We start from the raw sequence: 57,671 nt of genomic DNA, 5'->3' as shown, positions 1-57,671 counted from the left end.
CTGCTCTTCTGTTTTTGCGGGCTGATTGTTACTTTTGACTTTCTGATTTCCAAAATGGTACCGCAGCGTCAGATTCACCTTTCTGGTATCCCGATAATCTTTATAAAAGTTATTTTGATCGGCATATTTGGAGGATATGGTCATTTTTTCCGTTTTAAAGATGTCCATAAACGATAGATTTACCTCAAACTTGTTTTTAAAGAATTTTCGATTTGTCATCACATAGGTACTGGAATAGCCAGTTATTTTAAATGGCCCCTGGATGGTGGGCGATGTAAAGGTATTGCCGAGCTCAAGATTCCAGCCTGCTTCTTTGCTCAAGACATAGCTGCTACTTATATTTCCGTTGCCAATATATACATCGTTCTTGTGCAGCACATCATCAGTCCCCATAAAGTAATTCTCATTGTACATTCCCTCTAGCTGCAGGTTCATTCCCCAACGTTCAGTAAACTGAAAACTCTTACCCAGGTCTATCCCTGCTCCCTGCCCCTTTTTAATGTTGGTATAATGATAAATCAGCTGGTGGTTGACATTATCCTGCAAGGCTATTTCCATATTGGGCCACTTTTCAAATCGGTAGAATAGATCAATATTCCAGTTGTTTTTGGTCCACGTCAGATTCAGGTTATGCACGATCGTAGCCCTTAAACGGGGATCTCCCTGAAAGTATGAAAAACGATTGTAGTAGGATTTTGCGGGATTGAGCCAAGAATAGGAAGGACGACTGATCCGCTTTCCATAGGAAAAACCTAACTGCTGATTTTCCGTCAAGTCATATTGCATATAAAATGTCGGGAAGAGCACAAAATAATCCTGTTTATTGATATCTTCTGGTTCTGATACAATGCCCTTCAAGTTGGTATATTCTCCTCTTAATCCTGCTTTCCAGCTCCATTTTTTCCAGGTATAGTCCAATGAACCATAAAGAGCTACATTCCGTTCTTTGTAATCAAACTCACTGCTCTTATCCGGCCTATGCTCCAACTTGCCCGATTCATCATCAGTGAACACAAGACTGTTTGTCGTTGTAACATCGCTAAATTTCCCTCCAAATTCCATCCCAAGCTGCTTTACTTTACCGGAAAAATCGACCTGTGAAGAAAAGAGCCTATTTTTATTTCCGTTGTTGCTAATAAATCGTGTATCCCTGGGTTGTTGATCCTTAAATCTCAGCGCGGTGAGCACATCCTGATTATTTGTCGAATGATGGTCTGTAAAGTAAGAAGACCAATTTATACTCCAGCTGGCGTTAAGCTTCTTAATGACCTGGAGATACATGTTCTTTGTCTCTGTAGATGACTCATGATCATTTGTCGTGAGGTAACTCGACTGTTGAATACGGTTGCTATCGTAAATGACAGTTGGCACCACGTAGGTACCGTAGGCTTTGGGGCCATAATATCCATTTAGCCCTCCGCTAACAGTCCAGGTTGAATCGGGTGTGTATTCCATCGAAAGCACATAGCTGTTCTGACTGTTATTGGTATCAAATCGATCCATCACACCTTCCCACGAGGTTTGCTCATTGGGATAATACACATAATTCGTTTCGTAACGTGCATAAGTTCCCCTTCCGAAATTATAGGTGCCCCGAACGTTGATTTTTTCATTTCTATAATACTGGGTCAGCCCAAACAGTTGCTTCCAGGTACTGCTTTTCTCGGCCAACGCAACCGCCGAACCCCGATATCCATAGAGGTTCGATTTGGAAAGTTTAATATTGATAATGGTACTGCCCTCGGCTTCATATTTTGCAGGTGGGTTGGTAATGACCTCAATCGATTGGACATCGCTGCCCGCCGTATTCTCGAGATAGGTTTTCAATTCCTCCCCCGTGAGCATAACTTTTCGTTCATTAATCAATACAACAATATTTTTGCTCCCACGGACCATTAAATCTGAGCCATTTGCCATCACTAATGGCGTCCGTTTCAAAATGTCCCAACTGTTGAGCGCCGAAAGATTAGAATGCTGCACGTTAAATTCCAGGCGGTCCAACTTGCGGATCAATCTCGGCGCCCGCCCGACAACCTGTGCTTCTTCGAGTACTTTTGATTCGGGAATAAGTTCAAGTATCAGAGGGCGAGCAATGGTGTCGCTACGGAAAAAGTGCTCCTGAGGTCTAAAGTTAAGATAAGTGGACCGTAGATAATAGCTGCCAGAATGATCCAGCGACAGCATAAACGTTCCAAGATGGTCAGTTTTCACTTCACGGATAGCTTGATAGTTACTATCCAATAGCATAACGGTTGCACCTGCTAATACAATTTTGTTTGTATCCTGCACTTGTCCCCCGATCTTTGTCTGTGCTGAAAGCACTAAAGGGAAAGCGAGAAAAAATAGGATTGATTTCATGTACAAATAATTAGTCTTTAATTTCATTAGCGCATACCTGGATTGTTATATCCATTAGCTGTGCTGTCAAACGCATGCTTTTTTGTGGTTATCCGCATTTGACAGTCACTGAACTTTTACACGCTTCCGATGGCTCAAAATTGTCCATCTCCGTAGTAAATAATGGTTAATGAAGGGTTAATACTGCGTTAAGGTATATTATATTGGCCTTCAGCAGTTATATTTGTGTATGGAATTGAAACCCAAAAATTATAGTGTTCTCTTTACATTATTTTTTGCTGTACTGATCGGCATTCAGGGCTATCAATTGTACAACACCTATCAGCTCAAACAGCGCGATATTTTTGCAACAGTAAAAAGCAAACTGAACAAATCTCCCAAAATTGACAGTCTTTTTGATGATGATTTAATGAGCAAGGACATCGCCAGAGACTACTACATCAAATTGGTTAAAAATGAGATAACAGCTCAACAGCTTAAAGGACTATATCATGCCAATGCGCATAAAACATCCGGGAAGCTCACACGCTATGTCGACAGTCTATTTCAACCACTGGGTATGGATGTTATCCTAAAAAAGGAGATCTTGGGTATTTATTTTAGAAACTTTAACAAGCAGATTGCTGATGGCCCCATTACGGTTTACACCACACAGGGAAATTTCCGACGACCTGTTGAACTTTCTTCCAGTGAATGGATAACGGAAAAAACCGAAACACAGAAAATTGAAGAGAGCATCCAAAGCAAGGAAATCTTATACACCTTTTTAGTCCATAGAAGGAGCTCTTTTGAGGTAACCAATCTCCACTGGATATTATTCAAAGAACTTACCTCCCTCCTGTTGAGCACCTTATTTATATTGGCCGCCTTTCTTTGGCTTTTTTATAGAACCATTCAAAATCTCAAAAAACAGCAGAAGCAGATCACCGTGCTTCACGACGTGGTTGACAATGTATCGCATGAACTTAAAACCCCTATTGCAACCTTAAAAATTGCCGCTAAGACACTTCGAAAATCGACAGGTGAAAATATTATAACGGTCATTGAGCGGCAAGTCAATCGCCTGGAACACACCCTTGCCCCACTGGCCGAAGACCTGAAACCATCGGGTCATCCTCCTGTTACCACGATGGAACTCCAAGCGATTTTCAATGATTTTCAATTGACGAACCCGGCCATTGCATTTGAAACAAGTCCATTGCCTGAAGGGAAATTATGCTTGGGCCTCAGCGATGCAACAACATTATTTCAGAATCTCATGAACAATGCTGTAAAGTATGGCGCGAAATGGCTTAAAGTTCATTTTGAGCAAAAGAAAAATAAGCTTTCAATTTACGTACAAGACAATGGTGATGGCATGGAGGAGTGCGAACTCCCTTATATTTTCGACAAGTTTTACCGTATCCAAAAAAACAATATACACGACACCAAAGGATTGGGAATTGGCCTTTTCCTTGTTAAAAAAATCGTGGATCGTTATCAGGGACAGCTTACAGTAACTAGTAAGCCTGGTGTAGGTACTACGTTTAAAATTCAATTGCCGCTCGTTGCTATTCCATCATAAGGTAGTGTAATCAGCTAGAGGGATGGCATTTAGCCGTAGATTAGTAGTTTAGATGAACGACTGAATATAAAAAATGAACAAATTACTCCTCGTTGAAGATGACGCTGATTTTGGCTTTATGCTCAAGCAATATCTTGAGCTGTCTGCATTTGTCGTAGATTGGATGGCGCAGCCTCAGGATCTTACGGAAAATTTTCAGCAGCTAGCCAGCTACGACCTGGTTATACTGGACGTGATGCTTCCTCAAATCAGCGGTTTTAGTCTGGCCAAAGAAATTAATGCCCTGCATCCCGCATTACCGTTTATCTTTTTAACCGCCAAAGAACAAAAGATCGACAAGCTTACGGGACTAAAAATCGGTGCTGATGATTATGTTACCAAACCTTGCGACCCTGAAGAACTCTTGCTTCGCATACAGAATATATTAAAACGAAATCAGAAAAATAGTACGCCAAGATCGATTGTCCTCGGGACGTATGTATTTCACCCTGAACAGTTAGTATTAAGCCATGCACAAGGTCAGTTTAAGCTCACCGAGCGCGAAGCACAACTGCTCCTATTTCTATGGCAACACAGGGGCCAGCTTGTCACCCGTGAAGATATTCTTGAAAAGGTATGGGGAAATGCAGATTTCTTTACTGGTAGGAGCATGGACGTGTTTATTACCCGGATCCGCAAATACTTAAGCCTCGATCCCAATCTGAGCATTAATTCCAATAGAGGTGTTGGATTTACCATCCATTTGTGACGATTATCCGGCTATTTCGTCTTTCCTTTTGTTCCATAATTTCTCTGCCCAACGGCCGACGAACCAGAAGGACACGGCCAAAATTAAAAAGAACACGGCTCGATTGATGTTGTCCCAGAGGTATTCCACATAACGTGTGTAGATATTGAGCACTAAAAATACAAACCCAACTTCTCTGCTCACATTGTCTTTCGCCTTTAAACCATAGACGACCAAAAATACAGATACCGCAGTTGACAATATCCCCCAATAGAACATATGGTATTGACGTACGGCGGTCCATTCATAAAAATCAGCATAATTCCCAAAAATAGAGAGTGTCCATAAGGATACCATCAGGTAGATCAATCCGACAATATAACTGATGGGCTGAAAGACTTGCAGCTGTGCGAACCGGGGTTGAGCCCAAACGGCCAGTGCAGTGATCAGTGTCCCAAAAATGGTGAACCGAAGGGGATAATTCATTCCCCAAAACTTGAATCCCCAATTGCTATGGTAAGCTGTTTCGGTGGCAAACCATACCCCTAGCGCCAAAAGCATAAATGTCCAGATGAGCTTACTATCAAGCTTAACAGCAAGGAAGCCATAAATCGCCACGGAAAGCAAAAATAAAAGCGAGTAGTGCATGGTATCTTTATCCAATACCTTACCCATGAATCCGATACAGGCTGCTGTAGCAAAAACTCCAATCAGCATCATGGTTTCGGTGGATAAATTTTTATAAGGATAGCGTTTCTTATAGCGAAACCCCAGGGTATAGAACAATACGGCCACGGCAGCAAAAAAGAAACAAAATAAGATATTTGGCGCTTCGTAAAGGGTATCCACAAAGGCTAGGAATGACGCATCGGTAAACAGCGAAAAAACAGCGAATACCAAAGATGCCAGTGCAATCCAAAAGGCATACCGAGCCAGTTGTCCCCAATCAAAACTTTTCACGTCTAAACTCTCCATCAGCTCGTTCGCTTTTTGCTCATCCAATAAGTTCTCTTTCTTCCAGAATTGGACAATATCATCGATCGATTGCTTTTCTTGTTTGCTGACGTCGTATTTTCGCATACATTTAGATTTACGGTGCAAGGTACATTATTTTTTTAAATCACTTGTATATCACATTTTGTTCCAAAAGTCAGATCGGCTCGCATAATTCCTTTAAAATCTGTAATTTTGCATGTTTTGCATTTAATCCCTCACAAAGGGACCTTAAGGAGTTTTCATGGCAATAAAAAGAAGTCCAGATTTGGGCGAACAAAGTGAAGTTCAGGTATTTGGAGCGCGTGCGCACAATTTAAAAAATATAGATGTTTCTTTTCCAAGAAATGAATTGGTTGTAATTACAGGTTTAAGCGGAAGTGGAAAGTCATCTTTGGCTTTTGACACCATTTATGCCGAGGGACAACGCCGCTATATGGAGACATTCAGTGCGTATAGCCGCCAGTTTTTGGGTGGTATGGAACGTCCGGATGTGGATAAGATATCGGGCTTAAGTCCGGTAATCTCCATTGAACAGAAAACAACCAGCAAAAACCCCAGGTCTACTGTTGGAACGATTACTGAAGTGTATGATTTTATGCGTTTACTTTTTGCCCGTGCTGGAGAAGCCTTCTCTTATGTGACCGGAAAAAAGATGGAGCGCATGTCGGACGATCAGGTCATTGAACGCATTCTGACTGAATTTGAAGGACAGGCTTTAAATATCCTGGCACCTGTGGTCAAAGGGCGTAAGGGTCACTATCGGGAATTGTTCGAACAAATCCGCAAGCAAGGTTATGTGAAGGTGCGTGTGGATGGGGAAATATTGGATCTTGTGCCAAAAATGCAGGTTGACCGGTATAAAATACACGATATTGAAATCGTTGTAGATCGTCTAAAAGTAGAGCGTGAAGATAAAAAGCGCTTACAGACCTCGGTCATGCAGGCGATGAAAACCGCAAAAGGAATCATCAAAGTCTCTAACAAGGATAATCAGGAGCAATTTTATAGCCGTTACCTCATGGATGCGGAATCGGGCATTTCGTATGATGAGCCACAGCCCAATACGTTTTCATTCAATTCCCCCTATGGCGCTTGTCCCACGTGTGATGGTTTAGGCTATATTTTTGAAATTGACAAGCATGCGGTTATTCCGGACAAAAAGCTAAGCATTCAAAAAGGCGGTTTAGCTCCTCTGGGCCCCACACGTGAAAACTGGACTTCGGAAGTCTTGAAAGCTGTCGCTAAAAAATTGGATTTTACCATTACAACGCCGCTTGAAAAACTCAATGAAGAACAGATTGATCAGCTTTTGTTTGGAAATAAAGAAGAGCCTATCGTTGTCACGGTTTCTTATGGCAGTTATGGCACGCGTGAATATCGCGTTGAATTTGAAGGCATCTTTAAGATGCTGGAGGAATTTTCGGGAAAATCGTCCGATGAAGCCCCTTCGTTAGATGATTTCAGAACAAAAGTTACCTGTCCTACATGTGCGGGTGCACGATTGAAAAAAGAATCTTTACATTTCAAAATTGCCGATAAGAATATTCATGAACTTGCTACGATGGATATTACTTCCATCAAAGAATGGTTTGACCAGGTAGAAAGTAAACTTGATGAACGCCAGCTTATTATTGCAACAGAGATCTTAAAGGAAATACGTGCGCGTTTGGGTTTCTTGCTGGATGTAGGCTTAAATTACCTGACCTTGGACCGTACGGCTAAGACGCTTTCAGGTGGTGAGGCACAACGCATCCGTCTGGCCACACAGATTGGTTCCCAATTGGTGAATGTACTTTACATTCTGGATGAACCGAGTATCGGCCTGCATCAGCGGGACAACGAACGACTGATCAATGCACTCAAAAACCTACGCGATATTGGTAATTCGGTGCTTGTGGTAGAACATGATAAAGACATGATCCTACATGCCGACCATGTTATCGACATGGGACCTGCTGCGGGAGTTCATGGTGGTACGGTGGTTGCCGAAGGCACACCCAAGGAAATTTTAAAATCAGACTCCCTCACGGCGGCTTATCTCAACGGAACAAAAGCGGTGAAAATCCCTGAAAAACGCCGTACGGGCAATGGAAAAACTTTGTCGTTACGAGGAGCAACAGGGCATAACTTGAAGAATCTATCGGTCTCTTTTCCTTTAGGAAAGCTTATTGTGGTGTCCGGTGTTTCGGGTTCGGGCAAATCCAGCTTGATTACAGGCACGTTATACCCGATTTTGAATAAACATTTTTTCAGGGCAAAAGCAACTCCACTTCCCTTCAAAAAAATTGAAGGGTTAGAACATATTGACAAAGTTATCGAGATCGATCAAAGTCCTATCGGTCGTACACCGCGATCTAACCCGTCAACGTACACAGGTGTATTCTCGGATATCAGAACCTTGTTTGTCCAGTTGCCTGAAGCAAAAATCAGGGGCTATAAGCCCGGGAGATTCTCCTTCAATGTGAAAGGTGGTCGTTGTGAAACCTGTCAGGGAGCCGGACTAAAGGTCATCGAGATGAATTTCCTTCCTGATGTGCAGGTTCCTTGTGAAACCTGTCACGGAAAACGCTATAACCGAGAAACTTTGGAGGTACGCTATAAAGGAAAATCCATTTCCGATGTTCTCGATATGAGCATCAACGATGCGGTAGATTTCTTCGAAAATGTACCGAGTATCTACCGAAAGATTAAAACACTGCAGGATGTCGGTTTGGGTTACATCACCTTAGGTCAGTCGTCGACAACCTTATCGGGAGGTGAGGCTCAGCGGGTAAAATTGGCTACTGAACTTTCTAAAAAAGATACTGGAAATACATTTTATATCCTTGACGAACCGACTACCGGCCTTCACTTTGAAGATGTAAATGTACTGATGGGTGTGATCAATCGTTTAGTGGACCGTGGAAATACGGTATTGATCATCGAGCACAACCTTGATGTTGTTAAATCGGCAGACTGGGTGATTGATATTGGTCCTGAGGGTGGTAAAGAAGGGGGCCAGGTCTTATTTGAGGGAACGCCTGAAAACTTAATTAAAAATAATAAAAGCGAAACGGCACGTTTCTTAAAGCTGGAGATGTAATGTCGCTGGAGATGTAATGTCATTGAAACGGAGGACCGTTGTTCCTATTCCGGACATGGGTAATACACGCTGTATCTGACCGCCGTTAAATTGTGCATAAGCAATTCGATAGCGTATATGCAATAATTATGTCGGTTTTGCAGTTTGTTTTAGTATGTCAATAAGGTATCATTTACAGCCAGTTCATTGGTATAAGTGAACGCTTTAAAGGCTTTTATTTTAAAGAAACAAGTGGAACGTCCATTTGATTTTCATCCGTGTTTATACGCTGTAAATATGGATATTTCGTAACTTTGTATTATATGTCGGATATTATTCAATTACTTCCAGATAATGTTGCTAATCAGATTGCGGCTGGAGAAGTGGTGCAGCGACCAGCGTCTGCCATTAAAGAATTGATTGAGAATGCTATTGATGCTGGAGCTGACAAAATAAAACTTATTGTTAAAGACGCAGGCAAGTCATTGATTCAGGTCATTGACAATGGCTGCGGCATGAGTGTGACTGATGCCCGCCTTTGCTTTGAACGGCACGCAACATCAAAAATTCGTAAGGCTGAAGACTTATTTGCAATCCGAACAATGGGTTTCCGTGGTGAAGCAATGGCATCCATTGCTGCGATAGCACAGGTCGAACTCAAAACACGCCGCTTCGAAGATGAGCTAGGGACAGTTGTTGAGATAGAAGGATCAAAAGTTGTCAACCAATACCCGGAAGCTGTTGCTGCCGGAACAAATATTTTAGTAAAAAATCTTTTTTACAATATTCCTGCACGGCGGAACTTCTTAAAGAGTAACTCCGTAGAAATGCGTCATATTATTGATGAATTTCAACGTATAGCCTTATCCAATCCGCAGATTTTCCTGACCTTGCACAGCGACGGAAATGAAATTTATCATTTGCCCGCGGAAACGCTCAAACAGCGTGTTGTCCATATTTTCGGAAACAATTACAATCAGCGCCTTGTTCCTGTCGAAGAGGACACATCCATCATCAAGGTAGAAGGTTTCGTTGGGAAACCCGAGTTTGCAAAGAAAACTCGGGGTGAACAGTTTTTCTTTGTCAACAAACGCTTTGTACGTGATCCTTATCTGCATCATGCTGTGATGAATGCTTATGAGGATATTTTACAAGCCGAAACATTCCCTTTCTATGTCTTATTTATCGACATAGATCCTGCGCGAATCGATATCAATGTACACCCCACGAAAACCGAAATCAAGTATGAAGACGATAAGGCCATTTACGCCATTATCCGTTCAGCAGTAAAAAGATCACTGGGGCGGTACAATATCATGCCATCTTTGGATTTTGAACAGGAAACAAGTTTCACCAATCTCATTACAAAAAAGGCATTGGATGAAATTATCGTTCCAACAGTAACTTTCAATCCGGACTTCAACCCATTTGATACGGACAAATCAAAATCCAGTTCGAGCTATACCCGATCAGAAAGCTATGCTGAAGGGCTTACCAAGAAAACGGGCGGGATTCCGAGCAACTGGGATTCCCTCTATCAAATTGTCGAAAAAGAGGAGTCCGTCCAGCTGCCGTTGCATAGAAAATCTGAGTTGGATGCCGATGGTCCACAGGTAATTCAAGTCGAAGATAAATCATCATCGAAGCTCTTTTTCCAGCTGCATAATAAATATATTGTTTCGCAGATTCACTCTGGATTTATTCTGATCGACCAGCAGGCAGCGCACGAACGTATTCTTTTCGAACAGTTTCTTACGCAGCTGGATCAACATAAAGGTCTGAGTCAGCAAAGTTTGTTTCCGCAGACGTTAGATCTGAATGCTGCAGATAATGAATTGATGAGAGATCTCCTGGAGGACATCAATGGCTTGGGCTTTCAAATTCGTGAATTTGGAAAAAATTCCTATATTATTGACGGAATCCCTGCAGACTTAGGAACAGGATTCGATGAAATAAAGATGATTGAGAAAATATTGGAAGATTATAAAAACAATCAATCTGAGTATAAGCTAGCTAAGCGCGAAAATCTTGCCAAGAGCCTTGCCCGCAATGCCGCCATTAAACCGGGCACTGTATTGGACAACACGGCTATGGCAGAGCTGGTGGATAAGCTTTTCGCCTGTCACTCGCCCAATATCTCCATTTATGGAAATCCTGTAATTGTAACATTTACATTGCAAGAATTAGCGGAAAAATTTGGTAAAAACTAGAAGATAAAATATATGTTTCCACAATTAACACCTGTTATCAAGAATTTATTGATCATCAATATTGTATTTTATATTGGATCGCAAATTGTACCTGTAGCATATGATTATCTTGCGGTCTATTATCCAGACTCGCCTTATTTTAAAATCTGGCAGGTAGTCACGCACATGTTTATGCATGATAAAAAAAGTATTACCCATATCTTCTTCAATATGTTTTCGCTGGTCATGTTTGGGCCAATGATTGAGCAGGTACTTGGATCGAAACGTTTTTTAAATTTCTATATGGTATCCGGAATCGGTGCGTGGTTTCTTTATACCGCAGTGAATGGTTTACAACTCTACAATGCAACGGGTTCTTTTGCCCCCCTCCATGGTATGAATGGGAACGAGCTTATCTCATTGGCAAATACCGGGAATAATGAAGCCCTAACTTATCTTATTCCAATGCTGGGTGCGTCAGGGGCGATCTATGGTGTTCTATTGGCATTTGCCTACCTTTTCCCAAACATCCCACTGCAATTTTTGTTTATTCCTGTACCAGTCAAAGCGAAGTATATGATCGGTGGATTTATCCTCATCGAAATTTATATGAGCTTATCTCGACCGGGAGATTCGGTGGCTCACCTGGCTCACGTCGGAGGAGCACTATTCGGCTATCTACTCCTTAAGCTGTGGAAGATTAGAAAGGGAATTTATTAATATCGTGCGAAATGAATAACATCGGACTAAAAGATTTTTGGAGACAAACCTATAAAACTGGATCACCAGTACCGTTAGTAATTAGTATTCAGGCATGTTTGTTTGTCCTCATCTATTTTTTGGATCTACTCTTTGAATTACAGATCGTTTCGCAGAGCTTGCTGGAACCTTTAGTGAGAGGATTAAGCCTTCCAAGTAGCTTTTCCCGTTTTCTCGAACAGCCATGGTCTTTGTTTACATCGAATTTTGTCTATGTCAAACTTTGGACTATACTCTTCGAGAGTTTATGGCTTTATTGGGTCGGCCAGATTTTCTTCACTTTCTTGAACAAAAGGCAATTTCTATTTATTTATATCACCTCCTGGCTATTTGGTGGTATCCTATATGTGGGGTTCGGCTCGCTTCTTCCGATCTCCAGCGAGCTACAGCTCATGGGAGGTGCGCTTCCTTTGGCGGCGGTATTGGCGGCCATTGTCACTTTAGTTCCCAAGTACGAATTACGTTTATTGCTCATAGGTAACATCAAGCTAAAATTGGTGGCCATCATTTATTTTGGACTGGAATTCCTTGCACTCACCATGACAAACCGGCCCGCGGCCATTTCCTATTTTGCCGTTATTTTGTTCGGAATGGGATTCACCTATGCATTAAAATCGGGGATGGACTGGTCCACAATATTCCAGAAAAAACAAAATAAGCCTGCAAAAATGAAAGTCGTTGTAGGCAACAACATACAGACAAATCGGAAACATCGTTATGACTTGCCCAATCAGGCCGAAATCGATGCTATTTTAGATAAAATTTCTATTTCTGGCTACGACAGTCTAACAAATCCCGAAAAAGAAACGCTCTTTAGGGCAAGCAATAGTGGTGATAAGGTTGATGGATAGAAGGACATTTTTAAGAAGAAAACTGGGGTTTATAAGTAAAACAATGTTCCTGGCGAATATGCTTGCGATCATTGCCTTGCTGATGAGCTATTCAGCGACTTTCATCAATCCTAAATCCTTTTGGCCTATAGCCTTTATGGGGTTAGGCTACTTTCCTATACTTATTATAAACATTTGTTTTATTTTCTATTGGCTACTGCGGAAGCGAAAAATCGCTTTTTATTCACTCGTAACGATCCTCATTGGATGGCCTTTTCTAACTAAACACTGGAATATTCGCAAAGAGAATGCCCCCGTCTCGTCGGAAACACGTACACTGCGCATCATGACCTTCAATGCACATTTATTCAAAAAGGTAAACGATGAGAAAAAAAACTTTAAAGCCGATGTTGTTCGCATTATCGACAGTATATCTCCAGATGTGATCTGTTTTCAGGAATATATAAGTAAAATTAAAGGAAAGCACGTTTTCTCGGAAGAGTTTAAAGATAAGCTCGGCTACGATTACTTTTTCTTTGAACCAAGCTCTAAAAATGATTACGAGGCCTATGGAATGGCTGTCCTTTCACGATTCCCGATTTATGATTCAGGCACTATAAGAGACAACGATTACGGGATCAATCGCATAAGTTATGTCGATGTTAAAAAACAGGATACTTTGATTCGCATCTACAATATACATCTCCGTTCTTTTGCGCTTCAAAATGAAGACAAAGAGTTTATTCAGAATTTATCCAATACTAATGAGTTGGATAATTCAAGAACACGTAGACTGAGTCGCAAACTGAAGAATGCCTTCGAACTGAGGAGTGAACAGGCACATTCGTTAAAGAAGCATATGAATGAATGTCAATATCCTTATATTGCCGTAGGTGATTTCAATGATACACCAATGAGCTACTCGGTCAATCTGATTGGAGATGGTTTGTACAATGCGTTTAAGGAGAAAGGCAATGGTTGGGGTGTGACGCATCATGCCCTTTTACCGATCTTTCAGATTGATTATATTTTTGCAAGTCAGAAATTTGAGGTGATGAACTATCAGATCGTCAAAAAGAAATTATCAGATCACTACCCGGTATGGTCTGATCTTAGGCTTAAACCTTAGGCATCTGATAACCTAATGTTTTAAGTCCTATTTCAATAAATTTATCTCTTCTATTTTTGATTTTATAGTAGGCTTCACGGCCGAAATAATAGCGTCCTACTAATGCTTCGATATCGGATTGAATGATATCATGTAAATTTTTAGCTTCTCTGGACGTCACCGAAATACGCTTTTGGCTATTGAGATATGAAATAAATAAATCAAATTCTGCCGCTGGCAAATGGTAGCCGCTTATAAAATTCTCGATAGAATATGCGGGCAGCTGTTTTGTGAATCGATCATAAACAAACTCTTCGATTGCATTGGAATGGAAAATCTCGCGATATTTGGAGCTGGTTTCATTGGTATCAATGGGGATAGTCACATCGGGAAGGATACCGCCACCACCAAAGACAAGCTTTCCTTTGCTGGTTGTAAACATTTCTTTTTGGCTGAATTCGGTATCCATGGTCCAAAGATCGAAGCCTGTCATGTATTTTGCTGCATCAAAATTTGCGCGTGTATATTTTCGTTGAATACATCTTCCGAGTGGCGTATAGTAACGTGCCACGGTCAAATTGATTGCCGAACCGTCTGAAAAATCAAATTGCTCTTGTACCAAACCTTTGCCATAGGACCGACGCCCCACAATTGTAGCCCGATCCAGGTCCTGAAGAGCGCCGCTAACAATTTCGCTTGCCGAGGCTGTGCTTTCGTTGATCAGCACAATGACACGGCCGTCGCCAAACTCCCCAGCTTTCTCGGAATAGAAATCCTGACGTGGCTCATTGGCCCCTTCGGTATACATTAACAGTCTTTTTTCCTGAAAAAATTGCCCCGCTAGATCAATTGCCGTGTGCACAAATCCACCACCATTATTACGTAAATCTAAAATAAGATCCTGCGCTCCACTTTTTCGTAAGTCAATGAGTGACTGCCTGAATTCGTCTGCTGTCTTATGTCCAAACCTTCGAATTTTAACATAAGCTGTTTTGGGAGCGATCATATAGGATGCATCTAAGCTTGAAACATTGACCTGATCACGGATCACTTTTATTGGATTGCTCAATACCACTCCATTACGCTGAATGGAAATCAATACCGCTGTTCCTTTCTTTCCACGGATCAGTTTTTCTATTTCATTTTCGGTCACTTTTCTTCCGACAAGGTCCTTATTTCCGATCTTTAAAATGCGGTCACCAATACGCATTCCTGCTTTCTCAGCAGGGCCTGCAGCAACCATTCCAACAACGAGGAGGGTATCTTTCAAACGAAAATATTCTACTCCAATACCGTCAAATGTTCCTTCAAGTGTCTCCTGCTTGGCCTGCACTTGATTTGGTTTCAAAAATGAGGAAAAAGGGTCTAAGCGAGAAACTACATGCTCAATGGCTTCGTCCTGAACGGTGTCTATACTGACATTATCGACGTAATTTTCGGCAATTAATTGAATGAGATATTGCAATTTATCCGAGTTACCGTTGGAGCGTAAGCTAGAAAAAGTTGTTTTTTGATTACTTCCTTGCTCTTCAGCATAATTTTGTCCCAACAGCAAGCCGAGAAGCAATACCGCAGCATATGTAGCGGCTACAAAAATATTTCTTTTAATACTTTTTTGCATGGGAAATCTTCCTGAATTATCGAAGAAGAGAAAAATTATTCAACATTCATTACCTGATCAAAAATAATAAGTTTATTCGGTTAAACGAGTACGTGACCATATTTTTACATTAAAAATAAAAAACCGTACTATGGTCTAGGACAGCCTGTCAGTGCCATTCGTCCGTTCAATTCCATCCCCACATCTCTTCGATCGCTCGAAGAGCAAGCCGTAGGGACTTTCTCACTCTTTTCCTCAAAACAGTACTATGCCTGTAATTTAACTTGCAAATCCGCGTAAATTTATCTTAGTTTGAGTCGAAAACGATTCAACTGGTATGCACGAAATCGAACCTTATTACAATTGGCGGGATTATTACATTGCCGCTGACGATGAACAATCGCCCTTCTATGGCACCATCTATAGCGAATTTGATTTTGACAAACAGATCTATAATTTTCTCCTCCATCCGCAATGGGATGAATTTGGTTCGCTTACTTTATATTTAAAAATACTGTTTGTAGACTATGAGAAACAATATTGCATTATCGAACTGATTGGTGAATGGAATGATGCCATCTACAATGATATCATGTTATTCAAGCGAGAAATTATTGATGTATTGATCAGTCAAGGTATCAAATATTTTATTGTAATCGGCGAGAATGTGCTGAATTTCCATGCTTCAGACGACTCGTATTATGAGGAGTGGTTTCAGGATATTGAGGATGGCTGGATTGCAGGCATTGGTTTCCGTGAACATGTTATCGAAGAGTTCCAACAACAGAATATAGATTATTACATTAATTTTGGAGGGGGGTTGAATACACTTGCTTGGCGAACATTAAAACCGAAACAGGTATTCTACCATGTGAATGAATCCTTGACAAAACGTCTTGGTTTTTAAGATTTGCTTATTGGGAGTTTTATTCTTAATCCTTGTTCTTTACTGTATTATCCTGTAACTTTGTGATTGATGTATTATGCGCTTAGCGCATGTACTTTTAATTTTACGTTTTACTTATACTTACATACTATGTCATTCAGAATTGAAAAAGACACGATGGGTGAAGTTCAAGTACCTGCAGACAAATACTGGGGTGCACAGACAGAGCGTTCACGCAACAACTTTAAAATCGGGCCGGCAGCTTCCATGCCACACGAAATCGTCGCAGGCTTTGCCTATTTAAAGAAAGCAGCAGCTTATGCTAACCACGAGCTGGGCGTATTATCTGTGGAGAAACGGGATGCCATCGCTGCAGTATGTGATGAGATCTTAGCGGGCAAATTGGATGATCAATTTCCACTGGTTATCTGGCAGACAGGTTCGGGCACGCAATCCAATATGAACGTGAATGAGGTTGTCGCAAACCGTGCACAAGTGTTGGCTGGACATAAAATCGGTGAAGGCGAGCCTGTGTTAAAAGCAAATGATGACGTAAACAAATCACAATCATCGAATGACACTTTCCCTACCGGAATGCATATCGCGGCTTACAAAGCTGTTGCAGAAGTTACCATTCCAGGCGTAGAAAAATTGCGTGACACCTTGGCTAAAAAAGCGGAGGAGTTTAAAAATGTAGTTAAAATTGGCCGTACACACTTAATGGATGCTACTCCGTTAACGTTAGGTCAGGAGATTTCAGGATATGTTGCTCAATTGAACCATGGTTTGAAAGCTTTGAGAAATACACTTTCGCATTTATCTGAACTTGCATTGGGTGGTACTGCTGTCGGTACAGGATTGAATACGCCAAACGGTTATGACGTAGTGGTTGCAAAATATATCGCTGAATTTACAGGGCTTCCTTTCGTCACCGCTGAAAACAAATTCGAGGCATTGGCTGCTCATGACGCAATTGTTGAAACTCACGGAGCATTAAAGCAGTTGGCTGTAGCCTTAAATAAAATAGCAAACGATATCCGTATGTTGGCTTCTGGACCACGCTCTGGTATCGGTGAAATCTTGATTCCTGAAAACGAACCAGGATCATCGATTATGCCAGGTAAAGTTAATCCGACACAATGTGAAGCATTGACTATGGTGGCGGCTCAGGTGATGGGTAATGACGTTGCAATCACCATTGGTGGAACACAAGGCCATTACGAATTGAACGTGTTTAAACCATTGATGGCGGCGAATTTCTTGCAATCGGCACGCCTATTGGGTGATGCTTGTGTTTCATTTGAAGAGCATTGTGCTGCAGGTATTGAGCCAAACTACAAGCGCATCAAAGAATTGGTTGACAACTCATTGATGTTGGTAACAGCGCTAAACACAAAAATTGGTTATTACAAATCTGCAGAAATTGCTCAAACAGCACATAAAAACGGGACTACGCTGAAAGAGGAAGCGGTACGTTTGGGTTACGTAACTCCTGAAGATTTTGACGCTTGGGTAAAACCAGAAGATATGGTTGGAAGTTTAAAATAAGCTGTGACTTTTATTTCAATTAAAAATATAAAAAGAAAAACATACCTACTGGCTGTTGTCATAGGTATGTTTTTCTTTTCTAATGCCTGTAAATTCAATTCGGATATGCAGAGTGAGGGCGCCCCTTTTTTGCAGGGAGAGTGGGTTCAGGATAGTATTCCAGGACAGCAGCAGATGATGCAATATACGTTGACCGATTTCAAGTTCACTTGCGACTCTGTTTATGCGACCATGCATGTCAACAATAAAGTACAAACAATCCCGGATAGCTGTTACAAAAACGGTTCCTGGACGGAACATGCAAAGGGGATCTATGTTTTGCGCGGAGACTCTATCCTTGTGGATGGCATTTACACGAAAGCTAATGGCAAGCAGAAGATTTCTGGCTGCTATCTTTCCGGCCAGTATATCCCCCGGTTTAAAGTCGTATACCATGCTGCTGATTCGGTCGTGCTGGAAAGCAGATTAGATCAACGTCAGATCATCTTAAGAAAAACTAAAAATATTACTTGTGTCCCTCAAAAAAGGTATCAGTAGTTTTTAGTACAATCTATTTATTATCTTCGTACCATTATCGTACAACCTCAACCTTAAAACACAATGAACAAAGGAATTATTTCTTTGGCATTTGGCGGACTTGCCATCGGAATGACCGAATTCACGATGATGGGAATTTTGCCGGATATTGCCCAAGATCTTCATATCGAGATCCCTACAGCCGCCCATCTGATTGCACTCTATGCACTAGGTGTTGTTGTCGGTGCCCCTACATTAGTACTATTTACGGGTAAATATCCTCCAAAGAAGGTATTGCTGTTTTTAATGCTGCTATTTTTTATCTTTAATGGCCTTTTTAGCATCGCACCGGGACAGTTTTTGATCAGTCTCTCCCGGTTTATGGCTGGACTTCCGCATGGTGCTTTCTTTGGTGTCGGTTCTGTCGTTGCGGCCAGACTGGCTCCAAAAGGAAAAGAAGCGCAGGCTATCTCCATTATGTTTACGGGAATGACGATTGCTAATTTAGCGGGCGTACCATTGGGCACCTACCTGGGTCATCATTATTCCTGGCGTTTGACTTATGGGATCATCAGCATACTGGGATTAATCACTTTTGCCGCGATTTATGTCTGGATGCCAAAAATTGAAGCCGCGAAAGGAAATAATATTTTTAGCCAACTCAACTTCTTCAATAAAAAAATTGCCTGGCTGTTAATGGCAATCATCGCCATTGGTACCGGTGGTCTTTTTGCCTGGATCAGTTACATCGCCCCATTAGTGACCAATGTATCGGGCATCGCTGCTGATCGCGTACCACTAATTATGATTCTGATCGGCGTTGGTATGTTTTTTGGAAACCTTATTGGTGGTAAATTAGCCGACACCATTTCACCAACCAAAGCAGCTATCGCGAGCTTTTCAGCCATGGCGCTTTGCCTTGTGATGGTTTATTTTATATCGCCTTTGGAATGGACAGCTTACCCGTTAGCATTTATCACCGGATTAGTGTCGTTTACCATTGGTTCACCGACCCAGCTCATGCTGATCCGTGCTTCGAAAGAGGCCGCCACGTTGGCGGCAGCAGGTGGTCAGGCTGCCTTTAACCTCGGAAATACCTTGGGAGCATTTTTAGGTGGAATTCCAATAACCTTGGGTTTGGCGTATAATGCGCCGTCACTTGTTGGCGTGGGCATGGCGACCATTGGAGCACTCCTAACCTTCCTTTATTTGAAAGTCTACGACAATAAACGCTAGTAAAAAATAGCAAAATCAAATGGCGCGAACCAGTTATATCAGTGTACTACGTATTGTGGCGATATTGCTCGTTATCTTGATTCATTCCTCTTCAGGTTATCTGAATAGTAATGAATTTCAGTCATTCGATTGGAAATATGCCAATTGGCTTAACAGCTTTTCGCGCTTTGCAGTACCGCTGTTTGTCATCATCTCAGGCGCCCTGCTTTTACAGAAAGACGAAAGCACGGGCGAATTTTATCGAAAACGTCTGTTAAAAATTGTTCCGCCCTTTCTTTTTTGGAGTATCGTTTATCTGGTCTACTATTTCATTCGTTACATTGATTTTGACTACATCGGTTTTCCACAAGTTATCAACATTGTGTTAATTCGCTTAAAATCAGGAACCAATGCCCACCTATGGTATCTATATATGATCCTTGGCCTCTACCTGGCAGTTCCTTTTATCCGTAAAATTGTAGGCAACTGCAGTAAAAAAGAAATCGAGATCTTTTTGGGACTTTGGTTTGCTTCCTTATTTTTCATGAATAAATGGTTTAATAGCTACCTGCCTAATTTTGACCTAACTTTTTTCTCGGGGTATATGGGTTATCTGGTTTTAGGCCATTACTTGCGCAACTATCCCATCCAGATGGGAAAATTACCGAGTTCTACATTTTTCCTGATCTGCTGTTTGATGACTACTGCTGGAACATATTATTTAAGTGTGTCACGAGGGGAATTTGATCCAACACTTTACAATTACCTTTCGCCAAATATCGCTTTGAGCGCAGGCTTTCTATTTGTATTTGTTCAACGGCTTAAACTCCCAGAAAACCTCCATGTATTCTGGGAATTTATTGATAGGCACAGCTTTGGTATTTACTTATGTCATATATTGTTGCTCAACTACATCCATCCTTTGCTTCCACTGTCCACTTTGTGGAAAATACCGACTGCAACAGTGAGCACGCTGTTGGCAAGTGCGCTGCTGACCTATTTACTACGGAAAATCCCGTATGGCAAATATGTCAGTGGATAAGTCAAGCAAGGAAATTTTGCTTTACAATTTTTCTCCTTCGACCTTATTATATACATAAAGATGTGCGTTGGGACCTTCGATCTCATGACCTTCCTGATCCAGCCCGATCAACTTATTTTCCCCAACTTTTAATTTCATATTGGTTTCTTTCCCTGTCAGATGAACGACGGCCCCTTTGTCGTGCCACATGACTTTGCCACTGTCCTCTACCTTGGTATTTTTATTTATATATTCACTCACAATAGTGAACGTATTGTTATTTTTTAAGGTAATGTTGGTTTTGATTCCCTCACAGTCGGCACAGGGAATAGTAGCTTCGTAAGTACCATGCCAATCGAGTGAATTGCGTGATGTATGGAAAGTATCCACCGCAACAGTCTCGTGGGCAGCAGAATCTGCAGCGGCTTGCTGACTATTTTTTGAGGTTTGATTGCATGCACTTAGCGAAATCGCTGCTAAGCAAAAATAGAATAAGGGTAATTTCATAGCTGTTATTTTTTGATTTAAGACATCCAACAGCAAGCAATTTCAGCGCCAAGAAAAGTAGCGGTTGGTATCGGGCTATCTGTATTATAAAAAAGGCTTCTTGAGGAAGCCTTTTTTATTGTAGATAACTGTATTGCTTACAGTTTAAATAATCTATTTGCTACCGCGAGCAGTGCACAAATCCTATTCCGATTAGAATGGTAGATCATCGTCATCTGATGAACCCGCTAAATCTACAGGAGCAGGCATATCTGCGTAACCTGGGGAAGAAGGTGCTGGAGCAGCATTACCTAATTTTGTTACACGCCATGCTACCAATGAGTTAAAATAAGTTGTTACACCATCTTTATTAGTCCAAGGACGACCACGAAGATTAAAAGATACTTCTACCTCTTCACCAATCGCTAGGTTATCAAAAATTGACGTTCTGTCTTGTGTAGCTTCAAAACGGATATACTCAACAAATTGTGGGTTTTCGGCATAAGCTACAATCATATCGCGTTTTTTGAATGATTCTGTCACTTGTTGTGTCGCTCCTATCTCGTGTACTTTTCCTCTAATTTCCATAATCAAAAAAATAAATATTAAAGCGTAAAATTAAGCAATTTTTGAGGAAGAGTTTAATTAACTTTGTACAAAATATGATGGAAGTTTTCAACACCCCCAATAAAGTTATTATAACGTGCAATAAGCGCTTATCACCTTATTTGCAGCAGGAAGTTAAAGAGTTAGGTTTTGACATTGTCAGGGCATTTCCCACAGGAGTAGAATTAAAGGTCAGTATAAATGATACGATCAAGCTGAATCTGAATCTACGTACAGCCTCTCAGATTTTGTATTCGTTAAAAGAGTTTACAGCCAATAATCCCACGGAGCTTTATGAACAATTGAGTCAAATTGCCTGGGAAGAACTCATTCAATTTGATGGATACTTCTCGGTCAGCTCCAATGTGGACAATGAAACAATCAGCACTCCTTTATTTGCAAACGTAAAGGTTAAAGATGCTATCGTGGACCGCATCAAGGAAAAAAAGGGCATGCGTCCTAATTCAGGTCCAGACAACAATAAGGCTGTTGTACACCTGTATTGGAAAGATGACCGCGCAGAAATTTTCATAGATACTTCCGGTGAGACCCTAGCAAAACATGGTTATCGCAAGATTCCTGGAAAAGCTCCGATGCTGGAAGCTCTTGCAGCCTCAACAATTATGGCATCCAAATGGGATGGCAATGCTCCATTTGTAAACCCGATGTGCGGTTCCGGAACTTTAGCGATTGAAGCCGCTCTGATTGCAACAAATAGGAAACCGGGTTTGCTGCGCATGAATTACTCTTTTATGCATTTCATCGGTTATGATGAAACTGTGTTCTTCCAGGAGCGCAGACTACTTAAAGATCAAATCAATAAAAAGGCGGCCCCACAAATTATTGCAAGTGATATTTCGGAAGAGGCGATCAATGTTTCCAAGATGAATGCCAGAACTGCCGGCGTGGAACAATTAATTTCATTTGAAGTATGCGATTTTGCCGAAACACACGTTCCTAAAGAGGAAGGTGGCGTTATTTTATTCAATCCTGAATACGGTGAACGCCTAGGCACGCACAGCAAACTGGAAATTACCTACAAGCGTATGGGGGATTTCATGAAGCAGGAGTGCAAAGGGTATAGAGGCTATATATTTACAGGGAATCCAGATTTGGCAAAGAAAATTGGGCTGCGTGCATCCCGAAGGATAGAGTTTTATAATGGTAAATTAGATTGTAGATTATTAGAATACGAATTATACGAGGGTACTCGCGAAAAAACAAAAGTATTGTATGAATAACATTATTGAGCGCACAGTAGCATTTGTGCAAGACCGATTGAAATTTGCAGAAGCAGGCCACGATTGGTCGCATATTCAACGCGTATGGAACAATACGAAGTTAATTTTAGAAAATGAAACGGCGGATGTCATGGTCTGCGAATTAGCCGCGCTATTACATGACATCGCTGACAGTAAGTTTCATGATGGCGACGAAACTGTAGGCCCTCGTGTTGCCGGAGAATTTTTGGCAAGTCTAGAAATTTCGCCTGAGATCATTGACCATGTCAAAAAAATTATCTTCAACATGTCTTTCAAAGCAAGCTTAGGCGAAGTGTCATTCCATTCGAAAGAGATGGAGATCGTGCAGGATGCTGATCGTCTGGATGCCATCGGAGCAATTGGTATTGCCCGCGCATTCAGCTTTGGCGGAAACAAGGGACGTGAGATGTATAACCCTAACATTCCTGTGCAGGAATATAAGGATAAAGAAGCATACAAACATTCAGAGGCCCCTACAATCAATCATTTCTACGAAAAACTGTTGTTGCTAAAGAATAAAATGAATACAGAGGCTGCGAAAAAAATAGCAGCGCATCGCCATGATTATATGCTCAACTTCCTTGATGAGTTTATAGCCGAATGGAATGGTAAAAAATAAATTACACTTAACAATTACTAAATATAAAAGTGGTACTTTAGATCTTGTACATTGAGATAAAAAGTACCACTTTTTTGCTTTCTATAACGTCAGCTTTAAAAATTATTCGCGAGAAATGATGATATGATCAGTGGTGCTCTTATGCGGTTTACAACATAATCTTTCAGATTAAGTGTCCGAAAACAGGAATAAATCAACGAGTGAAACGGATAATTTATACCGTTTAAAACAAACACTCCTACATAATTATAGCATGAAAAAACATATTTTTAGCTGCCTTACGCTAGCCATGGTGATCTCATCCTCGGCATTATTTGCACAAACAAAAGCCATTGCGCATCGTGGCGTATGGAAAAACAGCCACCTTCCCCAAAATTCAATTGCATCTTTAACTGCGGCTCACGATCTCAAGCTTTTTGGGTCTGAGTTTGATGTGCATTTGACCAAAGACAACATACTGGTTGTCAACCATGACAATGATTTCTATGGTATTGATATTGCTACAGCAACGTACAAAGAACTCTTGGAAAAGAAGCACCCTAACGGCGAATCTATTCCTACATTGGAAGAATATCTTCATGCTGGAAAAAAATTGAAAGGCTTGCGTCTTATCCTTGAATTGAAAACCAATAAGCTCGGCCTAGAGCGTACACTTGAAGCGACAACAAAAACGGTGGAAATGGTTAAAAAATTAAAAGCAGAGAAGGTCACTGACTATATTTCTTTTAGTTTTGAGGCTTGTCAGAGGATTCACGAGATGGCTCCAAAGGCCAATATCCAATACCTTACGGGTGACAAATCTCCGGCTGAGGTAAAGGCTGCCGGAATAAATGGATTGGATTATCACTTTTCAGTTTTCAAAAAGAATGGCACATGGTTGAAAGATGCACATCAACTTGGTATGAAAGTGAACGCATGGACAGTGAATACTGCTGAGGAGATGACCAATTTAATCAATCAGAATATTGATTTTATTACAACGGACGAGCCTGAAATGTTGCTCCGTGTATTAAAGAAATAAGAATGCTTTAACATAGTCATGGCCCACAATCAGCCGATTAAATAGAAGGCCGACTTCGTGGTCATAAACAAATCAACATCATTTAAAAACGAAACTATTCATGAAAAAAAGTCTTTTTCTATTTTTAGCGCTCTGCCTTTCCTTTCTATCTCATGCCCAAGAATTTATTGCGGGCAGCTATAATATCCGCCAAAGAAACACTGTCGATGTGGACAACATGTGGAACGACCGTAAAGTTCCGTTAACCAATCTGATCAAATACCACGGCTTCGCTATTTTTGGTATTCAGGAGGGATTCTTTGATCAGGTTCAAGATCTTAAAAAGCTGCTTCCTGGATTTGATTACGTGGGAGTTGGACGCGACGATGGCGCTCAGGAAGGTGAGCATTCAGCTATTTTCTACAATTCAAATCGCTTTAAAGCTATAAAGAGTGGTACTTTTTGGCTTTCAGCAACCGATACCGAACACCCGAATAAAGGCTGGGATGCAGCATTACCGCGGATCTGCACCTGGGGTATTTTTGAAGACAAGGCCAACAAAAAGCGCTTTATCTTTATGAACACGCACTTTGATCATATCGGCCGTACGGCACGTACCGAAAGTGCAAAATTGATTTTGGCAAAAGCAAAAGAGTTTGCCAAAGATTTACCGTTGATTTTAACTGGAGACTTCAATGTCGATGAAAAGGATGAGGCGTATTTCACCTTGGCGAACAGTAAAGTCGTCACTGACGTACACGAATTGGCACCATTCAAATACGAACCCAATTCCTCCTTCAATGGCTGGGGCAAAAGCACCACACCAACAGGTCGCATTGACCATATCTTTATCACCAAACCTTTTCAGGTCAAAAAATACGGTATCCTCACCGATACTTACATGAATAAATTTCCTTCAGATCACTTCCCAGTGGCAACGACACTCTCCTGGAAATAATATTGTGTGAACAACAACCGATCGCTGAAACAGCAGGTTCGATGAGGACCTGCTGTTTTCGTTTGGATTGTATCAATTAAAGTGATTTGGAGTTATGGCATCCGTACGATCTCTCCACATCGCTGTAGCCTATCTGCTACGATTCTAGACAATCTGCAGAGTTGGCTGAAATTGGCTTAAACTTTCACACATATTAACAGTCGATATACCTAATTTTGGCAGCAAAACAATAACATGATGAAATTTCCACTATTATATTGTACACTACTTGTCTCAGCATTACTTTATTCCAATACAAGCGAAGGACAGATTTTTAAGAAAATCACGGAGGCTTTGGCAAAAGCAAATCAGGGTCAAACCGACAGTGCTAAAACGACCACAGCATCAAATACTAAAGCAACAGCATCAAAATCCAATACCTTGACGTCTTTATCCAATAGCGATGCTTCATCAGGAATTAAACAGGCTCTAAGCAATGGTTTAAATATGAGCATCGAATCTTTGGCCAAGAAAGATGGTTTCTTAGGGGATGCAACGGTAAAAATTCTAATGCCTGCAGAAGCACAAAAGGTAGAAAAAACATTGCGTGCAGTTGGTATGGGGAAATTATGCGATCAATTTATACAAAGTATGAACAGAGCGGCGGAGGGAGCTGTTAAAGAAGCTGCCCCCGTATTTGTGAACGCTCTTTCAAAGATGACGATTACAGATGCGACGAATATCCTGTTGGGCAGCAAAGAAGATGCTGCGACAACGTTCTTTAAAACAAATACATCGACTGAATTAACAGACAAGTTTCGTCCTGTCATTAAATCTGCCATGGGTACAAACAATGTGGATCAGTACTGGACGCAATTGACAACAGCTTACAATAACCTCCCTTTAGGCAATAAAGTGGAAACAAATCTTACGGCATACGTTACCCAAAAGGCTATAGATGGTTTATTTATCAAAGTCGCTGACCAAGAATCAAAAATTAGACATAATATCGGTGGCAGTAGAAATACCAATATTTTACAGCAGGTATTCGGGTATGCCGACGAGAAAAAATTTAAATAGCGTCATATGTGTTTAATAAAGGACAATTTGTTTGTAATGCAACACAATTAAATTGCAAATAAAAAGCAATTTATCTAAGTTTGACCACCCTTATCACATTAAGGCTATTAGAAAATGAGCACATTTGAGATCAATAACATACATGATTTTTCGGTGTCCGAAAGATTTCAACGCTATGTACAGATTGACACCCAGTCTGATGCAAATTCACCAACATGCCCTTCTACGGAAAAGCAAAAAAACCTTGGCGAGTTACTGGTAACGGAGTTGTTAGCATTAGGCATTTCAGACGCTGCTATGGACGAAAATGGCTACATCTATGCAACCATTCCAGCGAATAGTTCCAAGAAAGTTCCTGTTATCTGCTTTTGTTCTCATATGGATACTTCTCCGGACTCTTCGGGGAAAGATGTTAAACCTTTGTTACACAAGAACTATCAGGGGCAAGACTTGGTACTTCCTGACGACAGTAGTGTTATCATCAAATATGCGGAGCATCCAGACTTGGCCAATCAAATTGGCAATGATATCATTACTGCAAGCGGCACCACTTTGCTGGGAGCTGATGACAAAGCTGGTGTGGCCGAAATCATGGATGCCGCCCGTTTATTGATGAAACATCCTGAAATTAAACATGGCGATATCAAAATACTTTTTACGCCAGATGAGGAGATTGGCAGAGGCGTAGATAAAGCCGATCTAAAACGTTTAGCAGCGGATTTTGCCTATACAATGGATGGTGAGCGAGCGGGAACGATTGAGGATGAGACATTTTCAGCTGATGGCGCTACCTTGACCATTCATGGTGTATCTGTACACCCGGGATTTGCTAAAGGGAAGATGCAAAGTGCTATCAAAATCGCCAGTGCTGTAATTGATGCCTTACCGAAAGATAGACTTTCCCCTGAAAGTACCAGTAAAAAAGACGGCTTTGTACATCCTGTTCATATCAGCGGTTCGGTAGAAAAAGCAGAAATTCAATTTATCATACGCGATCATGTGACCGCCAATCTCAAGAAGCACGAAGACGAACTGGAGGAAATTGCAAAATCGATCGTGGAGAAATATCCAAATTGTACGTATACTTTCGCTGTAAAAGAACAATACCGTAATATGAAAGAAGTGCTGGATCAGCATCCACAAATTATGGAAATCGGCATGGAGGCGATCAACCGCGCAGGAATGGTAGCCGAAAGGAGAAGTATCCGTGGCGGAACAGATGGCTCGCGCCTTTCATTTATGGGCTTACCTTGTCCGAATATTTTTGCGGGAGGCCATGCTTTCCATGGAAAACAAGAGTGGGTATCGGTACAGGATATGGAAAAAGCGGTCAAAACAATTTTACATGTTGTATCTTTATGGGAAGAGAAAGCATAGTTGGACTTCATCCTACCAAAGGCATTGCGATGCCTAAAAGCAATACCAATTCATGAGCAAATAGCCGAGTGCAACGGGTTCATTTATACAGTTAAAAAGTAGACACGCATAAATAATTAACAATGAAAAACGACGTATTACAAGCGATACATTACAGAAGATCCGTATTTCAAGCTTCATTTACAGAAGAAGAAGTCAGTAAAGAAGATATCTTGAATATTTTGGAAGCAGCTAACGCAGCTCCAACTCATAAAAGAACACAACCTTGGCGTTTTGTGATCTTCCGTAAAGAAGGGTTAGAACGTTTAGGCGCTGAATTGTCACGCATTTACAAATCGGTAACACCAGCGGAGAAATATACGGAGGCAACAGAAATAACCATGGGTAAAAAAGCAACCCAGTCAAACGTTGCAATTGCGATTGTTGTCAACTATACGGGAGAAGTTCCTGAATGGGAAGAGCTGGCCTGTACCGCTGCTGCAGTTGAAAACATGTGGTTAGCTGCGCACTCGCTAAATATCGGCGGATACTGGGCAACCCCAGGTTTAATCAATCACTTGGGTGGATTCTTAAATCTCGAAGAAAATCAAAAATGTATCGGTCTATTCTATTTAGGGCATCATCAATCTGAGCCACGTGAACCGAACCGTACACCAATTGAGGAAAAAATTCGCTGGGAAGAATAAACTGTATTCCTCTCCTATACAATAACAGCCCATTTCTTACAAAATGGGCTGTTATTTAAAACATCGATCTCTATTTCTTTTCAATTCCAAAACAATGGGGTGGTTTAATCACATTTGCTTGCGCTTGATTTTTTTCATCTTTGACAGGGAAAACGATCTTCAGCCGACCTTTTGTTCCCTGCCATTTTGGTCCCTTCTGCAGCAGTCGAATCGCTTCATCGAGGAGTGACGACTCCGGTTGTCCCTCGGCACGAATATCGATTGGAACACCATTCTTGTCGATTATAAAATTGACAGTAATTTCTCCGCCTGTTGCCGGAGCTCCTGATTTCTGATTGAGGTACTGTTCAAACATTTTCCAGCCTTCGCGCGGTGTTGCGTCCCCCCCGTCCAGCAAAGGTTGAACAGACACCTTGTTCTCTGGTTCACTTAATTCCACATCTGTTGTACGCTCCGCTTTACCATTAAAATGTTTAAAATATAGCAGGGCCAATAAAGTCACAAACAGTACGCCTGCGGTAGCACCTATGGCCAAACGCTGCCACGTGAAATATTGGGCGTGCCGTGTCGCAACGGTATCTTCCACTCTACGAGTGAGACGTTGTTGCAGCAGGCTCAATTGCCGCGTATCTACTCCATTTTGCAATCGGTAACCGTCGATAGCATCCTGTAAAAAAGGATCCTCCAATGCTTCTCGTTCCAATTGAAACATTTCCTCCTTACTCATCAAACCATGGATGTAATTGTGGATCCGTGATAATTGATAATTATTTTCCATTTTCTTTCCTTTCCATACAGATTTTCAGATTGCGCTTTCCGTTTTGAATAGCACTTTTGACCTTATTCAAATCATATCCAGTCACATCTGCGATATCTTTATAACATTTTTGCTCGAGATAAAACAAGCGTACACACTCTTGTTGTTCGCGATTTAAAGTTCGCATACAGCCTTCCAGTTTCTCAAAATCCTTTTCTTCCCATTTGGTTTCACTGGTATCATTTAGCTTTTGTTCGCTTTCAAACAAATTGTCTTCAATATCAACCTGCGTTGTCCGCTTATCTTTACGCAACTGCATCAAGCAATAATTTTTACTGTAAACGTGCAGCCAGCTCTTAAAATTATCGACTTCATAGTGGCGAAGCTTCTGGATAAGCTCTTCAAATATCTGCATCACAGCATCCTGACTGCGATCAGGATCTTGCAGGTATTTAAAGCATACACCATAAAGCAAAGACATATAGGGTGAATATAATTTCCCCAATGTAGACAAGTCACCGCTTGTTTTATAGTGTTGTAAAAGCTCTTTTTCGTTCATACGCAAATCATTCCCCTTAATGATGATTTAAGATACAAATTTCCATATATAAAAAAGATGCAAATATATATTGTCCCAAAAACAAAAAACCGTCCCCATGATGAAATGGAGACGGTCGATAAAAATATATATGAATTACGGACTTAATTCCCCTGCTTCCAATTGTATCGGAGCGTGACGCCATAGGTTCGTGGATCGGCGACCACTCCGGCGTACTGCCCATAACTTCCCGGGGCCGCTAGCAGCTGTTCATAGTAATCTTTATTCGTTAGATTTCTACTCCACACAAACACCGAAATACCGTTCGATCCCCTGAATCCTAGCCTGGCGTTCAAGACCGAATAGGCATCAATATTTAGGTATTGGGATGGTGAAGAACTGGACGAAAATTTAGAACGGTGAAAGAGGTCTGCGCCCACAAAGTAAGATCCATTAATTCCGATCAGTTTACCGCTTTTATTCGCTTCACCACCCAGCGACCAAGACCATTTGGAAACACCAGGAAGGACGCCGCCAGAGATATCTTTAAAAGCCTGCGCTCCGCCAACCTCTTCTAAAGGGACAGGTGCATTGGTAAATTTGACGTATTTGGCATCCGTATAAGCCAATGCTCCATTCAGTCGGAGAAAATGTCCAATATTGATATTTCCATCCAATTCAACACCCTTTACACGCACCTTTTCGGCATTGGCCAGATAACCACGGTTCACACCCGGTTCGGGCGTCTGCACTTGGGTCTGGTAGTCTTTTATATCCGTTTGATAGACCGTCAGGTTGAGCAGTGAGTTGCGTGTCGGATTTGTTTTCACACCAATTTCTTTATGCTGGACAGCCTCAGGTTTTACTTCGGCCAGATCCAGCAACACTGCTCCATTGGCTGTCGGTAATCCACCGACGTTGATACCGACAGGCTTATAGCTGATGGAATATGTAGCGTAAGCATTTATCTTCGGATTGAAGCGGTATCTTGTTGAGAGCTGACCAGAGAAATTGTCGGCATCGGCATTGACATCAAAAGTTTGATTGGCATATACACCGTTCTTCAACGCAAGCAATGCCGGGTCTGATGTTTGCAAGCCACCATAGGTTTGTCTATCGTAGTTAGCTACCTTTTTATCATAGTTGTAGCGAAGACCTGGGAGGATGTGTAATTTTGGGGTTACAGCCCAATCAATCTGTGTATAGGCTGCCAGGCTTGTGCTCTTAATTCCATAAACGGTCTTGATTCCAAAATTGTCGAATAAGCCGGGAGTCTGCCACAGTGCACTCGTAGAGCTTTTTTGAAAACGCCAAAACGCAGATCCTGTTTCTTCGGTATGTACGGGATCTGTGCCAAGATCCTGCCAAAGACCAAATAGCCCAACAACGCCGCTAACCTTTTCACTAATCTTTCCAGAATACCTGAATTCCTGTGACCATTGGTTATGGACCGAATTACCCGCTGAAACTGTATATACAGGGAGCCCTAAGTAATCGCGGTCATTCAGCGGCACCCATGTCCATGTCCGCCAGGCAGAAGTTGAGGTTAGTGTTCCCCCGCCAATCTTGATATCGGCGTTCAATGCAACTCCTCCCAATTTATTATCCGCTTTGGACTGAGTATCCAGGTCAATCTTACGTTCGAAAGCGCTTTGATATGGGAGTTCGTAACCAAGATCCTTGATAATTGCATCAAATTGTCTATAATCTGCACGCTGTGTTTTTACCACTCCCGCAACGGCCCATCCATAACCGTCAGGTCTTTGCGACGACACATCACCGGAAAGCACCAGTTTGATATTTTCAGATGGAGTAAAGAGCAATTGTCCTCTAAAACCCAGGTTGTTGATATCGTTAATCTTTCTATTGGTGTGTACATTAAAAAGATTGCCATCACGCTGTGTTCCAGAAAAGGAAACTCTCGCAGCTAAGTTTTTGGCCAGAGGTCCGGATATGGAAGTTTTCGCCTGAATAAAACCCTGATTTCCGTAACTCACTTCCACATTGGCTTCTGGTGTAAATTGTGGTAAACGTGAAGTGATATTGAATGCTCCTGCTGTTGTATTTTTTCCAAACAATGTACCCTGGGGGCCCCGCAGTACTTCGATTTGGTCAATGTCAATAAAGTCCAACCAAGTCGCTGCGGGACGTGCAATATAAACACCATCAAGATAAAACCCTACTCCCGGATCAATCCCATCATTGGTGAGACCATAAGTTGAGCCCATTCCTCGGATATTAAGCGTCGTATTACGTGCGTTCGATGCATACAACTGAACTGTAGGTACAAGCTCTTTTAGTCTATTGACATTAAAGGCACCTGCATCTTCGAGTGCTGCTCCACGAATAATAGAAATGGGAATAGGCACATCCTGTAGCTGCTCTTTACGACGGCGTGCTGTGACCACCACCTGATCCAAGGCTTCCAACCGCGGCGTAAGCTCGATTATTGCAGGAGATTGATCAATAACAATATGACGGGTTTGATACCCAACAATAGATACAATTAATGAAAAAGGTAATTTTTGTCCAGTTACAAACTGAAAAACTCCTTTACTGTCCGTTTTCACCTGGTGTGTAACAGCCTCAAGTTGCACCGTAACACCTTGCAATGGTTCTTTTGTGACGGCATCAATTACAGTACCTGTTAAAGAGGCATTTATAATAGGTTTTGGATTTTCCACTTGCGCGTAGACTTGGTAAGAGCCTGTCAAAAGCAAGCTAAAAATGACGCTAATTCGGAAAATAGCATTTTTTTTCATAAATTTATTCAGTTTAATGGTGAATCTAAACAAGTGCCAACGCCAATCGATACTTGCTTCATTGTTAAAACTTGGTAAAAGGGAAGCCTCGGCTTCCCTTTTCTAATATAAGAGAGTGTAAGAGAGAAATTTTAACAACACATTCGTTCCTTAGCGCTTTTTAAGGTCATTATACCTGCTTCAACTGGAAAAAGCAATACACTTGTTTTTGCGGAGTAATCTTGTTTCATTCGTTTTATTTGTTATTTTCTTTTATTTACCTTGCCATTCACGCATCAGTTGCATGTGCATATTTATGTTGTAATTTTAAAAAGCTATGAACACATATTCTCTTTTATAAGATCAAATGCTATTGCTAGTTCGATTCATAATCAAGTTAGTTCATTTCGCCCCCTGCTCTACTTGCCTGTAAGTCAGATGACGATACAAATATATAAATATTTTTTAAAAGACTACTAATTTGATAGATTTTATAATATTTTTTTTCAAAGACACATTACCCATTAATTAACAGTCATTTATAGAAAACAAAAGGTTATTCATCGTCCACTCAGCATAAAAAATCAGGGTGGCAACAATCCTATACGCTAACAATCCAGCGAAAATCGAGAAGCAAAGCGTTTTTATAAAAAACAATGATCTGTACTATGAGCCAGAAAAAAATGCCACGCATAGCCTCGTTATGAAAACGCATAAAAAAGGCCATCCTATTTGGACGACCATCTTTACAGTCATATTATAACGATCTGTTTCACTTTGAAACACTTTCCTTCTTAGCGAAATAACACCAGTGCAATCAATAAAGTAATAATAACATTAAAAGTCTGAGCAATCAGAAAAGCATACAACGGCTTCTTATTATCTTGTACAAAAAGGTCCTTAAAATTCGTTTCCAAACCGATTGATGTAAATGCTAAGGTAAACCAAAGCCCCTGTAAGTTTTTCAAACTTCCTTTGACCGCATCTATCTTCTCAGGAGATACAATAAAAGAGAATAACAGGGAGGCTAATACAAAGCCCAATACAAATTTTGGGAAGCGTTCCCAGATAATTTTCAATGTCGGTTTATCGCGTTTGGTCTCATCATCAACAGATTTAGCATAAGTCCAATAAATACTGATCGCAAAAGCTGCTAGTCCAAGCAATACATTTTGTGAAAATTTCACAATAGTACTAATCTCCAAAGCTCTTTCACCTACGAGCGACCCGGAAGCCACTACAGCTCCCGTTGTATCAATACTACCACCAAGCCAAGCACCTGTAACCTCTTGCGACAAGCCCATCCACTCTGCCATGTAAGGCATGAAGATCATCATTGGAATAGCCGTAATCAGGACCAACGAAATCACATAGGAAAGTTTTTTACTATCGCCTTTGATCGCGCCTGAAGTTGCTATTGCAGCAGAGACACCACAAATAGATACTGCACTCGACAACATCAACGCCATCTCTTTATCAATCTTTAACTTTTTGCAGATCCAGAAAGCGAAGTACCAAACCGACAGTACGACAGCCAGCGCTTGAATAAGCCCCAAGGATCCGGCTTTGAGAATATCTCCGAAGATAACGGTGGTTCCAAGTAGAATTAGACCGATCTTGACATAAAGCTCCGTACTGAGCGCTTCTTTAAACCACTTAGGCAGTTTAAAGCAATTGCTGATAATTAACCCAATAATCAAACTAAAAATTACAGCTTCGAGATTATATTCTTTAACCGTTGCATTGCCTGCCAAAACCAAGGCAAATACCGTAAGGAAAAATACAACAGGAAATACAACTAATAAATATTTTATAGATTTTCCCAAAAGAAATGCGCCCAATAGTGCGGTTACGAATACGTAAATAAATTGCTCAAATAGCTTCATTAAATTTGCCGGGTCCAATACAGTTGATACGAGTTCGGCCGAATTATTCCACGAAAAACTAGGTACTGGTGCCACGACTCCTGATAATGCAAGAAGGATGGTAGCAATTCCCAAGATGACGACTACCCAGTCTTCTGTAAATGTAAATGATCTTGAAGATGTCATATAATGGTTAGGGTTTAAAAGGTTAAATTTAATATAATTACAGTTACTTCTGGAATTGTAACACAAAAATGGCCGAAGAGAAATCTTCGGCCATCAACCAAAACCAATAATTTATTTTCAATCAAAAACAATACTTATTCTCGTCTATCAATTTTTTTGCAATTCGCTGACGGGCATCTTTCACATTGAACGGTTGGGCTTTAGTGAATCTGCGCAAACCAACCAACATCATGTTCAGCTCGTCGCCCTCACCAAATGAATACAATGCTTCTTTGCCAGCAGCGCTGACTTTATCTATCGCACCATACAGGTAGATTTTAGCCATATCTGTTGCGTAATCAGCTTTATCAGATCCTGTATGTACCAATTTTTCCGCACGTAACAAAACAGATTCGGTGATATAAACATATCCAATAATATCGGCTATGTTCATTAGAATCTCCTCTTCTTTGGAAAGCGACATCATCAATTTCTGTACAGCAGCTCCTGCAATTAATAATCCCGCCTTTTTAAGATTTGCCACAATTTTCTTTTCTGCTGCAAAAGGTGCGTCATCCTCATCTGCAAAGTCGGGAATAGCTAAAAGCTCACCGGCTACAGCTTGCGCAGGCCCCATCAGGTCTAATTCCCCTTTCATGGCGCGTTTTAACAACATGTCTACGACGAGCAAACGATTCACTTCGTTGGTGCCTTCAAAAATCCTGTTGATCCGTGAATCCCGATAAGCACGTTCCATAGGTGCATCCGCCGAATAGCCCATTCCACCATAAATCTGTACGCCCTCATCCACCACATAATCCAACATTTCTGAACACCACACTTTGATAATAGCGCACTCGATCGCAAACTGCTCCACAGACTTCAATTTTGCTTTTGCTTCATCCATACCACCCGCAATCAGCGCATCGTAGGCGTCGTCAATATTCTGACCTGCGCGATAGGATGCCGACTCGACGGCAAATAAACGTGTTGCCATTTCGGCCAGCTTATATCGGATAGCACCGAATTTGGAAATCGGCAAATTAAATTGCACACGTTCATTGGCATACTGTACGGCATGGTTGATGACCATCCGTGCCGAACCGATCGTAGCGGCTCCAAGTTTTATACGACCAATATTTAGGATGTTTACAGCAATCTTAAATCCGTTCTCACGATCAGAAAGCATATTTTCTACCGGAACAGCACAATCATTAAAAAAGATCTGGCGTGTTGAAGATCCTTTAATACCCAATTTATGTTCTTCCGGATTCATCGTAATACGGCCAAAATCTTTCTCGACAATAAATGCCGTCAAGTTTTTATCATTATCGATTTTTGCAAATACGATAAAAATATCTGCAAAACCACCATTCGTAATCCACATTTTTTGACCATTGATCAAATAATGGGTTCCCTCAGCATTTAATTTTGCCGAGGTACGTCCCGAGTTTGCGTCCGATCCAGCGTTGGGTTCTGTCAAACAATACGACGCTTTCCATTCACCAGTAGCAAGTTTAGGAATATATTTTGCCTTTTGACTATCATTGCCATAATACAAAATAGGCAGGGTACCTATTCCTGTATGGGCTGACAGCGCGACCGCAAAGGAAAACCCACCACCTACTGCATCGGCAACGAGCATTGAAGTGTTGAAACTCTTGCCAAAACCGCCATATTCTTCGGGAATAGAAACGCCCAGCATGCCAAGTTCACCGGCCTTATCCATCAAACTGGGCATCAGACCTTCCTCTTGCGCATCGATACGGTCAAGCTTATTCAATACTTCTGTATCCAAGAAATCTAAGCAGGTCTGACGAATCATTTTAGCTTCTTCATCAAACTCTTCTGGAATAAAAACTGCGGTGTAGGGAGTCTCTCTAATCACGAACTCTCCGCCTTTAATTGCTTTATTTTCGCTCATTGTCTTTTTAGATTTATATGGACGCGCAAATTGCAGCTAAGTGATGTTGCTGTCCACCATGTTTTTTAAAATACTTCTATTAGCTATGAGATCAGAAATCCATATGCTGTTTACAGTGCTATTCTATGCGGCTAATTTTAGTCCAATAACTCAAAAATACCTGCTGCTCCCTGACCAGTTCCCACGCACATCGTCACCATCCCGTACTTTTTGCCTCTGCGTTTCAACTCGTTTAAAATTTGGACTGTTAATTTAGCTCCCGTACAGCCAAGTGGGTGACCTAAAGCGATAGCACCGCCATTGACATTCACCTTTTCTTCGTCTAACCCAAGTTCACGGATAACGGCTAGCGACTGAGACGCAAAAGCTTCATTCAGCTCAAAGAGATCAATATCTTCTTTTTTAAGCCCCGCTCTATGCAAAGCCTTAGGTATTGCATAAATGGGTCCAATCCCCATAATGCGAGGTGGAACGCCTGCCACAGCAAAACTAATGAGCTTTGCAATAGGCTTCACGCCAAGCTCTTTCACTTTAGCTTCGGACATCACTAAGACAAATGCCGCGCCGTCAGATGTTTGTGAGGAATTACCTGCAGTCACCGAACCATTTGCAGCAAAAACTGGTTTTAACTTTCCCAGAGCCTCCAAGGAGGTATCAGCGCGAGGGCCTTCATCGGTATCGACCACATATTCACGTGTTGCAATTTTGCCGTCCTTTAAATAATTTTCTTTTACAGTGATAGGCACGATACCATCTTTCAAATGGCCGTTTTGAATAGCCGCAACTGCCTTTTGGTTTGATTTAAGTGCGAATGCATCCTGGTCTTCACGGGAAACCTTGTAGTCTTTAGCGACCGCTTCAGCTGTCAACCCCATACCCCAGTACCAGTCGGGATGATCTTTGGCGACCACAGGATTGGGCACAATTTTCCAGCCGCCAAAAGGCATTCCGGACATGACTTCTACCCCGCCGGCAATAATGACATCTGCCATACCTGTCTTAATTTTCGCTACCGCTGTGGCAATAGTTTCCAACCCAGATGCGCAGTATCGATTGACAGTCACTCCGGGCACCTTATCGGTATCCAATCCCATTAAGGAAATAAAACGTGCCATATTGAGCCCCTGTTCAGCCTCTGGCATTGCATTTCCAACGATAACATCATCTATATCTTCTTTATTTAAATTCGGCACAGTAGATACGAGATGCTTAATCACATCCGATGCTAAATCATCCGCCCGCATAAAGCGAAATACTCCTCGCGGCGCTTTACCTACTGCTGTACGAAATCCTGCTACTATATATGCTTCCATTATTTTTATTTTTTTCGTGAGTAGTGAGTTTTAGTTCCGTAAAGGCTTACCTTTTGTCAACATAAATTGAATCCTTTCAAGTGTTTTGCGTTCTGCACAAAGCTCGAGAAACGTTCTACGTTCAAGATCCAGTAAATATTGTTCGGACACTTCGGTCGGTGATGATAAGTTTCCTCCACACATCACCCAGCCTAGCTTTTCTGAGATCTTACGATCATAATCTGATATATAGTTACCCTCTCGCATAGACGAAGCTCCCACATACACAATTCCCAATCCCTGATTGCCTAAAACCTTGATATCATTGCGCGGAGCCGGCTGAACATATCCCTTATCGGCCAACTCTATGGCCTTTGCTTTGGCATCTGCCAAGAGGCGGGCACGATTCATTGTTATTGCAAATTTATCTTTCTGCAAATAGCCAAGTTCATAAGCTTCATAAGCAGAAGTGGATACTTTTGCCTGCCCAATAGTGAGGAATTTATCTTTCAACGTGTTTTGAACAATTTGATCCTCTTTAAATTCTTCAGAGGCCCTTAGTGTAAATTCTTTGGTACCGCCGCCGCCGGGGATAACACCAACTCCTAATTCGACCAAACCCATATATGTTTCGGCATGAGCCTGCACAAAATCCGCATGCATTGAAAATTCACAGCCACCGCCGAGGGTCATTTGAAAGGGAGCAACGACGACCGGAATTGATGAGTACCGCAACCGCATCGATGTATTTTGAAATGCACGGACTGCCATATTCAATTCATCAAAATCCTGTTCTACTGCCATCATGAAAATCATTCCGATGTTAGCTCCAGCAGAGAAATTTTTTCCATCATTAGAAACTACCAATCCGCGGTATTCTTTTTCAGCAAGATCGATCGCTTTATTCAAACCTTGAATCACATCGCCACCAATGGTATTCATCTTGGTGTGGAATTCACAATTGATAATACCATCACCTAGATCTATAATAGAGACACCTGTGTTTTTCCAGATCGTTTTACTTTCACGGATATGATCCAACACAATAAGTTCCTCTGTTCCGGGAATAGGTTTATACGACTTTGATGCAATGTCATAATAATGGCGCACGCCATTCTCAATTTTATAGAAGGATTCATGTCCTGCATCTAGCATTTCATGTACCCAGGTTGCAACTTCACCATTTTGGCCTGGAAGTCGTTTTTCTTCCGCATTAATTTTAGCTAAAGTCTCGCGAACACCTAAGGCATCCCATACTTCAAATGGTCCTAACTCCCATCCAAATCCGGCTCGCATAGCGTCATCTATTCGGAAGAAGTCATCGGTGATTTCTGGGACACGGCGGGATACATATTCAAACAAGGGATAATGCATGGCACGGAAGAGTTCTGCGGCTTTATCGGTTCCCTGTTCGTATACTTTCATACGTTTGCGGATATCTTCTACAGGTTTTGTGGATTCCAAAGTCGCTGATTTCACTTTTTGCTGCGACCCGAACTCGAGCGTTTTTAGATTTAAAGACAAAATCTCTGAACTACCATCATCAGCTTTTACTTTTTCATAAAATCCTTTTTTGGTTTTCTCGCCCAACCATTTATTTTCTACCATCTTACTGATGAATGGAGGAAGTTGGAACACACCTTTAGCTTCATCTTCCGGCGCATTCTGTGCCAAACCATTAGCAACATTCACCAAAGTATCCAGTCCGACCACATCTGCCGTACGAAATGTTGCCGATTTAGGGTGTCCCATTGCCGGGCCTGTATATTTGTCGATCTCTTCAACGCTTAAACCGAGGGGTTCCACCAGATGAGTGACCGCCAACATCGAATAAACGCCGATACGATTTCCGATAAATGCCGGTGTATCTTTACATAATACAACAGATTTACCTAACATTTTATCACCGAATTGAAGAATAAAATCGACGACTTCAGGTTTGGTATGCGGTGTTGGAATAACCTCCAATAAAGGTAGATAGCGGGGTGGATTAAAGAAGTGGGTACCGCAAAAATGATCTTGAAAGTCTTCACTTCTGCCCGCTGTCATCAAATGAATGGGAATACCAGAAGTATTGGAGGTAATTAATGTTCCAGGTTTTCGAAATTGTTCAACACGCTCGAAAACGGACTGTTTAACATCAAGTCGTTCAACGACAACCTCGATAATCCAATCCACGTGGGCAATATCTTGAAGATTATCATCAAAGTTTCCTGTTTTGATTCGTTTAACAAAAGACTTGCTATAAATTGGTGATGGATTTGTTTTTAAAGCCGTTTCTAAAGAACTGTTAACAATACGATCCCGGACGATCTTGCTCTCCAACGTTAGGCCCTTGGCTTCTTCCGCTGGGAGAAGCTCACGTGGAACGATATCCAACAGTAAAACTTCAACACCAATGTTAGCAAAATGACAAGCAATTCGCGAGCCCATAACACCCGAACCGAGAACTGCCACTTTTCTAATATTTCTGTTCATCATAACATATTTAGTATGCACTTCTGTACATTTGGTTTAAATTCTAGACGATTACTTCTTCCTTGTAGCTGTTTGCAAGATCATTTAGTTTCGCTAGCGAAGCAATCAATTGGTCACGCTCATTTTCTGAAAAATTATCTGCCAGGTATTGATTGAAATTACGCACGACATCTTTTGCAATTCTCCTTTTTTCACGACCGAGTTCTGTCAAATATACTTTCACAGATCTTTTATCCGTTTCGCTAGTCTCCCGGTAAATAAATCCCAATGACTCCAAATTATTCAACACCCGAGACAAACTAGTTGTTTTAACTCCCGTCAGATTTGCAATCTGAGAAACAGGAGTGCCTTCTTTATGGATATTTATCAAAATATAACCCGCCGCCTGCGTAAATCCATACTGCGAAGCGATTTGATTGTATTTATTGGCTATGGTCTGCCAGCCTGTTTTTAAAAAATAATCGATTGTCTGATTTTGATTCATAAGCGCACTCTCAAGCTATTTGTTATGCTTGCATAACAAATATACTCGTTAGGAATTAGAATAGCAAGATCCGAACTATAAATTTTGTCATATATTCGTCAGCATGATGACCGTTTATAGGTTAAGCGAAACTAAGAGCACTATTGAAATGTGGAAAACTTTTAAACGCTGAAATACAGAACGATACAGTAAAACTAAAAACTTTTATTAACAACCTTTATGTAATAATCAAAATTAATTCCGTTAACTTTGTCCTAAACAAATATCAACACTGTATGGCTTTAGTAAACATACCGCGCTTGGACTTGCAGCATTACACACAAGGAACCCAAGAACAAAGAAATCAATTTATTCAAGATATTGGCAAAGCGTTTAACGAAACGGGCTTTGTAACGATTGCAAATCATGGCTTATCAAAAGATCTGATCGAGGAGCTGTACCAAGTAGTTCCTGAATTTTTCAGCTTACCTACTGAGACGAAGGAAAAATATGAGTTTCCAGAATTGGCAGGTCAGCGTGGTTATACAGCAAAAGGAAGAGAAAAAGCTAAAGATGCGAAGACTCCGGACTTAAAAGAATTTTGGCAGCGCGGCCAAACAATTGTTGGCGAAGAATATTCTAAAGCTGATTTCCCGGACAATCCAGAAGTTGCTGAAATTCCTCGCTTTAACGGTGTCACAGCTGAGGTTTATAAAAAGCTTGAAGATACAGGCCGCGACTTACTGAAAGCGATTGCGACCTACCTTGACCTGGAAGAGAATTACTTCGAAAAATTTGTTATCAATGGTAATTCTATTCTACGTGCGATCCATTACTTCCCAATCAATGATCCTGATGCCTTAGCGCCTGACGCTGTTCGTGCCGGTGCACACGAAGATATCAACCTCATTACCTTATTAATTGGTGCCAGTGCGGATGGTCTAGAAGTGTTGACAAAAGATGGCGAATGGTTCCCTATTAAAGCCAAAGGCGAAGATATTGTTATTAATGTGGGCGATATGTTGCAACGATTGACAAACAATAAGCTGAAATCAACTACGCACCGTGTTGTCAATCCTCCACGGGAAAAGATGGGAACTTCGCGTTTTTCTATCCCTTTCTTTTTGCATCCAAAATCTTCCATGAGCTTGGCTTCACTAGAATCATGCATCGATGCAGAACACCCGAAAGTTTACGAAGATTATACCGCGGGTCAATACCTGGATGAGCGGTTGAGAGAAATCGGATTAAAAATGTAATCTGTAAAAGGAAGATAAAACTCCAAAAATATATAAAAAAGGATTCCATTAGCCATTAAACTAATGGAATCCTTTTCGTTTTAGGTCGACGAAACACCTAATTTATGCTTAAAAAGTGTAGCCAAATCCAACATTTAGATAGATATTATGCATACTAAAGTCTATAGAATTAAAATCTTTCTCTAGGATATTGTTAAATCCGTAGGTCAGATCGGTTAAAAATTTAAAGTGTTGGTTCAGGAGCCATTCTGCTCCAACTTGCGTTCCCCATTGAAATTTCCGAACGTTCTCAGAGAAATCATAGAAAGCCTGACTTCCCTCTTCAAATGTAATTTTTGTTCCGGTTGGTGTATTTTGACGCAAATAACCATCAGACACATTTCCATCAAAACTATTATCCAATAATGTAGCGAAATAAAGTCCTCCATAGAGATTCCACCGGTTAGATAACTTATAGACCGCTAACACCGGCAGTGTTAGATAGGTATTTTGAACGTTAGTTTCCACTTTACCCGTATAATACCCTTTCACTTTAGCATTATCTTTTACAATCTCCGTTAAATAGTTTTTCACCCGCGCCTTAGTTTTCATCCCTTTTGTTTCGAAGCGAAGCCCGGTACGAACCCCCAAGATTTTCTTTTCACCTAACCATTTTGTCGCATTTGCTTCTAGTCCGACCTGCAAACCTGGATTGAAACTTTCAATCTTCCGTATGGTTTGAGGAAGACCCAACGGGCTACTGCCACCAATACTGAACTGAGCCTGCAATGCGTAATCGATATCGGTATTGAAAAAATTTGGATGATTTGACGTGCCGCTTTGAGCCTGCACACCACCAGTCGCTATCATGAAGACAGCAATTATATAGAGAAACTTATTCATTAGATAGTCTTTAATTTAAAAATGATCACACCAATTGGGAATATATTCAGTGATATGCTCCTCCATTGAAGTATTTATATTTATTGGTAATAGAAGGGATACTATTTTAAGTTATTTTACAACTAGCTCTACTTCATCAATAAGTAATGTACTGCCTACAGCACCGTTAAACTTATCCCCCTCTTTACTTGAACTAAATACAATTGTATACATATATTCTTTAGTGGGATCGAATGATTTACCATTGACAAAAGAGAAAGGAAGGTTAAATGGCGTCCATACATTTGTCTCAATCTGCTCTTTTGCTCCCACGCGTGCAACGGCAACTATGCGTGGATCAGTGAAGCTATGTGCTCCAGTTAGAAAATTATCTTTCGGCGGTGAGACCTTTTCAAACAATAACGCATACCCATCCCAAGTATCTTTCTTTAGCTGTGAAGGCGCATTGTTTACAATAAACAACTCACCAGCTTTATATTTAAAAAATCCCTTCAATGCCAAAGGGGCAGTTTTATTGTCATAAGGAAGTCCAAAACGTGTGGAGTTAATTGTTGGAAATGTCGTTTTAAATTCCCCTAAGAATAAATTACCTGCAGCGAGGGGTGAGCCAAATAGTCCACCTAATGCTCCTGTACTTTTGGTCGTAAGTTTCGCAGCTTTACCGATATAACCATCTGTTATCTGTGCCGTGGGATAAAAGCCAGGGACCAATTGTTCTCCTTGTTCTAAAAGAGTAGCAGCTAAAATATTATATCCATCATTTGCTGTTGCCCAATTATATTTTTTTTGCCCTAGTGTTGTCAAATCAAAAAACTTATGATAATGTCCTTCTGGACTATCCGTATCTACCACTTCAGCATTCTCAAAAGCAGCATATAAATCTGCCCCTTCATCAATCACAAATGAAACCGTATATGTCTTAGTCCAAGCTCCATCCTGGGAAGTAACAGTATATTTTTGTGGTTCGAAAAAATTAAGTTCTGTACCACTTTTCGGCTCGATGGATGCCCCAGACGTCAACACAAATTCAGGAGATTGCATATAATTCCCCGTGAAACGTTTTAATGGGAAAACAACAGTATTGTTATCTATGGAGGGGTTACCCTTTAAAACCTGATCCCCTTGAGGGATACTAGCCGCTTCGATGTCCGCCTCAGCATTCAGAGCTTCTTCCTTGATACAACTTCCCAAGCTGAGAAGAAACGTAAAACCGATTACCCACAAGTAATTTCGTGTTCGCTTCATAAAAATAATATTTAGTGTAAATTTATTAATCGATGTGATTTCGCAATTTTGGCAAAGCCAGCATACCAAGTGTCAGAAAAAGTCATTGAAATGCTCTTCCTTAACACTAAACCGATTCGTCAAATATATGGGCTGGCTATAACCCCTTGATCTCCTGCTTGACTTTAGTCGGCAAGCTTTCAACAATTAGACTATAACTATGGAAAATGAGTTCTTCAAGCTTTTTGTCTTCCAGTTCTCGATTGGCAATAATGGTATTCCAATGCTTTTTATTCATATGATAGCCTGGTAGCACTGTATGTTCGTACTTTTCACGCAATTCTATTGCCCTTTCGGGATTACACTTTACATTAAACCGAAGTTCATCGATCTGATCCAGCCCAACCAATAAAAAAATTTTGCCGCCAATCTTAAACACAAGTGTATCTGGACCAAACGGGGTTTCTTCCACAACTGGCCCGATAGATAAACAATAATCCCTCAGATCTTCAATGTTCATATTTCTTTGGTTTTAGCTTAACATTCCTTTTCCAAAACATGGCCAGAAAAGAAAAAAAATGTACTTTCCCTTATTTTTACAGCAGGGACTGGATTTCCTTTTGGATGGCTACTCCTTTATCGGCATTATACCATTTTTGAATTTCTTCTTTAATTTCGGAGAAATCCACTCCCTGCTCTTTCAGCTTCAAGAACAAATCTTGGCAAGCTGTAGGACGCGGCCCCCAGACAGCTAAATCTTGTCCGTTTTCATCCCGTATGACAAGAATCGGAATAGATTTCCCTCCGTTGGTCAGGTAAGAATCGATCAGAAAAGGCGCGCTGTCACGAAGTTGTATGTCCAACGTGATGTTGGAGTTTTGTGAGGCCATTTTAGCGAGCATCGGTACAGAATGCGCCGCATCCCCGCACCAAGGTTCAGTAATAATAATCCATTGTTGTTTCTCAGCAATTGACTTCACAAAATGATCAAAATCCGAGTTTGGTTCAAATCGTTTTAACCACCGGCCCATTCTAGCCCAGTTCATTTTGGTGTACTGATAATATTCTTCGTCCTGATAGGCCGGGTAATTCTCAGGATGATTTAAGATATCTTCGAATTGCTGCAAGTAATTTTCAAAAGTCATAACATCAATTTTGTGCAAAGGTAAATTTTACTTCCAACTTTCTCAACATACCTATCGGCAACTATCTGTATTGAATGCAATAAAAATAAAGATTTTCGAAAAACTTCCATTAAAATAACAAAAAGCTGCTACCCTCCGGGGGATATACCAAAGATTTTACATTCAGAAAAGATATTTTACATTTATTAACGATTAAGTAAATTATATTTGAAGGATAACACCCGTACATGAAAAGATTAGTTGAATTATTATTTTTGCTATTTATCCTCATCAACAGTGCTTACTCGCAAATAAACATCAAGGGGAGGATTCTAGACAAGGCAGATGATAAACCCCTGACCAATGCTTCTATTATTTTATTGAACCGCGATTCAGTTCTCCGTTATTTTAACCGCGCCAATGAAGAGGGGAGATTCCAGGTTAAAAATATTAAACCGGGGAGCTACATCATGCTGGCCTCCTACCCTAAATTTGAACTCTATAGCGATACGATCCAAATTGCAGACAAAGATCTGGACTTACACGATATCAAAATAAATTCCCAAAGAAACGTTTTACAGGAGGTGATTGTGACCCGTCGTCTTCCGATTACACTCAAAGGTGACACCATAGAATATGACGCCGCGAGTTTCGCGACGGAAAAAAATGCCAAATTGGAAGATTTACTGCGTCGTCTACCCGGTTTCACAGTGACGGGAGACGGAACTATCACGGCTCAGGGAAAATCAGTACAAAAAGTATTTATTGATGGGGAGGAATTTTTTGGTTATGATCCTAAAATAGCCATTAGAAATGTACGAGCAGATGCTGTCGACAAGGTACAGCTCTATGAGAAAAAATCTGAGGAGGCCGAGCTTTCGGGCATCGACGATGGCGTAAGGATCCAAACGGTTAATGTTGTACTTAAGGAGAAAGCTAGAAAAGGTCTATTTGGGAACATGGAGGCATTAGCGGGATCCCAAGAACTATATGCTGGAAATCTGTTCGCTGCCAAATTTAACAAGACCGAGCGTATTGGAATTACTGCCAGCCAAAATAATATGGGAAGTTCAAGCGGTCGTGAGGGCTCTTTACGGATGAACAATCAAATTACGGGCGAACCACTGAACACAAACCTTGGCGCCAACTATGATAATCAGTTCTTCAAAAAAGCCCTAAAAGTAAATGCCAACTATGGTTACGACGACAATAGCAATAAGAACCGTTCAGAAACTTACAATAAAAATGTGCTGCCAGACGAGTCTATTCAAGAAAAAAACACGAGTACTAATAATGAAAGGCACAGCCAAAGTCATGATTTCCGTTCAAACATCAGCATGCGACTGGATTCCACGCAAAGTATGGAACTCCAATCCAATGCCAGTTGGGAAAATACTTCGCAATTTAACTATACAAACAGCAACACAAGCGATGGATTGGCTAATCCAATCAGTGACTTTAGGGAGAATAATCAGTCGAATTCTTCAAACTCGAACAACAATTTTCGCTTAAACTATAGAAAGCGGCTAAAACCGGGACGCTCTTTAAATGTGATGATCGGCAACAATCACAAAGAATCATCTTCAGAAAGTAAAGTCAATTCACGAACCTATTTTTATAAAACAGCAGATAGCACCATTATCGACCAAAATCGACAGGGCTGGAATAAGGGCAATAATTTCACTTCGTCCATCAACTTGAATAACCGAATCAATGCGTATATCAATGTTGCCTTGGGCTATAGTTTTAATCATTCAAAAAACACCAATACGCAAAATTCAATAAACAATATCACGCAGCAGTTTGATTCACTTTACTCTCAAAATCAGGTGGACAATAACACTAATCAAGGAGTTAATGTCAACTTTTCTTACCGCAAAGAAAAACTGGAAATCAATTTTTCAAACCGAACTTTCTACAAAAATCAACAGCTGAATGATAGCTACAGGGCCATTGATCTTGCCCGTAACTTTTGGGATAACAATTTAAATATTGACGCCAATTATCGAATTTCAAACAGTAGAAATATACGATTAGCTTATCAGAGTTCAAATATTATACCGTCGTTTGATCAATTACAGCCACTTCAACCCCAAACCAATCCTTTGTTCCAGCAAATTGGTAATCCCGATCTTAAGCGCGCAGTTAGTAATAATATTTCGGCCAATTATAACGCTTTCAGTTTATTGAAAGGAACAAATATTAATATCAACGGGAGCTTCTCGTTTGTCAACAATCCTATTGTTAACAAAACCACCATATTGGACAATTCGGCTCAAATCAGCACTTACGAAAACCTGTCCGGCAAATCCAGCTGGAATAGCAATCTGAATATCAACCACATGCAACCTTTAGCCAATCGTCGTATCAACTTTAACAAGAGTGCAAGCGTCAGATTTAATAATAGCTATAGCTACACCAAATTTGAAGGTGGTCAATCCAGCGGCGAATTTCTGCTGAACAATGCAAAGAACACCAATTTTAGCGTAGGTTCAAGCTTAAATGAACAAGACTCAGAGGGATTTGACTTTGACGTTTCTGTAAATACCGGATTTAATATACAGCAAAATTCGATCAACACGCAATATAATGCGACAAGTTTTTTGGGGGGAACGTCAGCCTATATTAAGTACTTTTTACCGAAGAAATTTAATATCATGACCAATATTTTCTATAGCTATACAGGCCCGACTAAGCTTTATAAAAAATCAATCAATCAATTTTATGCCAATATTGAATTGGAGAAAAAAGTGCTAAAAGATGAGAGCATGACGCTCAGTGTAAAGGCTTTTGACATTTTCAACACATTTAATAATACACGCCGTAGTGCAAGTGACACCAACTATTCCGAATCCGTTCAACAGGTATTAACACAATACTTTCTGATCGGCGTGAAGTGGGATTTTAACAAATATCTAGGGAAAGGAAATGATTAAAAAATTATATTTAACTGTAATTATCTGCTGCCTGTTTGGGCTGTCCATTCAGGCACAATATGCTTATTTTGGAAGCAGGGGCACGATCAGTTTTGATAAAGTCACGTATACAAAAGCGCGCCTGCGACAGATGTCCAACGACATAAATTCGAAAGGAATGGACAGAGGCGCAGGAATAATGGAATATTTGGATAAGGTACCTGATTCGCATACAGAAAAATTGAAATTCTACTTTGATGAGAATTCAACCGTACTGATGCCCGAGGAAAGCGCGGAAAGTGACAAGAAAAATGCTGAAGTGAAAATGACCGCACCTAAGACTATTTCTGCCAATGGTCGGGGCGGTAGATTTCAAGGGGCGGCTCGATCTGGCGCAAGCCCGAGAGGACAATTTAGAGGTGGAGCTAAAAATGGCAAAGTGCTTTATCAGGATCTGAAAGCTGGCACCGCAGATATTCAGCTCGACATTGACGAGAAATACATTCTTTCGGAAACATTGGACAGCATTACTTGGCGGTTCACAGAAGAATACCGAAATATTGCTGGTGTAAACTGCCGCCGGGTGAATGGTGCCACCAAAGACTCACTTTACCTTATTGCCTACTATTCGGAAGAAATTCCTGTTTCAGCAGGACCAGCCTTAAGCCATGGTCTCCCGGGGATGATAATAGGTCTCGTGATTCCTGAAATGCATATTCAATACTGGGCTACAACTATTGAATATACCAATAAACTTGTGCCTGCTGACTGGCGAGATAAGAAATCGAAAAAAATGGAACTTAATGAATTCTCGGAAATCTTTGGCAGATATATGCCACGCAATCGACAAAACGAGTCAGCAAAAAAAAGGATTTTAGAGCAATTGGTGTATTGAAAATGTCAGTTTGGCAGTCCCTAAAGACAAATAGATGACAAATAGTGATTTTTTTTAAAAAAATTTGGATTGGCATAAGGGTTGATAATAGAGTGATAGATTTGTTTAAGTAAAAAATTAAAACACAAGATATGTCTAAAATTATAGGAATTGACTTAGGTACTACAAACTCATGTGTTGCCGTAATGGAAGGTAACGAGCCTGTAGTAATTACGAACAACGAAGGTAAACGTACAACTCCTTCGATCGTAGCTTTCGTAGAGGGTGGCGAGCGCAAAGTTGGGGACCCAGCAAAGCGTCAAGCAATTACTAACCCACATAAAACTATTTATTCCATCAAACGTTTTATGGGACTTTCATACGATGAAGCTGTGAAAGAAGCAGAACACGTACCTTATAATATCGTTAAAGGTGACAATAATACACCGCGTGTAGAAATTGACGACCGCAAATATACACCACAGGAGATTTCTGCTATGGTTCTTCAAAAAATGAAGAAAACAGCAGAAGATTTCTTAGGTCAGGAGGTGACTGAAGCTGTTATTACAGTTCCTGCATACTTCAATGATGCACAACGTCAAGCAACAAAAGAGGCTGGAGAAATTGCTGGTTTATCAGTAAAACGTATCATCAACGAGCCAACAGCTGCAGCTTTAGCTTATGGCTTGGACAAAGCACACAAGGACATGAAAATCGTTGTTTTTGACTGTGGTGGTGGTACTCATGACGTTTCTGTACTCGAGTTAGGTGACGGTGTATTTGAGGTTAAATCTACTGACGGTGATACGCACTTAGGTGGTGATGACTTTGATAACGTAATCATCAACTGGTTGAACGAAGAATTCAAAAGTGAAAACAATGGCTTTGACTTGAAAAAAGACCCAATGGCATTGCAACGTTTGAAAGAAGCTGCTGAGAAAGCGAAAATTGAATTATCAAGCTCAACTTCTACTGAAATCAACCTGCCATATATCACTGCTGATGCAACTGGACCAAAACACTTAGTTCGTTCATTATCACGCGCTAAATTTGAGGCTTTGGCTGCTGACTTGATCAAGAGAACAATTGCTCCTTGTGAATCAGCATTGAAAAATGCAGGTTTCAGCAAATCCGATATTGATGAAATTATCTTAGTAGGTGGTTCTACTCGTATCCCGGCAATCGTTGATGCGGTAAAAGCATTCTTCGGAAAAGAGCCTTCTAAAGGTGTAAACCCGGATGAAGTGGTAGCTTTAGGTGCTGCTATCCAAGGTGGTGTATTGACCGGTGAAGTGAAAGACGTTTTATTATTGGATGTAACTCCACTTTCATTGGGTATTGAAACAATGGGTGGTGTGATGACTAAATTGATCGAAGCAAATACGACAATTCCAACTAAAAAATCGGAAACATTCTCTACTGCTTCGGATAATCAACCATCAGTAGAAATTCACATTCTACAAGGTGAGCGTCCTATGGCAAACCAAAACCGTACAATCGGCCGTTTCCATTTGAACGATATTCCACCTGCTCCTCGTGGCGTTCCGCAAATCGAAGTTACTTTTGACATTGATGCGAACGGTATCATCAAAGTGTCTGCGAAAGATAAGGCTACTGGAAAAGAACAAAATATCCGCATTGAAGCATCTTCAGGTTTGTCTGACGAAGAAATCAAACGCATGAAAGAAGAAGCTGAAGCCAATGCTGATGCCGACAAAAAAATGAAAGAAGAAGCTGATAAGGTAAACGCAGCTGATGCTTTAATCTTCTCAACTGAAAAACAATTGAAAGAATATGGCGATAAAATTTCAGCAGATAAAAAAGCACCAATTGAAGCTGGCTTAGCGAAATTAAAAGCTGCATACGAAGCGAAAAACTTCGCTGATATTGACGCTGCTTCTGAAGAATTACAAAATGCTTGGAATGCTGCTTCTGAAGAGATGTATGCTGCTTCTCAAGGCGGTGCTCAACAGCCTCAAGGTGATGCAGGACAAGCTCAAGGTGGAAACCAAGGTGGTGATGATGTAACTGACGTCGATTACGAAGAAGTGAAGTAATCACTCCTCCTCATAAAAAAAGCTCCGGGAACATTAATCCTGGAGCTTTTTTTTATTTTAACCCTTTCGCTTTTCTATTTCTTAACATTCAACGACTACTTTTTTATGCGCTTCGAGCTATTGCTTGTTCTTATAGTGACTTAATATTCCTTTGTCGAATGTAGCCCATATTCCTGCCGGCATATCCGCCTTCTTTAAAGCATTATTTGTCCAGGTATTGCAGGAATAAAACATACTATACGCACCTTTCGCTTCATAAAACGCATCTGAATCACCATATTGTGCATTTGTATTCACTAAAATAGCTTGATTTTGATTTCCGTCTAACGATTGTTTGATATACTGTACCAAATCATGGTATTGCGATCTACTGATCTGATAAGAAAAACATAATTCATCTTCCTGAATGGTATTGTAATAGGTCACATGAATGGCGGACTGGCCTAATCCGAAAGCAGCGATGAATGCTGTGGAGACTTTTAGATCCTTCCATTCCGGCGTATCCAAATAAAACCCTTTGTCCCCCCAGCCGATCCCAACATACTGATATCCGTGATGTTTCCCGATCGTATTTTCATAAGGAAACAATTGCGACCAATCCATCTCTTCGTTGACGACCGGTAACACAATATCGGTATGAACACCATTTGATTTGACAAAGACCTGCACTGTCCTATCTACGTTGATTTCTCTTCGCTGCGCTGAAATGCGCGACAAACTGTATTCCGCCACAATATAAAGCACGCAATAAGACAACAACCCTAAAATAAAATAACCTAACACTTTAAGAACTTTTTTCATCTAAGATCTATTTCCACTCATTAATCAAGCAAACAGGACAAAAAAAACCTGCATTGCTGGCAATACAGGTGAAAGATAAGCTATTTCTTTTAGCTCTTAAAATAACTTTTCAGGATAGACTCCATCAGCAACCAATTTTGAAATTGATTCCTGTACAATAGGTTTATCCTCTTTATATGTTACACCAAACCATTTCGATGAAGTTGGAATTACTTTGAAATCCGCCAATTTATGTTTCACCATATAATCTGGTACGGAAGGTATAAAAAATTCTGCTTTTAAATTCTCTTTGTTTTCCTCGACAAAAGCAGGAAACATCGCTTGTGCTACTTCGAAAATTTTTGGTGTAAACCCCCAAAAGTTCATTGAAACACGCGTCTTTGGATCTAGATCCGTTTCCACGCCATTTTCTTCGTACACGATTTTGCGGTTATCCCCTTCGCCTTTGTAATATATATTTGTCCGTTCGGTTACACTTTGCATGTGTCCTGAAGGCGTCACCTCACATACACCACGCGAAACATAACCATAATCAGACATGGTATTTCCAACCTGAAAACCCATTAACGACATTTGTTGGTCAGAAACCTCAGTCGTTAAGAATTCAGCCATTTTTTGAAAAGAATCGGATCCGTAAAAATCGTCTGCATTGATAACACAAAATGGTCCATGTACCTTGTCTTTGGCACTCATCACCGCATGCGCTGTACCCCAAGGCTTAGTTCTCTCGATCACATGATTGACACCGAATTTCGTCAGGTCAAAATCTTGAAAAGCATAATCTACTTCTATTTTACCCTTCAATTTCTCATCAAATACTGCTTTCATTTTTTCCAGAAATTCTTCCCGGATAATGAATACAACTTTTCCAAATCCTGCGCGAATGGCATCGTAAATTGAATAGTCAATAATCGTCTCGCCGTGTGGGCCAAATCCATCTACTTGTTTTAAAGAACCATACCGGCTAGCCATTCCTGCTGCCAAAATCAAAAGGGTTGGTTTACTCATATTTAAATTGCGTTAATAGAATTTTCTTTTCGTGGGTAAACTTAGCTAAATTTGCCTTTAAAAGCAAATTTAGCTAAGTTCAGCTCTACCTTCAAAGGTATAGTATTGAAACGAAAAAGATCAAAAAATTATTGTTATTTCTTTTTTAAGAATGCGTTTAATAACCCCGTTGCCAATTTGCCCAAAAACTTCACGCCTTCACGCGCTAAAGTAGTTGTAGCAGTTCGTTGCGCAGCTTCCAAAGGAGTCTGTCTTCGGGAAGTAGGCCGACTTGCCTTTTCCACTTCTTTTTGCTGGGCCGCGTGCTGTTGTTCCTGCTCCACGGCCTGCATTCGTTCTTCTATGATTTCAGCCGCAGAACGATTTTCTTGCCGCTTTTGGTATTTAGCTTTTAAATCAGACTGATTGATAATTTGTAGGATTGTTGGGTCACTTGCAGGCCCCATCACGGCACGGGCAGGTATCAAATGCGTAGCAACAACCTCCGTGGGGATACCTTTATCATTCAATACGGTAATCAATGCCTGCCCCGTTCCCAAGGAGGTTAAGACCTGATCAATTTCATAAAAGTCGGATTTCGGATAAGTTTTAACAATCTTCTTTAAGTTTTCAGCATCGTTTGGTGTAAAAGCACGCAAGGCATGTTGCACACGATTTCCCAACTGCGCTAAAACAGATTCTGGCACATCGGTTGGGGACTGCGTACAAAAGAAAACCCCGATCCCTTTCGATCGAATCAGGCGAATGATCTGATCAACCTGTGCCAGAAAGGCTTTAGGAGCTCCGTTGAACAGTAGATGGGCTTCGTCAAAGAAAAAGACAAGCTTAGGTTTGTCCAAATCACCTACCTCGGGCATATTTTTAAACAGCTGTGCCAGTAAGCTTAACAAAAATGTAGAATAAAGTATGGGCTGATCTTGTACATCGGAGATATTTAATAAGCTAATCACGCCCTTACCATCCACCTTTTGAAACAAATCGTTGATATCAAACTCTTTCTCACCGAAAATATGCGCTAGGCCTTGCTGTTCCAATGCAACGATCTTACGTAAGATGGTTCCGGAGCTTGCTGTGCTAATCTTACCATAATCATTTTTTATTTCTTCGCTACCCGGTCCTTCCGAAAGGTAGGTAAGCAATTTCTTGGTATCTGAAAAATCGATCAAAGGCATTTGTTGATCTTGCGCATACTTAAAAATAGCCGCTAATACGCCCGTTTGCGTTTCATTGAGCTCCAGTATCCGGGCTAGCAAGACCGGCCCAAAGTCCTCTACAGTAATCCGCATAGGAATTCCCTTGTTGCCAGAAAGTGAATACAATTCAACGGGAAACGATGATGGCTCAAATGGTATGCCCACAGCACTTCCCCGATCAATAAGTGCCTGATTGGTCAGTCCTGGCTCTGCTAAACCTGACAAGTCGCCTTTGACATCCAGCATAAATACGGGTACAGCGGCATCCGACAACTGTTCGGCGATTAATTGTAACGTACGGGTTTTACCTGTGCCCGTGGCGCCGGCAATAAGTCCGTGACGGTTCATCATTTTCAAAGCTAAATTCACTTTTGCTTCAGTTTGAATTTCCCCATTGAGAATTCCTGCCCCCAAATAAATGAATGCTCCTTTTGGGTTATAGGATACCTTTACCTTCTCAATAAATTGTTCTTTATTTGCCATACCTAAGGCTTTAAGTTTATAAATCAATAAAAATTGAAAAACGTTTCATAAAAATAATCTCTTCGTCACAATTTAGTGCCAAAATATATTTTTTAGTGCACTATTAATTTGAATTTAACATGGAATTACTATTTTTACGATGTAAAACAGTAAGACTAAAGGTAATAAAAAATGTTAAATAAGCGGTTTAGATTTGTGGCAGCGTTCATTTGCGCGATCATCTTTTTCACAAAGATGGCTATATCTATTTCACCTATTTTTTCCAATAGTTTAGATCAAAGTACAATCTTACAGGTTGTTTTACAACTGGAAATCGAGAACAATAATGGCGCGAGTAATGATACACTCGAAACAGCCTCAAAATTTTTCAATACGAAGTCAGAAGAACCTATTGTATTCGAAACTATACTCGTTGAGAACCAAGGAAAACAAAAGAATTATCTTAAAAATGAGAAAAGCATTTTAGCTTTTCACCCTACGGTTCCAACACCCCCTCCTAACTTATAACGACATCCTATCGGGATGTTTTTCTCTCGACCTGCACGCGAAAGAAAAAGCGTGTACGGTATTCTTGATTTTTCTTAAGCAATCTTTGCTCTGGCATTATCGGTCTATTGTTGGCCTTTTGTTGAGTGCAACGCATACGTCGATGCTCCCAGCCAATAAGCCCTGTATCCGTTATTGCTGCCGCTATTATAGGTTGCTTGATGAAAACTTTATTTACAGATAAACACAAATTTTATGTTTGGAACTCGTACGTCGGCTTTTCTAAAATTATCGAAAAGAGACTTAAAATATGACTTCCCTGCTAGTGTTGTGGTGTTTTTGGTGGCACTTCCATTATGTTTGGGAATTGCAATGGCCTCAGGTGCGCCATTGTTTGCAGGATTATTGACAGGTGTAATTGGTGGAATCGTGGTCGCTTCCATCAGTAAATCACCACTCAGTGTAAGTGGACCAGCTGCTGGTCTAACTGTTATTGTCTTAGGTGCTATTCAAAGCCTAGGCGCATATGAAACCTTTTTACTTGCCGTCGTCATTGCTGGCATAATACAAGTCATTCTTGGAATATTAAAAGCTGGAATGATCGGCAATTATTTCCCCTCAGCGGTCATCGTAGGGATGCTTGCGGCAATCGGTATTACGATTATCATGAAACAAATTCCTTTAGCATTGGGTTTCGTGGAATCACACGCCTTTGAAATGGACAATGGACATGGTATTGGTGCTTATTTTGATACAATTGCCTCTGCAATCAACTTTGGTGCATTTATCATCTGTGCGCTTTCTTTGGCGATTCTTATCTTTTGGCCATCGATTCCAAAGCTCAATAAAATTCCAGCCCCATTGGTGGTTGTAATTTTAGGTGTCAGCTTAGCTTACCTTTTCAACGGATCAGCATTCCAATTGCATGAAAAGCAATTTGTTTTGGTTCCGGTTGTAGGTTCCTTCTCCGAGTTCACGGGTTTATTTACACTTCCAGATTTTACACAGGTAGTGAACAAAGAGGTGTGGATTGCTGCGTTTACCATTGCGATTATCGCTAGCCTTGAAACCCTATTGAGCATCGAGGCTGTGGATAAAATAGATCCGTACAAAAGAAATACTCCAACTAACCGCGAACTTGTTGCGCAGGGGATCGGTAATATGACCAGCGGACTTTTAGGGGGCCTACCATTGACATCCGTTATCGTTCGCTCATCGGCAAACGTCAATGCTGGAGGAAAAACGAGACAATCTGCTGTTATGCATGGTATTTGGCTTTTGGTCGCTATGCTTGCTATCCCAACAATGCTAAATATGATTCCGCTAGCCTGTCTAGCCGCCATTCTCCTTCATACTGGGTACAAATTAGCAAAACCAAGCCTGTTCACCTCCATGTACAAAAAAGGTTTAGATCAATTTATCCCATTTTGTGTCACTATTGTTGCAATTGTTTTTACCGATCTTCTGATGGGGGTAGGAATAGGCATTGTCGTGGCAACATGCTATATTTTGAGAGCAAATATGAAAAATGCTTTTAAATACAATATTGAAAGAGACAATGAAGAAGATAAAGCTATCATTACTTTAGCTGAAGAAGTATCATTTTTGAATAAAGTCCCTATTCAACAAAAATTATACAGCCTCCCAAAATCGATCAGCAAGATCCGTATCGATGGGACATTCAGTAAGTTCATCGATAAAGATGTCATCGAAGTCATAAAAGATTTTGAACAGAATGCAAGAAGCAAGGGAAAAGACATCGAACTTTTGCAGGTTGTCTATAAAAAACCTTCCTAGGACGAAGACCTTCTTTATAGATTACTGTACTTGGTTGGGCATCATATTGCATGAAAAGACTCAATTGGGACGGCAGGGACACTCATTGGGATCGGGAACGGATTTTCAATGAAAATAAGTTGTTTGAAGTAAACAATGAATTTAGACATTTGTATTCATTATCATAAAATAGAAACTACGCCTGCGGGCACGAGTGAAATAAGAAAAATATGGAAAATAAAGATTTAATAACAGGATTTGACAATATCATTAAGGGAAATAAAGAGTGGATGGAATTTGTGAAAAATGACGTAACAGGACGGTTCCAGCAGCTTGCTAAAGGTCAGAATCCGGAAATTCTTTGGATCGGTTGTGCAGATAGCCGAGTACCCGCAAACGAATTGACTGGCACAAAGCCAGGAGAGGTATTCGTACACCGCAATATTGCCAACATGGTCATTCACTCTGATATGAGCATGCTTTCAGTATTAGACTATGCAGTCAATGTTTTGAAAGTAAAACATGTCATTATCGCAGGTCACTATGGCTGTGGAGGTGTAGCGGCTTCTCTAAGCCGCAAGCAGTACGGCATTATTGACAACTGGCTTGGCCATATCAAAGATGTATATCGTTTACATAGCGCAGAGATTGATGCGATCGAAGAACACGATAAAAAGGTAAATCGCTTAATCGAGCTTAATGTAAAAGAGCAAGTTTTTAATCTTTGTGCAACGTCCATCATTCAAAATGCGTGGAAAGAACGTAATGATCTTGCAGTACATGGCATGATTATCAATATCGGTACTGGAGAATTGATCGACCAACATTGTACGTTTACGAATAATGATGAACTGGGAGAAGTCTTCTCGTATAAATAGCGTAGTAATAAAAATCGGTAAAAGGGGCATTGCATAATAGAGGGCACTGAAAAAGTC

Annotated in this window: 46 protein-coding genes (1 of these 46 running past the window's edge); 26 read left to right on the top strand and 20 right to left on the bottom strand. The window is 40.8% G+C overall.

Annotation, left to right across the window (positions count from 1 at the left end; translation table 11 throughout):
- Positions 1-2,358: the 5' portion of an outer membrane beta-barrel family protein gene (locus B3E00_RS01585; protein WP_293884001.1), read on the bottom strand. It extends 12 nt beyond the left edge of the window; 2,358 of the gene's 2,370 nt are visible here — the first part of the coding sequence; its start codon is at positions 2,356-2,358; the stop codon falls past the left edge of the window.
- Between the two features lie 229 nt (positions 2,359-2,587).
- Here B3E00_RS01585 and B3E00_RS01580 point away from each other — a divergent pair, with 229 nt between their 5' ends.
- Positions 2,588-3,922 carry a sensor histidine kinase gene (locus B3E00_RS01580; protein WP_293884003.1) on the top strand — a complete coding sequence of 445 codons (1,335 nt, stop codon included), beginning with the start codon at positions 2,588-2,590 and terminating at the stop codon, positions 3,920-3,922.
- 73 nt (positions 3,923-3,995) lie between these two features.
- Positions 3,996-4,670: a response regulator transcription factor gene (locus tag B3E00_RS01575; RefSeq protein ID WP_293884005.1), complete on the top strand. Its 675-nt coding sequence runs from the start codon at positions 3,996-3,998 to the stop codon at positions 4,668-4,670.
- Positions 4,671-4,673: 3 nt separating this feature from the next.
- Here B3E00_RS01575 and B3E00_RS01570 read toward each other — a convergent pair whose 3' ends face one another.
- Entirely contained in the window at positions 4,674-5,729 is a 1,056-nt protein-coding gene (locus B3E00_RS01570) for a DUF2157 domain-containing protein (RefSeq protein ID WP_293884007.1), read from the bottom strand.
- Between the two features lie 157 nt (positions 5,730-5,886).
- Between B3E00_RS01570 and uvrA the strand changes: the two genes are divergently transcribed.
- The 5 genes from uvrA (at position 5,887) to B3E00_RS01545 (ending at position 13,613) form a co-directional block, all read left to right on the top strand.
- Positions 5,887-8,727: an excinuclease ABC subunit UvrA gene (gene uvrA / locus B3E00_RS01565; protein ID WP_293884009.1), complete on the top strand. Its 2,841-nt coding sequence runs from the start codon at positions 5,887-5,889 to the stop codon at positions 8,725-8,727.
- A gap of 302 nt (positions 8,728-9,029) precedes the next feature.
- Complete coding sequence (gene mutL / locus B3E00_RS01560) at positions 9,030-10,916, top strand: DNA mismatch repair endonuclease MutL (protein WP_293884011.1); 1,887 nt, start codon at positions 9,030-9,032, stop codon at positions 10,914-10,916.
- A 12-nt stretch (positions 10,917-10,928) separates the two neighbouring features.
- A complete protein-coding gene (locus tag B3E00_RS01555) occupies positions 10,929-11,615 on the top strand; it encodes a rhomboid family intramembrane serine protease (protein WP_293884013.1) in 687 nt (228 codons plus the stop codon).
- Positions 11,616-11,626: 11 nt separating this feature from the next.
- Positions 11,627-12,505 carry a rhomboid family intramembrane serine protease gene (locus B3E00_RS01550; RefSeq protein ID WP_293884015.1) on the top strand — a complete coding sequence of 293 codons (879 nt, stop codon included), beginning with the start codon at positions 11,627-11,629 and terminating at the stop codon, positions 12,503-12,505.
- 43 nt (positions 12,506-12,548) lie between these two features.
- Positions 12,549-13,613 (top strand): endonuclease/exonuclease/phosphatase family protein, encoded by a 1,065-nt coding sequence (locus tag B3E00_RS01545; RefSeq protein WP_293884017.1) that lies wholly within the window; start codon positions 12,549-12,551, stop codon positions 13,611-13,613.
- On the opposite strand, the gene B3E00_RS01540 is transcribed toward B3E00_RS01545, so the two are convergent.
- Positions 13,603-15,213, bottom strand: a complete 1,611-nt coding sequence (locus tag B3E00_RS01540) for a S41 family peptidase (RefSeq protein WP_293936456.1) — start codon at positions 15,211-15,213, stop codon at positions 13,603-13,605. The two genes, B3E00_RS01545 and B3E00_RS01540, sit on opposite strands and share 11 nt — an antisense overlap.
- Before the next feature lie 316 nt (positions 15,214-15,529).
- Here B3E00_RS01540 and B3E00_RS01535 point away from each other — a divergent pair, with 316 nt between their 5' ends.
- From B3E00_RS01535 to B3E00_RS01515, 5 genes are all read left to right on the top strand, one after another.
- Positions 15,530-16,099 (top strand): hypothetical protein, encoded by a 570-nt coding sequence (locus B3E00_RS01535; protein ID WP_293884021.1) that lies wholly within the window; start codon positions 15,530-15,532, stop codon positions 16,097-16,099.
- A 129-nt stretch (positions 16,100-16,228) separates the two neighbouring features.
- Positions 16,229-17,626 (top strand): class II fumarate hydratase, encoded by a 1,398-nt coding sequence (gene fumC / locus B3E00_RS01530; protein WP_293936454.1) that lies wholly within the window; start codon positions 16,229-16,231, stop codon positions 17,624-17,626.
- Between the two features lie 3 nt (positions 17,627-17,629).
- Positions 17,630-18,163, top strand: coding sequence for a fumarate hydratase (locus B3E00_RS01525; protein ID WP_209578119.1), 534 nt, complete (start codon positions 17,630-17,632; stop codon positions 18,161-18,163).
- 63 nt (positions 18,164-18,226) lie between these two features.
- Positions 18,227-19,378, top strand: coding sequence for an MFS transporter (locus B3E00_RS01520; protein WP_293884026.1), 1,152 nt, complete (start codon positions 18,227-18,229; stop codon positions 19,376-19,378).
- 19 nt (positions 19,379-19,397) lie between these two features.
- Positions 19,398-20,399 (top strand): acyltransferase, encoded by a 1,002-nt coding sequence (locus B3E00_RS01515; protein ID WP_293884028.1) that lies wholly within the window; start codon positions 19,398-19,400, stop codon positions 20,397-20,399.
- 21 nt (positions 20,400-20,420) lie between these two features.
- Here the strand turns inward: B3E00_RS01515 and B3E00_RS01510 are convergent, their stop codons facing one another.
- Both B3E00_RS01510 and B3E00_RS01505 read right to left on the bottom strand, forming a co-directional pair.
- Positions 20,421-20,885, bottom strand: a complete 465-nt coding sequence (locus B3E00_RS01510; RefSeq protein ID WP_293936452.1) for a copper resistance protein NlpE — start codon at positions 20,883-20,885, stop codon at positions 20,421-20,423.
- Between the two features lie 192 nt (positions 20,886-21,077).
- Positions 21,078-21,452 (bottom strand): DUF3127 domain-containing protein, encoded by a 375-nt coding sequence (locus B3E00_RS01505; protein ID WP_070570272.1) that lies wholly within the window; start codon positions 21,450-21,452, stop codon positions 21,078-21,080.
- A 77-nt stretch (positions 21,453-21,529) separates the two neighbouring features.
- Here B3E00_RS01505 and B3E00_RS01500 point away from each other — a divergent pair, with 77 nt between their 5' ends.
- From B3E00_RS01500 to B3E00_RS01470, 7 genes are all read left to right on the top strand, one after another.
- Positions 21,530-22,711 (top strand): THUMP domain-containing class I SAM-dependent RNA methyltransferase, encoded by a 1,182-nt coding sequence (locus B3E00_RS01500; RefSeq protein WP_209578269.1) that lies wholly within the window; start codon positions 21,530-21,532, stop codon positions 22,709-22,711.
- The gene (locus B3E00_RS01495; RefSeq protein ID WP_209578115.1) at positions 22,704-23,351 is read left to right on the top strand and encodes an HD domain-containing protein; all 648 of its coding nucleotides are present in this window, start codon (positions 22,704-22,706) and stop codon (positions 23,349-23,351) included. Before B3E00_RS01500 ends, B3E00_RS01495 begins: the two co-directional genes overlap by 8 nt.
- A gap of 253 nt (positions 23,352-23,604) precedes the next feature.
- The gene (locus B3E00_RS01490; protein WP_293936449.1) at positions 23,605-24,372 is read left to right on the top strand and encodes a glycerophosphodiester phosphodiesterase; all 768 of its coding nucleotides are present in this window, start codon (positions 23,605-23,607) and stop codon (positions 24,370-24,372) included.
- A 100-nt stretch (positions 24,373-24,472) separates the two neighbouring features.
- Entirely contained in the window at positions 24,473-25,309 is an 837-nt protein-coding gene (locus tag B3E00_RS01485; RefSeq protein ID WP_209578113.1) for an endonuclease/exonuclease/phosphatase family protein, read from the top strand.
- Between the two features lie 234 nt (positions 25,310-25,543).
- The gene (locus tag B3E00_RS01480; RefSeq protein ID WP_293936445.1) at positions 25,544-26,368 is read left to right on the top strand and encodes a DUF4197 domain-containing protein; all 825 of its coding nucleotides are present in this window, start codon (positions 25,544-25,546) and stop codon (positions 26,366-26,368) included.
- Positions 26,369-26,482: 114 nt separating this feature from the next.
- Complete coding sequence (pepT, locus tag B3E00_RS01475; RefSeq protein WP_293936444.1) at positions 26,483-27,745, top strand: peptidase T; 1,263 nt, start codon at positions 26,483-26,485, stop codon at positions 27,743-27,745.
- Positions 27,746-27,867: 122 nt separating this feature from the next.
- Positions 27,868-28,431, top strand: a complete 564-nt coding sequence (locus tag B3E00_RS01470) for a nitroreductase family protein (RefSeq protein ID WP_293884043.1) — start codon at positions 27,868-27,870, stop codon at positions 28,429-28,431.
- A 70-nt stretch (positions 28,432-28,501) separates the two neighbouring features.
- On the opposite strand, the gene B3E00_RS01465 is transcribed toward B3E00_RS01470, so the two are convergent.
- From B3E00_RS01465 to B3E00_RS01430, 8 genes are all read right to left on the bottom strand, one after another.
- The gene (locus B3E00_RS01465; RefSeq protein WP_293936442.1) at positions 28,502-29,209 is read right to left on the bottom strand and encodes a hypothetical protein; all 708 of its coding nucleotides are present in this window, start codon (positions 29,207-29,209) and stop codon (positions 28,502-28,504) included.
- Positions 29,199-29,747, bottom strand: a complete 549-nt coding sequence (locus B3E00_RS01460) for an RNA polymerase sigma factor (RefSeq protein ID WP_209578108.1) — start codon at positions 29,745-29,747, stop codon at positions 29,199-29,201. Before B3E00_RS01460 ends, B3E00_RS01465 begins: the two co-directional genes overlap by 11 nt.
- A gap of 143 nt (positions 29,748-29,890) precedes the next feature.
- Complete coding sequence (locus tag B3E00_RS01455) at positions 29,891-32,488, bottom strand: TonB-dependent receptor (protein WP_293936440.1); 2,598 nt, start codon at positions 32,486-32,488, stop codon at positions 29,891-29,893.
- 773 nt (positions 32,489-33,261) lie between these two features.
- Positions 33,262-34,518: a YeiH family protein gene (locus tag B3E00_RS01450; RefSeq protein WP_209578106.1), complete on the bottom strand. Its 1,257-nt coding sequence runs from the start codon at positions 34,516-34,518 to the stop codon at positions 33,262-33,264.
- 121 nt (positions 34,519-34,639) lie between these two features.
- Positions 34,640-36,421, bottom strand: coding sequence for an acyl-CoA dehydrogenase family protein (locus tag B3E00_RS01445; RefSeq protein ID WP_293936438.1), 1,782 nt, complete (start codon positions 36,419-36,421; stop codon positions 34,640-34,642).
- 137 nt (positions 36,422-36,558) lie between these two features.
- Complete coding sequence (locus tag B3E00_RS01440) at positions 36,559-37,734, bottom strand: acetyl-CoA C-acyltransferase (protein WP_209578104.1); 1,176 nt, start codon at positions 37,732-37,734, stop codon at positions 36,559-36,561.
- Between the two features lie 30 nt (positions 37,735-37,764).
- Positions 37,765-40,194: a 3-hydroxyacyl-CoA dehydrogenase/enoyl-CoA hydratase family protein gene (locus B3E00_RS01435; RefSeq protein ID WP_293936435.1), complete on the bottom strand. Its 2,430-nt coding sequence runs from the start codon at positions 40,192-40,194 to the stop codon at positions 37,765-37,767.
- A gap of 40 nt (positions 40,195-40,234) precedes the next feature.
- Positions 40,235-40,675, bottom strand: coding sequence for a MarR family winged helix-turn-helix transcriptional regulator (locus B3E00_RS01430; RefSeq protein WP_209578102.1), 441 nt, complete (start codon positions 40,673-40,675; stop codon positions 40,235-40,237).
- 275 nt (positions 40,676-40,950) lie between these two features.
- Here B3E00_RS01430 and B3E00_RS01425 point away from each other — a divergent pair, with 275 nt between their 5' ends.
- The gene (locus B3E00_RS01425; protein WP_293936432.1) at positions 40,951-41,913 is read left to right on the top strand and encodes an isopenicillin N synthase family dioxygenase; all 963 of its coding nucleotides are present in this window, start codon (positions 40,951-40,953) and stop codon (positions 41,911-41,913) included.
- Positions 41,914-42,021: 108 nt separating this feature from the next.
- Here the strand turns inward: B3E00_RS01425 and B3E00_RS01420 are convergent, their stop codons facing one another.
- From B3E00_RS01420 to B3E00_RS01405, 4 genes are all read right to left on the bottom strand, one after another.
- Positions 42,022-42,795 carry a porin family protein gene (locus B3E00_RS01420; RefSeq protein WP_209578100.1) on the bottom strand — a complete coding sequence of 258 codons (774 nt, stop codon included), beginning with the start codon at positions 42,793-42,795 and terminating at the stop codon, positions 42,022-42,024.
- Between the two features lie 111 nt (positions 42,796-42,906).
- The gene (locus B3E00_RS01415; RefSeq protein WP_293936429.1) at positions 42,907-44,040 is read right to left on the bottom strand and encodes a PCMD domain-containing protein; all 1,134 of its coding nucleotides are present in this window, start codon (positions 44,038-44,040) and stop codon (positions 42,907-42,909) included.
- Positions 44,041-44,176: 136 nt separating this feature from the next.
- A complete protein-coding gene (locus B3E00_RS01410) occupies positions 44,177-44,539 on the bottom strand; it encodes an MmcQ/YjbR family DNA-binding protein (protein WP_293936426.1) in 363 nt (120 codons plus the stop codon).
- 76 nt (positions 44,540-44,615) lie between these two features.
- Positions 44,616-45,164 carry a thioredoxin family protein gene (locus tag B3E00_RS01405; RefSeq protein WP_293936424.1) on the bottom strand — a complete coding sequence of 183 codons (549 nt, stop codon included), beginning with the start codon at positions 45,162-45,164 and terminating at the stop codon, positions 44,616-44,618.
- Positions 45,165-45,391: 227 nt separating this feature from the next.
- Here B3E00_RS01405 and B3E00_RS01400 point away from each other — a divergent pair, with 227 nt between their 5' ends.
- The 3 genes from B3E00_RS01400 to dnaK all read left to right on the top strand — a co-directional run bounded on the left by B3E00_RS01400 (position 45,392) and on the right by dnaK (position 50,989).
- Complete coding sequence (locus tag B3E00_RS01400; protein WP_293936422.1) at positions 45,392-48,079, top strand: TonB-dependent receptor; 2,688 nt, start codon at positions 45,392-45,394, stop codon at positions 48,077-48,079.
- Positions 48,072-48,953, top strand: a complete 882-nt coding sequence (locus B3E00_RS01395; protein WP_293936419.1) for a GLPGLI family protein — start codon at positions 48,072-48,074, stop codon at positions 48,951-48,953. Before B3E00_RS01400 ends, B3E00_RS01395 begins: the two co-directional genes overlap by 8 nt.
- Positions 48,954-49,084: 131 nt before the next feature.
- Positions 49,085-50,989, top strand: coding sequence for a molecular chaperone DnaK (gene dnaK, locus B3E00_RS01390; RefSeq protein WP_293884068.1), 1,905 nt, complete (start codon positions 49,085-49,087; stop codon positions 50,987-50,989).
- 117 nt (positions 50,990-51,106) lie between these two features.
- On the opposite strand, the gene B3E00_RS01385 is transcribed toward dnaK, so the two are convergent.
- The 3 genes from B3E00_RS01385 to B3E00_RS01375 form a co-directional block, all read right to left on the bottom strand.
- Positions 51,107-51,790 (bottom strand): TIGR02117 family protein, encoded by a 684-nt coding sequence (locus tag B3E00_RS01385; protein WP_293884070.1) that lies wholly within the window; start codon positions 51,788-51,790, stop codon positions 51,107-51,109.
- Between the two features lie 96 nt (positions 51,791-51,886).
- Entirely contained in the window at positions 51,887-52,798 is a 912-nt protein-coding gene (locus B3E00_RS01380; protein ID WP_293884072.1) for a sugar phosphate nucleotidyltransferase, read from the bottom strand.
- A gap of 134 nt (positions 52,799-52,932) precedes the next feature.
- Complete coding sequence (locus tag B3E00_RS01375; protein ID WP_293884074.1) at positions 52,933-54,474, bottom strand: helicase HerA-like domain-containing protein; 1,542 nt, start codon at positions 54,472-54,474, stop codon at positions 52,933-52,935.
- A gap of 234 nt (positions 54,475-54,708) precedes the next feature.
- Between B3E00_RS01375 and B3E00_RS01370 the strand changes: the two genes are divergently transcribed.
- The 3 genes from B3E00_RS01370 to B3E00_RS01360 all read left to right on the top strand — a co-directional run bounded on the left by B3E00_RS01370 (position 54,709) and on the right by B3E00_RS01360 (position 57,614).
- Complete coding sequence (locus tag B3E00_RS01370; protein WP_209578090.1) at positions 54,709-54,981, top strand: hypothetical protein; 273 nt, start codon at positions 54,709-54,711, stop codon at positions 54,979-54,981.
- A 234-nt stretch (positions 54,982-55,215) separates the two neighbouring features.
- A complete protein-coding gene (locus B3E00_RS01365; RefSeq protein ID WP_293936417.1) occupies positions 55,216-56,757 on the top strand; it encodes a SulP family inorganic anion transporter in 1,542 nt (513 codons plus the stop codon).
- 209 nt (positions 56,758-56,966) lie between these two features.
- The gene (locus B3E00_RS01360) at positions 56,967-57,614 is read left to right on the top strand and encodes a carbonic anhydrase (protein ID WP_209578088.1); all 648 of its coding nucleotides are present in this window, start codon (positions 56,967-56,969) and stop codon (positions 57,612-57,614) included.
- Positions 57,615-57,671 lie beyond the last annotated feature (57 nt).

The organism is Sphingobacterium sp. UBA5996 (assembly GCF_002429765.1).
Lineage (GTDB): Bacteria > Bacteroidota > Bacteroidia > Sphingobacteriales > Sphingobacteriaceae > Sphingobacterium.
Note: the sequence above shows the minus strand (reverse complement) of the source record. Positions and strands in the feature narration are given on the sequence as shown.

What these genes read in the sequence shown, in the direction of transcription:
- B3E00_RS01440 (WP_209578104.1), bottom strand. Translation starts at nt 37,734, where the DNA reads ATGGAAGCATATATAGTAGCAGGATTTCGTACAGCAGTAGGTAAAGCG.
- B3E00_RS01365 (WP_293936417.1), top strand. Translation starts at nt 55,216, where the DNA reads ATGTTTGGAACTCGTACGTCGGCTTTTCTAAAATTATCGAAAAGAGAC.
- B3E00_RS01535 (WP_293884021.1), top strand. Translation starts at nt 15,530, where the DNA reads ATGCACGAAATCGAACCTTATTACAATTGGCGGGATTATTACATTGCC.
- B3E00_RS01385 (WP_293884070.1), bottom strand. Translation starts at nt 51,790, where the DNA reads ATGAAAAAAGTTCTTAAAGTGTTAGGTTATTTTATTTTAGGGTTGTTG.
- B3E00_RS01570 (WP_293884007.1), bottom strand. Translation starts at nt 5,729, where the DNA reads ATGCGAAAATACGACGTCAGCAAACAAGAAAAGCAATCGATCGATGAT.
- B3E00_RS01400 (WP_293936422.1), top strand. Translation starts at nt 45,392, where the DNA reads ATGAAAAGATTAGTTGAATTATTATTTTTGCTATTTATCCTCATCAAC.
- B3E00_RS01375 (WP_293884074.1), bottom strand. Translation starts at nt 54,474, where the DNA reads ATGGCAAATAAAGAACAATTTATTGAGAAGGTAAAGGTATCCTATAAC.
- B3E00_RS01430 (WP_209578102.1), bottom strand. Translation starts at nt 40,675, where the DNA reads ATGAATCAAAATCAGACAATCGATTATTTTTTAAAAACAGGCTGGCAG.
- B3E00_RS01540 (WP_293936456.1), bottom strand. Translation starts at nt 15,213, where the DNA reads ATGCAAAAAAGTATTAAAAGAAATATTTTTGTAGCCGCTACATATGCT.
- B3E00_RS01465 (WP_293936442.1), bottom strand. Translation starts at nt 29,209, where the DNA reads ATGGAAAATAATTATCAATTATCACGGATCCACAATTACATCCATGGT.
- B3E00_RS01485 (WP_209578113.1), top strand. Translation starts at nt 24,473, where the DNA reads ATGAAAAAAAGTCTTTTTCTATTTTTAGCGCTCTGCCTTTCCTTTCTA.
- B3E00_RS01515 (WP_293884028.1), top strand. Translation starts at nt 19,398, where the DNA reads ATGGCGCGAACCAGTTATATCAGTGTACTACGTATTGTGGCGATATTG.
- dnaK (WP_293884068.1), top strand. Translation starts at nt 49,085, where the DNA reads ATGTCTAAAATTATAGGAATTGACTTAGGTACTACAAACTCATGTGTT.
- B3E00_RS01495 (WP_209578115.1), top strand. Translation starts at nt 22,704, where the DNA reads ATGAATAACATTATTGAGCGCACAGTAGCATTTGTGCAAGACCGATTG.
- B3E00_RS01500 (WP_209578269.1), top strand. Translation starts at nt 21,530, where the DNA reads ATGGAAGTTTTCAACACCCCCAATAAAGTTATTATAACGTGCAATAAG.
- B3E00_RS01460 (WP_209578108.1), bottom strand. Translation starts at nt 29,747, where the DNA reads ATGAACGAAAAAGAGCTTTTACAACACTATAAAACAAGCGGTGACTTG.
- B3E00_RS01470 (WP_293884043.1), top strand. Translation starts at nt 27,868, where the DNA reads ATGAAAAACGACGTATTACAAGCGATACATTACAGAAGATCCGTATTT.
- B3E00_RS01575 (WP_293884005.1), top strand. Translation starts at nt 3,996, where the DNA reads ATGAACAAATTACTCCTCGTTGAAGATGACGCTGATTTTGGCTTTATG.
- B3E00_RS01415 (WP_293936429.1), bottom strand. Translation starts at nt 44,040, where the DNA reads ATGAAGCGAACACGAAATTACTTGTGGGTAATCGGTTTTACGTTTCTT.
- B3E00_RS01510 (WP_293936452.1), bottom strand. Translation starts at nt 20,885, where the DNA reads ATGAAATTACCCTTATTCTATTTTTGCTTAGCAGCGATTTCGCTAAGT.
- B3E00_RS01450 (WP_209578106.1), bottom strand. Translation starts at nt 34,518, where the DNA reads ATGACATCTTCAAGATCATTTACATTTACAGAAGACTGGGTAGTCGTC.
- B3E00_RS01520 (WP_293884026.1), top strand. Translation starts at nt 18,227, where the DNA reads ATGAACAAAGGAATTATTTCTTTGGCATTTGGCGGACTTGCCATCGGA.
- B3E00_RS01380 (WP_293884072.1), bottom strand. Translation starts at nt 52,798, where the DNA reads ATGAGTAAACCAACCCTTTTGATTTTGGCAGCAGGAATGGCTAGCCGG.
- B3E00_RS01545 (WP_293884017.1), top strand. Translation starts at nt 12,549, where the DNA reads ATGTTCCTGGCGAATATGCTTGCGATCATTGCCTTGCTGATGAGCTAT.
- B3E00_RS01420 (WP_209578100.1), bottom strand. Translation starts at nt 42,795, where the DNA reads ATGAATAAGTTTCTCTATATAATTGCTGTCTTCATGATAGCGACTGGT.
- B3E00_RS01435 (WP_293936435.1), bottom strand. Translation starts at nt 40,194, where the DNA reads ATGATGAACAGAAATATTAGAAAAGTGGCAGTTCTCGGTTCGGGTGTT.
- B3E00_RS01445 (WP_293936438.1), bottom strand. Translation starts at nt 36,421, where the DNA reads ATGAGCGAAAATAAAGCAATTAAAGGCGGAGAGTTCGTGATTAGAGAG.
- B3E00_RS01505 (WP_070570272.1), bottom strand. Translation starts at nt 21,452, where the DNA reads ATGGAAATTAGAGGAAAAGTACACGAGATAGGAGCGACACAACAAGTG.
- B3E00_RS01395 (WP_293936419.1), top strand. Translation starts at nt 48,072, where the DNA reads ATGATTAAAAAATTATATTTAACTGTAATTATCTGCTGCCTGTTTGGG.
- B3E00_RS01550 (WP_293884015.1), top strand. Translation starts at nt 11,627, where the DNA reads ATGAATAACATCGGACTAAAAGATTTTTGGAGACAAACCTATAAAACT.
- B3E00_RS01360 (WP_209578088.1), top strand. Translation starts at nt 56,967, where the DNA reads ATGGAAAATAAAGATTTAATAACAGGATTTGACAATATCATTAAGGGA.
- pepT (WP_293936444.1), top strand. Translation starts at nt 26,483, where the DNA reads ATGAGCACATTTGAGATCAATAACATACATGATTTTTCGGTGTCCGAA.
- B3E00_RS01555 (WP_293884013.1), top strand. Translation starts at nt 10,929, where the DNA reads ATGTTTCCACAATTAACACCTGTTATCAAGAATTTATTGATCATCAAT.
- B3E00_RS01405 (WP_293936424.1), bottom strand. Translation starts at nt 45,164, where the DNA reads ATGACTTTTGAAAATTACTTGCAGCAATTCGAAGATATCTTAAATCAT.
- B3E00_RS01480 (WP_293936445.1), top strand. Translation starts at nt 25,544, where the DNA reads ATGATGAAATTTCCACTATTATATTGTACACTACTTGTCTCAGCATTA.
- B3E00_RS01455 (WP_293936440.1), bottom strand. Translation starts at nt 32,488, where the DNA reads ATGAAAAAAAATGCTATTTTCCGAATTAGCGTCATTTTTAGCTTGCTT.
- B3E00_RS01370 (WP_209578090.1), top strand. Translation starts at nt 54,709, where the DNA reads ATGGCTATATCTATTTCACCTATTTTTTCCAATAGTTTAGATCAAAGT.
- uvrA (WP_293884009.1), top strand. Translation starts at nt 5,887, where the DNA reads ATGGCAATAAAAAGAAGTCCAGATTTGGGCGAACAAAGTGAAGTTCAG.
- B3E00_RS01490 (WP_293936449.1), top strand. Translation starts at nt 23,605, where the DNA reads ATGAAAAAACATATTTTTAGCTGCCTTACGCTAGCCATGGTGATCTCA.
- mutL (WP_293884011.1), top strand. Translation starts at nt 9,030, where the DNA reads ATGTCGGATATTATTCAATTACTTCCAGATAATGTTGCTAATCAGATT.
- B3E00_RS01410 (WP_293936426.1), bottom strand. Translation starts at nt 44,539, where the DNA reads ATGAACATTGAAGATCTGAGGGATTATTGTTTATCTATCGGGCCAGTT.
- fumC (WP_293936454.1), top strand. Translation starts at nt 16,229, where the DNA reads ATGTCATTCAGAATTGAAAAAGACACGATGGGTGAAGTTCAAGTACCT.
- B3E00_RS01425 (WP_293936432.1), top strand. Translation starts at nt 40,951, where the DNA reads ATGGCTTTAGTAAACATACCGCGCTTGGACTTGCAGCATTACACACAA.
- B3E00_RS01580 (WP_293884003.1), top strand. Translation starts at nt 2,588, where the DNA reads ATGGAATTGAAACCCAAAAATTATAGTGTTCTCTTTACATTATTTTTT.